The following is a 57361-nucleotide window of genomic DNA, read 5'->3' as shown; positions in this document are numbered from 1 at the left end:
TCTTGGCGAAGCTGGATTCGCTGCTGCTGTGACTGCCATTGGGAACGGCACCACCGTCGTGTTTCCCACCGACACCGTCTACGGCATCGGCGCGGATCCGTTTTCCGCCGAAGCCGTGCAGGCCCTGCTCGACGCGAAGCACCGCGGCCAAGACATGCCACCGCCGGTGCTCATCGCCGAACCATCGATGATGCGCGCGCTGGTGGCGAAGGTGCCCGAGAGTGCCAAGGAATTAGCCCGCGCGTTCTGGCCCGGCCCTCTGACGCTGATACTTGACGTGCAGAAGTCAGTGAACTTGCAGGTAGGGGAGACTCGCGGCACTGTAGCGCTGCGCGTTCCCGATCACGACGGTGCCCGTGAGTTGCTGCGACGCACCGGCCCACTCGCCGTGAGTTCCGCCAACATTTCGGGGCAGCCGTCGGCCACGAACTGCGCCGACGCGCAGGAGCAGCTGGGGGAGTCCGTCGCAGTGTTTCTCGACGGCGGGCCAACACCTGGCCCGGAGCCTTCCACGATCGTCGACTGTTCTTCGGACCCCGACGGCGTGGTGCTGCGACTCGGCAAACTCTCGCTCGAACAACTCCAAGAAGCAGTGCCAAGCGTTCGCCTACCCGAAGCTCCCGAGCCGGACGCCCAAGACGAGGAGCCGGCGACCCCAGAGCAGAATCCCGACGAGTCCGCGACAGAGGCGGATCCCGTCGAAACCGAGCACGATGCTGAGGAACCGCCTACGAACGATGCGTGAATATCTGCTGGTGTTCCTCGTCGCGGCCTCGGTAACGTTCCTGGCCGCGAGCTTGCTGCGCCACATCGCCATCCGCATCGGCATGTTCGCGCAAGTTCGAGCACGAGACATGCACACGCTGCCGATCCCGTACTTAGGTGGGGTCGCCATGTTCATTGGGCTCGCCGTCGCATTGCTGTTTGGGGTGCAGATGCCCTTTCTCGGGCGGCACCCCATCGTCGCTCACGACGCGTTTGCCGTCGTCATTGCGGGCCTGATACTCACGCTGATCGGTGCCATCGACGACAAAATCGACCTCCCGGCCTTGGTGAAGCTCGGCGGCCAGGGGCTCGTCGCGGGCATTGTCGTGCTGCAAGGCGTGCGCATCTACTGGATTCCGTTGCCCGACCGCATCATCGCTCTCGACGATGCGAGCAGCATCCTCATCACCATGTTCTTCATCGCGCTGTGCACGAATGCCGTGAACTTCGTCGACGGCCTCGACGGGTTGGCATCGGGCGTTGTCGCCATCGGAGCGCTCTCGTTCTTCTCCTACGCATACTTCCTGGCCTACGAGCACGAACTGGTGCGCGCGACGACGGCGTCGCTCATCACCGTGGCTACCGCCGGCATCTGTCTGGGGTTCCTCCTGCACAACTGGCACCCGGCGAAGATGTTCATGGGCGACGCCGGCTCCATGCTGCTCGGCCTCCTGATGGCGATGAGCACCATCTCGTTCACCGGGCAGATCGACCCCTCAGCGCTCACTGGCGGCAGTGCCGACGTGCTTCCCGCGCTGCTTCCCATTCTCGTCCCGTTCGCAGCGCTGGTGCTGCCCCTACTTGACCTCGGTCTGGCTTACATTCGCCGCACGATGAACGGCCAGTACTGGTTCGTCGCCGACCGTTCCCACATCCACCATCGCCTCGTCGCACGCGGGCATTCCATCCGTGGCGCCGTACTGCTCATGTATTCCTGGACGGCTCTTGTCTCGGGAGGCCTGGTAGCCATTGGGCTGAGCGACTCGGCGCTCGTGGGCTGGGGCATCGTCGCCTTCCTCGTCATCGTCTTGATCTGGACGGTGCGTCCCATTCGGTCCTCCCGAACCCCGATAGGCGACGATGGCAGCCGCTGAGCGCATTGTGAGCGGGGCCGCTCGACGGGCCAAGCAGATGATGATCGGCGGCGTCGTCGGCGCGCACGTCGCCGGACTCATCGTCATCGCACTTGCGGCGATTCTTTCCGGGGCCGACGGAGTGCTCACCTCGGTGCTCGGCTTCGCCACCGTGGTGATCTTCTACGGGATAGGGCAGTGGTTGGAGGCCATCGCCTCCGACATGGAGCCCATGCAGGGCCTTGCGCTCGTCCTCGTGAGCTATGCGGTGAGGGTCGTCGGCATCGCGGCTGGGCTCTGGGGGATCCTGTCACTCGACGCCGTCGCCCCCCACATCGTCGACGGGTGGCTCGTCGCATCCATGACCGCCACCGTGTTCGCTTGGGTGGGTGGAGTAGTGATCGTCGCGAGCCGTCAACGCGTGCCCATTTACGACGAGATTGCCCCAGCTATTTCGGAAGATGAGCAAACCTAAGATTTCCTGCTAGCATCGGGCTCGTCATGGGTACCACACCGTCACCGTCGAAGGCAGGCAGCCAGGTTCCCACCGGCCGTGAAGATGGCATGGTGGCAATCAGCTACATCCTTGCCGGCATCGTGTTTTACGGCGCCTTGGGTTGGCTTGGAGATCATTTCTTGGGTACCTCATGGCTGCTACCAATTGGCCTCATCGCAGGACTTGTGGCTAGCATCTACTTGATCTACAAGCGTTACGGGAGCGTCAAGTGACGATTGGCCTGGTTCCAATGGAGGGTGGTGGCTACACGCCGCCTGGAGTCGACGACTTCAAGTGGGGCTCCATCTGGCCCGGAGTGCTTCCGGATTGGTTCAACAAGCCCCTCGCACAGGCCATCATTGGCTGCCTGCTGGTCATCATCTTCTGGTGGATCGGCTCACGTAAGCTCAAGGTGCAGCCGTCCAAAGGCCAGTACTTCTTTGAGTTCGTGTACGAGTTCGTGCGCAACGGCATTGCGCGAGACATCCTGCACGCCGAGTACCGCAAGTTCCTGCCGTTCTTGCTCGCGCTGTTCACGTTCTTGCTGTTCAACAACTGGTTTGGCCAGCTGTTCTTGTTCATGTATCCGACGTTCTCCAACGTGGGGTTCGCCTACGGAATGGCTATGGTCGCGTGGTGCGTGTACGTCGGGGCGGGCATGGCGAAGTGGGGTGTGCTCGGATTCTTGAAGAAGTCGCTCATCCCCGACGGCGTCCCCGGTTACCTGTTGCCGCTGGTGATGCCCCTCGAGTTCCTCGCCACCTTCATCACGCGCCCGCTGACTCTGGCGCTGCGTTTGTTTGCCAACTTGTTCGCCGGTCACCTCGTCGTGATGGTGTTCGTCGTCGGTGGCGGGTTCCTGCTGACGTACCAGGACAACCTGTTCTACAACATCTCCGGCGGCGTGAGCTTCTTGTTCAGCCTCATCATCATGCTGCTCGAGCTGTTCATCGGCGCGCTGCAGGCCTACATCTTCACCGTTCTTTCCGCCCAATACGTGTCCACCTCCATCGCTGAGGAACACTGACCCACACTCTTCTTCCCTAACCAGAAGAACACATCCGAAAGGTAATCAAATGGAGCTCCTCGAAATCAACGGCAGCATCAACATGATCGGCTACGCCATCGCCACCATCGCCCCTGCACTGGGTGTGGCATGGATCTTCGCCTCGGTGATTAACGGTACTGCCCGCCAGCCTGAGGCCCGTGGCGCCATGATGAGCACCGCGTTCATCGGCTTCGCCGTGGTTGAGGCCCTCGCCATTATTGCCATCGCCCTCGCGTTCGTCCTGAACTGAGGCCGTGCGAATGGTTTCCACCATGTGGGTACCCCAAGAGGTCAATTTTGGTCCCTTGGCGCCTCACTACCTCTCAGAGATCATCGGGGGCATCGCCCTGCTGCTGATCCTCTGGCTCATCATGGCGAAGGCGATTGTTCCAGCCTTCGAGAAGATGTACGAGGAACGTTCTTCGAAGATCGAAGGTGGTATGCAGCGTGCTGCTGCCGCTGAGGCCGAAGCCGAGGCAGCCAGGGCGCAGTACCAGGATCAGCTCTCGGGAGCACGCGAAGAGGCCGCCAAGATCCGTGAGGACGCCAAGAACCAGAGCGCCCAGATTCTCGCTGAGGCCCGCGACAAGGCCACCAAGGAATCGGACCGCATCCTGGAGGCAGGTCGTCAACAGCTCGCGGCAGAGCGCGCACAGCTCATGAACGAGCTCAAGGGCGAAGTGGGCGGCATGGCCACCACACTCGCAGGCAAGATCATCGGAGAGTCGCTCGACGACGATGACCGCGCGCTGCGTACCGTGGATCGTTTCCTTGCCGAGCTTGAGCAGGCAGGCGCAGCCCGATGACTTCACTCGACGCAGCCAACGAACTCTTCCAACTGACCGACGTGCTCGCCGGCCAGCCGATGCTGCGTCGCGCGCTGTCTGATCCATCCGCCCAGCCCGAGCGGCGCGCTGAGCTGGCTCGCAAGCTGTTTGGGTCGCGCGTGAGCGACGCTTCGCTTGACTGCCTGGAGCGGGTGGTCAAGGCACCGTGGCGCGACGCTGACGACATGATGCGAGCTGTCGAGCTCGACGGTGTCAAGGCCGCGCTGCACAGCGCCCAGGCTGAAGACGCGTTGACGCGGGTGACGAGCGAGCTGCACGTAATCAGTGATGCGGTGGGTAGCTCCGCGGAGCTCACCACCACGTTGCGCAACAGCACGTTCAGCTTGGAATCCAGGCGCGGCTTGATCGCGAAGCTGCATGGGCCCGATGTGCACCCGGTGACCGCGTTGCTCGCAGCACGTGCGGTGAGCGGACACCGTCGCAGCTACACCAAGACCATCGATGACTACCTCGATGAGGCAGCGGAGATCTCGCAAGCCCTCGTCGCGAAGGTCACCGTGGCCCGACCGCTCGACCAGGCGAGGCTCGAACGCCTCCGCGCTGCACTAGCGGCCAAGACCGGGCGTCCCGTGTCGGTCCAGATGAGCGTCGACCCCGACATCCTCGGGGGCATCAACGTCGCTATCGGACACGACGTTTACGAATCCACAGTTGCTGGCCGCCTCGAGGACGTGCGGCGCCAGCTCATCCACTCCTAAGCGAAAGTAGGACCCAATGGCTGAACTGACCATCAGTCCAGACGAGATCCGCGGTGCGCTGAACGACTTCGTCGCTGCGTACAAGCCGGAAGGTGCCAGCAAGACTGAGGTTGGCCGGGTTGTCACGTCGGGCGACGGTATTGCACGCGTGGAAGGCCTGCCCTCTGCGATGGCAAACGAGCTCCTCCGCTTCGAGAACGGCACGCTCGGCATCGCGCAGAACCTCGATGAGCGTGAGATCGGCGTTGTTGTGCTCGGCGATTCCGAAGGCATTGACGAGGGCTCGACGGTGCACGGCACCGGCGACGTGCTCTCCGTGCCGGTGGGCGAGGGCTACCTCGGGCGTGTCGTCGATGCGATGGGTAACCCCATCGACGGTCTAGGCGAGATCAAGGACATCGAAGACCGCCGTGCACTGGAGCTCCAGGCCGCGGGCGTGATGGACCGCCAGGAAGTTCGCGAACCGCTGCAGACCGGCCTTAAGGCCATCGACGCGATGATCCCGATTGGCCGCGGCCAGCGTCAGCTCATCATTGGTGACCGCAAGACCGGCAAGACGGCCATCGCGATCGACACCATCATCAACCAGCGCGCGAACTGGGAGTCGGGCGACCCGAAGCAGCAGGTGCGCTGCATCTACGTCGCGATTGGTCAGAAGGGCTCCACCATCGCCGAGGTGAAAGGCACGCTCGAGAAGGCCGGCGCGATGGAATACACCACCATCGTGCACGCCCCCGCCTCCGACCCCGCGGGCTTCAAGTACATCGCTCCCTACGCTGGATCTGCCATCGGGCAGCACTGGATGTACCAGGGCAAGCACGTTCTCATCGTGTTCGATGACCTCACCAAGCAGGCTGAGGCGTACCGCGCGATGTCGCTGCTGCTGCGCCGCCCCCCGGGCCGTGAGGCGTACCCCGGTGACGTGTTCTACCTCCACTCGCGGTTGCTGGAACGCTGTGCGAAGCTCTCCGACGAGCTCGGCGGCGGTTCGATGACGGGTCTGCCCATCATCGAGACGAAGGCCAACGATGTATCGGCCTACATTCCGACCAACGTGATTTCGATCACCGACGGTCAGATCTTCCTGCAGTCTGACCTCTTCAACGCTAACCAGCGCCCCGCTATCGATGTTGGCATCTCGGTGTCTCGCGTCGGTGGCGCTGCGCAGGTGAAGGCCATGAAGAAGGTCTCCGGCACGCTGAAGCTTGGCCTGGCGCAGTACCGCGACATGCAGGCATTCGCGATGTTCGCATCGGATCTCGACGAGGCCTCCCGCCGTCAGCTCGAGCGCGGCGCGCGTCTGACCGAGCTGCTGAAGCAGGGCCAGTACGCGCCGTACCCGGTGGAAGACCAGGTGGTGTCGGTGTGGCTCGGCAACGAGGGCCACCTGGACGATGTGCCGGTTGCGGACATCCTGCGCTTCGAGCAGGACTTCCTCGAGTACCTCCGCCACAACGGCGAAGTGCTGCAGCACGTTGCCGACAGCAAGGTGTTCGAGGACGAGGATAAGGACGCCACGCTGCGGTTGCTTGCTGACTTCAAGCGCACGTTCAAGGATTCCGAGGGCAACACCATCGGCGTCGAGCAGTTCGACGCCCTCGACGAGAAGGACATCGACCAGCAGAAGATCGTCCGCAAGAAGCGGGGCTGATCGGCGCATGGGCAGCAGTCTCCGGGAGCTCAGACAGCGACGAAAGTCCGTCTCGGCTACCAAGAAGATCACGAGGGCGATGGAGCTCATTGCTTCGTCGCGCATCGTGAAGGCCCAGCAGGCCCAGCGTGAAGCACTGCCGTACACCATTGAGTTGACGAAGGCAGTGTCCATGCTGGCGGGCGCCTACGATCTGGAACACCCGTTCCTGCAGCGCGCCGAGGTGCCCAAGCGCTCTGCGGTGCTGGTGATCACCGGTGACCGCGGGTTGGCTGGCGCCTACTCCAGCAATGTGATTCGCCTCGGTGAGGAAGTCTGTGAGCATCTGCGTACCGTCGCGAATCAGGAAGTGCAGCTGTACCTCACGGGCAAGAAGGGTGTGGCGTACCACGAGTTCCGCGACCATGAGATCACGCAGAGCTGGACGGGGTTCTCCGAGCGTCCTTCGTACCAGGATGCGAAGGAAATCGCTCGGGTGCTGCTGGATGCCTTCTTGAAACCCACGGATGAGGGCGGCGTCGATGAGATTCACATCATCACCACCCGCTTTGAGTCCATGATCACCCAGAAGACCAACGCGCTGCGGGTGCTTCCGCTGGAAGTAGTGGATGCCGATCCGGACGATTTCCCGGACGAGAGCGACAACCACTTCTACAAGTTCGAGCCCGACGCACAGACAGTGCTCGACGCGCTGCTGCCCATGTTCGTGACCGACCGCATCCACACCGCACTGCTGGACGCGGCTGCGTCGGAACTTGCGTCTCGCCAGCAGGCCATGAAGTCGGCGACGGACAACGCGCAGAGCCTCATCGAGCAGCTCACTCGCGAGGCAAACCAGGCCCGACAGGCCGAGATCACGCAAGAAATCACAGAAATCGTGGGTGGCGCACAGGCGCTGTCCGAATCAGCCTGAAACCAATGAGGTAGGAAATGACTACAACTACTGCACAGACCACGGCAGCCGGGCGCGTCGCCCGAGTCATCGGCCCTGTGGTGGACGTCGAGTTCGCGGCTGATCAGCTCCCTGAGATCGGCAACGCACTTAAGGTGGAGACCGACGTCATGGGCATCAAGCAGACGATCACCCTCGAGGTGGCGCTCCACGTTGGCGACAACATCGTGCGTGCCATCTCCTTGAAGCCTACCGACGGAATGCGTCGCGGCGCCGAAGTGGTGGACACCGGGGCACCCATCTCGGTTCCTGTCGGCGATGTCACCAAGGGCCACGTCTGGAACGTGACCGGCGACGTGCTCAACGCCGACCCGGCCACCGTCGAGGTCACCGAACGCTGGCCTATCCACCGCGATCCGCCGCCGTTCGACGCCCTCGAATCGCGTACGGAGATGCTTGAGACGGGCATCAAGGTGCTCGACCTGCTCACCCCGTACGTGAAGGGCGGCAAGATCGGCCTCTTCGGCGGCGCTGGTGTGGGTAAGACGGTGCTCATCCAAGAGATGATTTACCGCATTGCGCACAACTTCGGTGGTACCTCGGTATTCGCCGGCGTTGGTGAGCGCACCCGTGAGGGTAACGACCTCATCAACGAGATGGAGGAGGCCGGAGTCCTCAAGGACACCGCGCTGTGCTTCGGCCAGATGGACGAGCCCCCGGGCACGCGTCTGCGTATCGCGCTCACCGGCCTGACCATGGCGGAGTACTTCCGTGATGTGCAGAACCAGGACGTGCTGCTGTTCATCGACAACATCTTCCGCTTCACCCAGGCCGGCTCCGAGGTGTCGACGCTGCTCGGACGTATGCCGTCGGCGGTTGGCTACCAGCCCAACCTCGCAGACGAGATGGGGCAGCTGCAGGAGCGCATTACGTCGACCCGCGGCCACTCGATTACGTCGATGCAGGCCATTTACGTGCCGGCCGACGACTACACCGACCCGGCCCCGGCGACGACGTTCGCTCACCTGGACGCCACCACGGAGCTCTCGCGTGAGATCGCTTCGCGTGGTCTCTACCCGGCAGTGGATCCGCTGACGTCCTCGTCGCGCATCCTTGATCCGCAGTACGTGGGTCAGGAGCACTATGACACCGCCTCCCAGGTGAAGCAGATTCTGCAGCGCAACAAGGAACTGCAGGACATCATCGCCATCCTCGGTATTGACGAGCTGTCTGAGGAAGACAAGATCACGGTGAACCGTGCACGTCGCATCCAGCAGTTCCTCTCGCAGAACACCTACATGGCCGAGAAGTTCACTGGCATTGAGGGCTCGACGGTGCCGCTGGCTGACACCATTGAGGGCTTCCAGATGATCTGCCGTGGCGACGTCGACCACGTGCCTGAGCAGGCGTTCTTCAACGTCGGTGGCATGGACATGGTGATGGAGAACTACGACAAGATGAAGAAGGACGCCTAATCGTGGCACGTCCTCCGCTGAAGCTTGAAGTAGTGTCCGCCAGCCGACGTGTCTGGTCCGGCGAGGCGGTGCAAGTGATTGTGCGCACCGTCGAAGGTGACATGGGTATCCTGCCCGGGCACGAGCCGGTGTTCGCGCTGCTCGTCCCCAGCAGAGTCCAGATTGTCACTGCCGATGGCAGACAGGAAGCGCTGTACGTTGACGAAGGGTTCATCTCTTGTGCGGATGGGCGCGTGTCTATCCTCACCCAGACGGCGTCCTTGGGCGATGAGATCTCCACTGCTGAGGCACAAAAGGAACTGGACGAGCTCATGCTCAAGTACCAAGCGGGAGAGCAGAGCGACGCTGAACGTCATCGCATTCACATGTTGAAGGCGCAGCTCGCCGCGGCTGAGCAGTACGCGTCGAAGTAGCAGTTGTAGTCAATACTCAGGGCGGTCCTCACACGATGTGGGGGCTGCCCTGAGTCGATCAAGGAGGTGAGCGCGCCGATGTGGTGGAACGTAGGTTGGGCAGTCTTGCTGTTCGTTGCGCTCATCATCGTGCCTTTGGTCTTTCTCTATGCCCGGCGACGCTGGCTCACCGGCCAGGGCGGTGCGTTCGACTGCGCGATGCGGCGCGTGGGAGAGGACCCGACCTTTCGCTGGCATTTGGGCATGGGGAGGTACCGCGGGGAAGAGCTCCAATGGTTTCGCGCGTTCTCACTCTCGATGCGCCCCGCATTGCGGCTGCGGCGAGGACAGATTCACTCCAGCGCAGCGAGGGAACCCAGCCGTGCCGACTCATTTCTGCTGTACGACAACTCGTGCGTCCTCACTGTTCGAGACGCCGTGAGCGGACGCAGCTACTACTTTGGGGTAGAACGCGACGTCGCCACCGCACTCATGAGCTGGATGGAAGCCGCACCTCCAGGGTTGTACCCACCGTCGGGGCCAGCCACACCCGAGTAGATCCTGCGGGGTGTGTGGTTTCGATACGCGCCCTCCGGGCGCTACTCAACCACCGTCGATACGCGCGCTCCGCCCCGGTTATCGAGTAGGCGACGCAGTCGTCGCATCGAGACGCAGCGAGTGAAAAACTTCAAAATCCGTACGCAGTTTGACCAAACACCCCTAAATCGGGCCCTTCATCTCATCTGCGTACGGATTTTGAAGTTCGACGAGCGGGAGACGTCACAGCAGACCTCCCAACAGGGATATCAAGGTCCCCCCATCATCATCAATAACTCTGCAGCGGCCTCGGCATCGGCAGCCGCCGGATACGGGCGACTCCCGAAGAAGCGCCACAGCCTTGTCGTCCATATCATTCTCTTCCTGCTCACCGCAGGGCTTGGCAACCTCGTTTATTGGTGGTGGATCGCGAACGCGAACAGAAAGAGAGGCTACTGATACTACTCAAAGACCCCGCACGACGTAGCGTCGTGCGGGGTCTTTGAGTTGGTGTTGTGCGGATAACTCCCGCAACCTGATCGGCTTCCAACCTCGCAGCTGCACTGGCAATGCTCATATTCTGCAAGCCGTGCTCCAGTGGGCGCTTAGTAACACAGCGGGGACACTGTGTGATCATCACGTTTGTCGGCATCAGCCTGAGCAACGCGTCCTAGTGGAGGATGATCGTGAGATTACTACTCAGTTCCTGACGCATTGGATTGCACGATGGCTAACTCGGACGATGTCCCTCAAAGTGTGAGAGTTGTTGCGGGTTTCCGCAATAGATCTCACACTTTGAGGTGTGTGCCTCGTCGGATGATCCCCGGGCTACTGCGGGGGCTTGGCTCTATCCGTGCCGGGCACCCACAGCGTCTCGTGGTCCGTCCCGTTCGTCACGCGCGACATGACGAACAGCAGGTCCGAGAGCCGATTGAGGTACGTGACGGCCAGCGTGTTCACCCCGCCCTTGCCATCTTCGTCGCTGGGCTCGGTGCCGTACGTCTCGACGCATGCCCAAGCGGTGCGCTCCGCACGGCGCACCAAGGTCCGGGCGACGTGGAGTTGCGCGCCGGCCGGGGTACCACCCGGCAAGATGAACGACCGCAACACGGGCAGCCCTTCCTGCAGCTCGTCGCAAAATGTTTCGAGCCGGTCGATTGAACTTTGGACGATACGTAGCGGCTCCCATTTGGGGTGCTCGCTCAGCGGATTGGAGAGGTCTGCGCCGAGGTCGAACAACTCGCTGCGCACCACGTCGAACATTTCCACGATGCGCTCAGGGAGCCCGAACGCAACTGCGAGCCCGATGGCGGAGTTCGCCTCATCCACCTGCCCGTAGGCTTCTACGCGCAGGTCGGTTTTTCGAGCGACGGAGTTGTCGGTGAGGCGGGTTTCGCCGCCGTCGCCAGTGCGAGTGTAAATCTTTGAGAGTGTGACCATGCTTGCCAGCCTAGTAGCGGATAGGCTGCCCTACGTGCGTACATCTCAGGTGATCTTGGTGTCCGTGGCCGTAGCGCTCACGTTGTCAGCGTGTGCGGATGCTAACCAGTCGGCGTCCAACTCGGGCGACGGGGAATCCGTCAGCACGGCAACGCAGTGCGAGTATCCCTCTGACCAGATGGAACCGGCCCGCCCGGTAGACCCACCGCCGGGTACGAATGTGCAGCATCAAGCCACCGTGAGCGCGACGCTGCAGCTCACTGCCGGAGACATCAACCTCACTTTGGATCGTGCCAAAGCTCCCTGCACTGTCAATAGTTTCCTCTCACTCGCCGAACAGGAATACTTCGACGACACCGACTGCCATCGGCTTGTCGACGAGGGCATCTTCATCCTGCAATGCGGAGACCCAACCGCCACCGGCATGGGTGGGCCCGGCTATTCCTTCGCCGACGAGACCACCGACGACCTCACCTATATCTCGGGCGTGGTTGCTATGGCGAACCGTGGCCCAGACACCAACGGCTCACAATTCTTCCTCGTCTTCGACGATTCCGCGCTACCCCCCGACTACACCGTGTTCGCGACGATGGATGATGCTGGGCTCGAAGTGGTGCGAGGCATTGCCAGGGCAGGAACGGGCGATGCAGGCCCCGAGAAACCCAACGCCGAAGCGCACATCAAGAGCGTGACGTTGGGCTGATTAGTCAGACAGTTCGCTCAGGAAGAGGCGGAGCGTCTGCACGAACGTGTCTGGGTCGTCGGCATGCACCCAGTGGCCAGCCCGCTTCACGGTCACCATCCGCACAGCAGGAAACAGTTCGCGCATCACGGCGTCGTGTGATTCCTTGATGTAGTCGGAGCGTCCACCGGCCACCCACAACGTCGGACCTTCATAGCTCGACCCGGCTGCTGGTTTCCACCCGGCAACCGCATGGAGATTGTCGCCCAACAAGTCCAAGTTGGGCAGCCAACTCCACGCCCCGTCCTTGCGCTGCAAATTCTGCAGCAGGAAGCGCCGGATGTCGTCGTCGGGAATCCGCTCGGCCAGCACCCGATCAGCCCAGCCGCGACTCACAACGTCGTCCAGTGGGAGGCTCTTCAACCCTGCCACCAGCGAGGTGAAATTGAGCGCTGAATCGTTGCGGGCAGGGGAAATGTCGACGACGACCAGCCCGGCGACTGCGTCGGGACGCTGCAGCGCGAAACGCATCGCGATCTTTCCGCCCATCGAATGCCCCACCACGACCACCGGGTGGTCAAAGGTATCGAGAATCCAGTCGCCGACGATGTCCGCCATCTCGTCGTAATCGAACTCGACCGTCCAGGGGCTATGGCCGTGGTTCGGCATGTCGAGCAGGTGCGAAGTAGCCACCGCGCCCAGCGCGCGTGCGACGGTAAACCAGTTCTTTCCCTGACCAAATAGGCCATGCATGAAGACGACGTCGACGGGCCCGTCGCCAACTGTTCGGGTGTAGAGGGTCATACGCGCTCCCAACAACTCGAGTGCCAGTGACGTCGCACATCTATGCCGGACTCCGCGCCCAGCGGGGGAGTCTCAGGCCAGACGACGACGTGTCCGAGCCCTGCCCGAATCAACTGATTGCAGCCAGGACAACGGTAGTCCTTAGAGGATTGTCCGGGACGGATCGTGCGGCTCAAGAAGGAGCTTCCGTCGACGATGCGGCGCCGCACATCTTGCCCCATACGCAGTGGACGCGGGGAACGTAGATGCTTCGACGGACGTTTACGCCCCATCAGAACAACCGTTCGTCTGCGTTGTCGAGCCCACGCAGCGCATCGTAATCAACCAAGAGCGTCTCGATGCCTCGGTCATGGGCGAGCGTTCGGGCCTGGGGCTTGATCTGCTGTGCCGCAAAGACGCCGCGTACCGGCGCTATCTGCGGGTCCCGGTTCATCAGTTCGAGGTAACGGGTGAGCTGCTCCACGCCGTCGATTTCGCCGCGGCGTTTCACCTCGACTGCGACGTAGCGGTGCTCCGCATCTTTCAGCAATAAATCGACAGGGCCGATCGGCGTCATGAACTCGCGCTGGACCAGACTCCAGCCCTCCCCAAACGTCGACGGATGTTCGGCCAACAGCGCTTGCAGGTGGGCCTCGACGCCATCCTTGACAAGCCCAGGGTCGACGCCGAGTTCGTGGGCCGTATCGAGGAATACCTCACCGATTTTGATGTGCAGGGTGTCGCCTTGGGCGGCACGGACGACCCATTCCTCGGTGACGCCGAGTTCCTCAGCCGTCGTCGGCTCCGGGTCCTGCACCGTGAGCGTGCACGGCGGGCTCATCCAGTTGAGCGGCTTGTAGGCGCGGTCGTCGGCGTGGACGGACACCGAGCCATCGGCTTTGATAAGTAGGAGCCGCTTGGCCATTGGAAGGTGGGCGGTGAGGCGTCCGACATAGTCGACCTGACACTGCGCAATCACCAATCTCACCCAGGCAACGCTACCAGCGTCGCACGCACCGGCCCTAACTAGCGACGATCCAGCGCTGGCTTCACCACTTCCTTGAAAATGAGAATGAGCGCTGCGGCGGTCGGAATCGCCAACAGTGCGCCGATGATACCCAAGAGAATGCCGCCAACAAGGGCAGAGAGGATGACGAGTACCCCGGGCACCTTGACCGTGTGGTTCATCACGCGGGGGTAGATCACGTAGGCATCTACCTGCTGATACACCACGAAGAAGATGATGGCGGCGATGGCCGTTGTCGGATTCACCGTGAACGCCACGAGCGTGATGATGACTGCGCCGGTGGGCGGGCCAATCACCGGGATGAAGCACAGGAGCCCATGCATGAACGCTAACGCGACGGCGTAGTCACGCATGCCCGCGAAGTAGAGGAACACGAAGGCCGAGCTTGTGGCGAGCAGCACGATGATGATCATGCCCTGGATGTAGCCCGATACGCCGGCGAAAATTTGATTGGCGATGCGTTTGGCTGAGGCGCGCTTGCTGGCCGGAGCCAGGCTGTACACGAGCTGCTTGATTTTATCCAGCGAGCCGATGAAATACAGGGTGAGCACCAGCGTGATGATGAGGGAGAACACGAAGTTCACCACGACCGCACCAGCGCCAAGCACGCCGTTAAAGACTTGATGGCCGATGTTGTTGGTTTGTAGCGCCGCTTGGGCCTTGTCGATGATGCCGTACTGCTCGTTGAGATTTCTGATCTGTCGGTTGGCGAGCAGATTGTTCAGCATGCGCGGAAGGTTGCGCACCAGGAGCGTCACCTGCTGTGTGAGCAGCGGCACCACCGTGACGAAGCCGAGTGCGACGATACCCAACACGGTGATCGTCACTAGGGCCATCGCCACCACTTTGTGCATCCTGCGCTGCAGGAAGGTGATCAACGGGCTTGCGCCGAGGGCCAGCACGAAGGCCAAGACGGTGAGTACGACGATGTTCTGCACCGCGAGCACCGCCTGGCTGAGCGCGATGGCAACGAGCACACCAAGTGCTCCGAAGAACCCCTTCGCGAAGGGACCCGGTTGAGGGGAGTCGTGCGGCTGCTCGTCGGAGAGCTCCGGCAGCTCAGGTTCTTCCTCGACGGGTGCGGGTGCGAGGGCTGAGCGCACCTTCTTGAGCACCGACTTCCGCTGAGGTTTCGTTTCCTCGTTCATGCTTTCGTCGAGGGTTCGTCGTCGGCTGCGTTCTCTCCGTCCACCGAATCCACCTCGTCTTCGGCGTTCTCCAACTCAGCTTCGTCGTCCTCATCTTCATCCGCAGGGGACGTGTCTGGTTCGGTGAGGCTCGTTTCCTCCGTGACCTCGGCATCGGATGCCTCCGCAGATGCGGCATCGCTCAACCGAACTTCGGTCGTTGGTTCCTCCGGGCCGGCCTCCGGCAACACCTCGTCTGGGACCTCAACGATGTCGTCCAGCGCAGCTTCGGTTTCGGTTCTGGTGAACTCTTCGTCGGCCTCGGCTGCGAGCGCGCGGAGGTTGGCGAGCTGCGCCACGGCGCTTCGCTTCCGCGCCTCGAGCACACTGACCTCGCGCTGGAGTTCGTCCTTGCGCCACTCCGCGCGCTCTTCAAGGTTCGTGAGTACTTCCTTCGCCCTATTCCGTGCGTTGGCCATGATGGCTTCCGCTTCACGATGCGCGGTCACACGAATATCTTCGGCATCCTCGAGCGCGGTCTGGCGAATCTCGGAGGCGTTCGTGCGGGCGGCGGCGACCTCGTCTGCGGCCTGCTTTGCTTCGGTTTCGTTGAGCGCACGGTGCTCGGAGATGGCGTTTGCGGCAGCGTCGGCGGCAGCACTGGCATCGGCCAGCGATTGCTCTGCCTCCTTGTATGCGCGCTCGCGGATAGCGGACGCGTCGCGTTCGCCCTCCACGCGGAGACGTTCCGCCTCGACGCGCCCCGCCTCGACGATGCTGCTCGCCTCGGAGCGGGCACCAGCAATGAAGGTGTCGCGCTGCTGTTCGGCGTCCTCGACGATCTTGGCGGCGCTGGCGCGTGCTTCGTCGAGAGCCTGCTGGCACGCGGCGGACTGCTCCGTGCGAAGATCACGCAGCGACGCGACACCCGTCAAGCGGATATCGTCAGCTTCCTGTTGCGCGGAGTCACGCAGCGAATTAGCGGAGCGTCGCGCTTCAGTGACGATGCGCTCGGCCTCGCGTTCAGAGCGATCGACGATGTCCTTGGCCTGCGCCTCAGCCGCGCGCAACAGCCCCGTCGCGTGCGCACCGAGCTTCTCAAAATCCGTCTCGCCAACTTCGGCCCGGATGTAGGCCATCTCCCGCTGCAGCGAACGTAGGCGCTGCTTCAAGTCGCTGACTTGGTATTCGACTTCGCGTACGTACGTGTCCACCGAATGGCGCTCGTAACCGAGCACTGAGGCCGGAAAGCTGCCGGCTGCGGTCGCTTTGTCGTCGAAGAGGTTGAGGCCGGTCTCTTCAGATTCCATGTCGCGGGATGGGTCCACCACGTGAGTCTCCTTACGCATCGTGTGGGCTGCAAGGACAGCTTATATCTACCCCGGTGCAAGAACAGAGGGTGGACCCTTGTGGATGTCCACCCTCTGAAACCCGATGTTCAGTGAATTTACTTCTTCAACTCCACGAGTTCGAGGAGCACGCCGCCGGCATCCTTCGGGTGCACGAAGTTGATGCGGGAATCCGCGGTGCCACGCTTCGGCTCGGGGTAGAGCAGACGCACGCCGCGCTCCTTCAGTACCTCCATGACGTGATCGATGTCCGCCACGCGGTAGGCGAGCTGCTGCAGACCCGGCCCCTTCTTGTCGAGGAACTTCGCGATGGTGGATTCCTCGTTCAGCGGAGCGAGCAGCTGAATCTTGGCGTTCTCTTCGCCCTGCGTGCCGGTACCAATCATGGCCTCGGCAACGCCTTGTTCCTCGTTCACTTCACGGTGGAGTTCACGCCAGCCGAACTTCTCGGCGTGGTACTTGATGGCCTCGTCCAGATCAGGGACGGCGATGCCAACGTGATCGATGCAGATGAACAGATCTTGATTCTCCATAGCTCCAGCTTTCCACATAGATGCAACTGATTGACGTCGGGGTCGGATAGCGCTGCCGGCGGTGAACCGCGTTAGGCCAGGGCGCCGTCGACGATCTCCTTGGCGGCTGCCTGCACCTCGGCGAGGTGAGCCTCGTCCTTCAGCGACTCCGCGTAGATCTTGTACTTGTCTTCGGTGCCTGACGGGCGCGCGGCGAACCACGCGTGCTCGGTGGTGACTTTGATGCCACCAATCGCCGCGTCGTTGCCGGGCGCGTGCGAGAGCACGGCCGTGATGGGTTCGCCGGCGAGTTCTTCGACGGTGACGTCATCGCGGCTCAATTTCGAGAGTCGTGCCTTCTGCTCGCGGTTGGCTTCCGCGTCGACGCGCGCGTAGTACGACTTACCGAACTCGCTCTCCAGTAGCGCGTAGTGCTCGCTGGGAGACTGCCCGGTGACCGCGATGATCTCAGATGCCAGCAGGCTCAACAGGATGCCGTCCTTATCCGTCGTCCACGTCATACCCTGCTTGTCGAGGAACGACGCACCTGCAGACTCCTCGCCGCCGAAGCCGATGTCGCCAGACATCAGGCCAGGAACGAACCACTTGAAGCCGACGGGAACCTCGACGAGCGTGCGGCCGAGCTTGCCTGCCACCTTGTCGATGAGCGACGAGCTCACCAAGGTCTTGCCGATACCAGCATCGGCGCTCCATCCCGGACGGTGTGAGAACAAGTAGTGGATTGCCACCGCGAGGTACGCGTTGGGGTTCATGAGCCCGAAATCGGGGGTGACGATGCCGTGACGGTCGGAGTCGGCGTCGTTACCGGTGGCGACGGAGAACTTGTCGCGCTGCTGCACGAGCGAGGCCATCGCATTGGGGGAGGAGCAGTCCATGCGGATCTTGCCGTCGGTGTCGAGTGTCATGAAGCGCCACGTCGGGTCGACCGTCGGGTTCACCACCTCGATGGGCAGGCCCTGTTCGGCCAGGAACTGCCAGTACTGCACCGACGCGCCGCCCATCGGGTCTGCCCCGTGGCGCAGGCCTGCGGCCTTGATCGCGTCGAAATCGATCGCGAGCGCCAACTCCTCGCAGTACGGCGTGCGGTAGTCGTAGCGCTGCACCTCCGCCTGCTCATAAGGCACGCGCTTGATGCCCGAGGGCGCTGCCATGAGCTCGTTGGCTCGCGCGGCGATGACCGACGTGGCGTCAGTGTCAGCGGGGCCACCGTGCGGAGGGTTGTATTTGAAGCCGCCGTCGCGAGGCGGATTGTGGGAGGGAGTCACGACGATGCCGTCGGCCTTCGCGTCATGCTCACGGTTGTAGCGAATGATGGCTCGGGACACCGCTGGTGTGGGCGTGTACTCGTCCTCGCGCTCGGCGAGCACCTCGACGCCGTTGGCGGCGAGCACCTCGATGGCGGTCTTCCACGCGGGAAGCGAGAGCCCGTGGGTGTCCTTGCCGATGAAGAGTGGACCGGTGACGCCCTGCGACGCGCGATACTCGACGATGGCCTGCGTTGTCGCGGCGATGTGGAGTTCGTTGAATTTCGTATCCAGGCTGGATCCGCGGTGGCCGGAGGTGCCGAACACCACCTGCTGATCGGGGTTCTTGGGGTCTGGGGTGAGGTCGTAGTATGCGCCCAGCAGCGCATCGACGTCGATGAGGTCGGATTCCTGGGCCACCTGGCCCGCGCGTTCATGTGCCATGCCTTCATCCTATGGCTGTTTGAAGAACTGCGAGCGGGCTAGGAATATAGAGGCATGACTTCCGAGCAATTCAACCGTCCTGGCGCCGTCGATCTGTCCCATTTGTCGCAATCGGCTGGTGCAGCCGCTGACGGGAACTACGTTATGGCCATCACTGAGGCCGAGTTCGAGCAGGTGGCTGCCCAATCCACGCAGCACCCCGTCGTGCTCGAGTTTTACTCGCCTCGTGACCCGAACGGCGAGGCGGTGTCCAAGGCGCTCGCAAACGCCGTCAACGCGGAGGCTGGTCGTTTCCTGCTCGGGCGCATCAACGTCGACGAGCAACCCCGCATCGCCCAGGCGCTCGGCGTACAGGCAGTGCCGACGGTGGTGGCACTCATCGCGGGCCAGATGGCGCCGCTGTTCCAGGGCACGAAGAGCGCCGAAGAGATCAAGGCCGTGTTGGAGCAGGTGGCGCAGGCAGCCGTCGCCAACGGCATGACCGGCCGCGCGGAACCCGTCGGAGGAGGCGCGTCGTCTGGCGTTGAAGAGGCGCAGGCCGCGAACCCCAAGTTTGCGGCCGCCGACGCGGCGCTCGAGGCCGGTGACTACGCCAAGGCCGTCGAGGAGTTCGACAAGCTGCTGCAAAACACGCCCAACGATGTGGAAGTGATCGCCGGGCGCGCTCAGGCGAGCCTGCTCGAACGCTCGACGCACTTCGATCCCGCCCAGGTGGTGGCCAACGCCGGCAACAGCGATGACCTGCAAGCACAGCTGGAGGCTGCCGACCTCGAGGTGATCCAGGGCGCAAATGAGCAGGCACTCGAACGACTGCTCGACTTCGCGGCGACGGCGTCACCCGAAGAAAAGGAGGAAGTGCGCGTGCGCGTGCTGGAGCTGTTCGAAGTGATCGGCCGAACGGACCCCGTCGTGCTAAAGGCAAGGCGACGCCTCGCGACCGTGCTGTTCTGAGCCTGTCCGAGGCTGTGCACAGCCCCAGATGCGGCACCGCACGGAGTTTTTTCTTTTCGAAAGCAGGGGCTTGACCCCCTGCTTTTTGGTAGCGTCGCTGGCGCTGTTCAAACTCGCGCGTTGTCTGCGCTGATGCGCGCGTGCCTTGGCAGTGAGAGTTCCGGTCCCTCATAGCTTGGCCGCCAGCTTCGTCGGCCTTGGCAACATAGGAGTTGCGCATGCGTTTTCGTCCATCCAAGCAGCGCGGTTTAAGGCTTCGAGCCTTAATCGTTCCGCTGAGCGCCACGCTGATGAGCGCTGGGGTGATCTTCGCACCCACCCCTGCCACTGCGGCCCCCAAACAGGATGCGTTCTATACCTCGTTCGAGGAAGGAGAACCACAGGCCCTGCCGAACCGGCAGGCTGCACCACCGTCGAACTTCACGGGCCAGGTGTTTGCCACCGAAAGTCTGCACAGCGAGGTGACCAAGATCACCGGCACCGGCAAGAGCCCCTCTGGAGAGGAAGCATCCAACGCCGCAGACGGCCGGGCTGAATCGAAGTGGTTGAGTTTCGCCCCCAAGGGCACCCTGACCTACGAACTGGCACAGCCGGAGAAGATCACTGAGTACCGCATCACGTCCGCGAATGACGAGCCCAAACGTGACCCCAAAGACTTCAAGGTGCAGGCCTCCACTGATGGCAAGACATGGGTGGATGTCGACGCTCAAACCGGAGTCACCTGGGCGACGCCGATGAACACCAAGCGTCATTCGCAGAAGAAATTCAAGCTCAAGGCTGAGACCGAGGCGTACAAGTTCTATCGCCTGGATATCACCGCGACGAACGGCGCCGACATCGTGCAGCTTGCTGAGTTTGAACTCATCAACGCCAACCGCAAGAACGACGAGCTCGACGAAGCCATGCCCATGGCGACGGGTGTCAAAGGCGGCCCGCGGTCATCGTTCACCGCCAAGCCACGCGTCGGATGGACGGGCGTGAAGTCGCTGCGGTATGCGGGGCAGGTGATCGAAGACGGCGATTCGAGCGCCAGCAACGTCGTGCTGGAGATGGACGTGAAGGTAGCAAAGGGCGCACAGCTCAGCTACAAGATCTTCCCAGAGTTGGATGGAGAACTCACCTACGCTTCGACGCACGTCGTCGTCGATCTGCTGTTCGACGACGGGTCGACGCTCTCCGACAGCGGCGCACGCGACATCTACGGCATCGCAGCAACTCCCGAAGCGCAGGGCGAGGGCAAAACGCTGTATCCCGACCAGTGGAACTCCGTGAAGATCGACCTCGCCGCCGCCCAAGGTAAGACAGTGAAGCAGGTGCTGCTGCGCTACTCGCAGAAGGGTGCCAAAGCGGGCACGCCGGTGGGCGGGTTCGTCGACGACATCCGCATCGACGTGCCCAAGCCCCTCGACACTTCCGACGGGCTCGTGAGCTACGTCGACACCAGGCGCGGCACGAACAGCAGCGGCGGATACTCGCGCGGCAACAACTTCCCAGCGGCTGCCTGGCCGAACGGCTTCAACTTCATCACGCCGTTCACCGACGCGGACACCGTCGGCACGCTGTACTCCTACCAGGCCCACAACAACGACGAGAACCTACCCGAGCTGCAGGGCATCGGCTTCAGCCACGAACCGAGCATCTGGATGGGCGACCGCAACCAGTTCGTCGTCCAGCCGTCGACTGATTCCGTTCCACAGGGCGACGTGAAGCAGCGCGCATTGGCGTTCAAGCACGACAACGAGGTGGCACGCCCCGACTACTACGGAGTCACGTTCGAGAACGGAATGCGCACGGAAGCCACCCCGACGGACCACGGCGGCATCTTCCGGTTCACCTTCACCGGTGACGAAGGCAGCGTGATCGTCGACCGCGGTGTTGGCGAATCGGGGTTGAAGATCTCCGACGACGGCACCGTGTCTGGTTGGATCTTCGGCGGATCCGGCTGGCCAGGTAAGACGCGCATGTTCGTCGCTGGCAAGTTCGACGCGAAGCCCGTCGCGCAGGGTGACACCAAGGGCGAACGCAAGTCCGCCAAGTACGCCCGGTTCAATACCTCCGCAACGAAGACCGTCGAGCTGCGAGTTGCGACATCGTTCATTTCGCAGGACCAGGCCAAGAAGAACCTCGACTTCGAGGTGACCGGCCGTTCGTTCGATGAGGTGCGGGGCGCCGTCAAGGACGCGTGGAACAAGCGCCTAGGCGTCATCACCGACGTCAAGGGCGGCAACGAGGCGCAGCTGGTGAACCTGTATTCAGGGCTGTACCGCCTGAACCTGTACCCCAACTCGCAGTTTGAGAACGTCGGTAGCGCTGACAAGCCGAAGTATCAGTACGCCAGCCCATTCCGAGAGACGAAGGGTGAGGCCACCGCGACGGAGACGAACGCGCCCATCGGCGACGGCAAGCTCTACGTCAACAACGGCTTCTGGGATACCTACCGCACCGCGTGGCCGCTATACTCCATGCTGTACCCCAGCAACCTCACCAACGAGCTGGTCAACGGATTCGTGGAGCACTACCGCGATGCTGGCTGGATCTCGCGTTGGTCGTCGCCGGGCTACGCCGACCTCATGACCGGCACCAGCTCCGACGTGGCCTTCGCCGACGCCTACATTCAGGGCGCGCTCACCAGCGAGGTGGCGCTCGAGGCCTATGACGCGGCGCTCAAGAACGGCACCGCACGCCCCGAGACGGCGGCCGTCGGGCGAAAGGGGTTGGAACGCAGCCCCTACCTGGGCTACACCGACGCCACCACGCACCAGTCCGCGTCGTGGGGGTTGGAAGGATTCATCAACGACTTCGGCATGGCCAAGATGGCGCTGAAACTCGCCGACGATCCGAACACGCCGAAGGAGCGCGTCGAACAACTCCGCGAAGAGGCCAAGTACTTCTCGTTCCGGGCCAACAACTTCGTCGAGATGTACAACCCCAACGTCGGGGTGTTCACGGCACGCCACGCCAACGGCTCGTGGGACAACCCTGACAAGAAGGATTGGGGCGGCGCATACACCGAGGCTAGCGGCTGGACGTTCGCCTTCCACGCGCCGCACAACGTCGACGGACTGGCCGCGCTGTACGGCGGCAGGCAGGGCATCAACGACGAGTTGCACGAGTTCCTGACTGAGAAGGAACGCGGAGATCGCGCGGGTATGCATGAGGCCCGCGAGGCACGCGACCTGCGGATGGGCATGCTCGGGTTGTCGAACCAGATCGCTCACCACATCCCGTACGTTGCGGTGCAGGCCGGCGACGCGTCGCTTGGCCAGGAGATTATCGCCGAGGCGCAGCGACACGCCTTCGTGGGCTACGACATCGGACAGGGCTACCCGGGTGATGAAGATAACGGCGAGTTCTCCGCCTGGTACATCTTCTCCGCGCTCGGTTTCTACCCGCTGCAGCTGGGCACCGGCGACTTCACCATCGGCACGCCGATGTTCGAGTCAGCCAAGGTGCACATGGGTGACAAGACGCTCACCATTTCTGCTCCCGGCGCCAGCCAGGGCAAGCGCTACGTCGCCGGTGTGAGCCACAACGGCCAGGCGCTGAACGATGTCGTCGTCGACGGCGACCTGATTCGTTCTGGCGGCGCGCTCGAGTTCAGGATGAGCGATCAGCCGCAGACGTGGGGCGACAAGGACTTCAACGAGAAGCTCGAGGTTCCGCAGGTGCTCGAAGACGCATCCGGAGCTCCGTTCGGGAAGCTCGCCTCGACGAAGGCGGTGCCGGTGGGTGCGCTCGTCGACAACGACATGCGTTCCGCGGTGACGTTCCCGAGTGAATCCGCCGAACTGGTGTGGGAGTCCAAGCAGGGCCCCATGAGCCTCGACGGTTACACGCTGACGAGCACCGAAGGCAAGGACATTGGTGCGCCGGAACAGTGGAAGCTCGAAGGCTCGATGGATGGCGACAATTGGACGACTATCGACGAACGCGCCAACCAAACGTTCCCGTTCGGCACGCAGCTGCGCCCGTTCTTCGTCGACGGTCAGCAGCAGGCCAAAGCACGTGCAGCGACGAACAACCCAGCACAGCCCGCATTCACCCACTTCCGGTTGACGATCTCGTCGAAGGAGAAGACGCGGCTTGGACTGGCAGAGATTGAGCTCTTCGCCAAGCCTGCGAGCGCGAAGGGCATCGAGCTGCAGCCAGCCGACGAATTGCGCGTGCGGGCAGGCGGCGAGCTCGACGGTCAGATCGCCACGCTGACCGGTGAAGCAGCCGGCGCGGATACCGTCGTGAAGGTGCAGTTCAACGACGGCAGCAAGCCGGAAGATGCCGCGCTCGCCAAGAGTGCGCTGGGCACCTGGAAGGTGAATGCCAAGCATGCGTTCGACAAGCCCGGCGAATACACCGCGGCGGTGACCGCCACCGCCGCTGACGGTTCGGTGGCTATGGCCGAGGTGCGCGTCAGCGTGTACCGCGACGACACGCTCGCCGGGCAGATGAACAACACCTGCATCGGTGTGCCTGACGTGGCTGCGGCGAACTGCGACGGCCTCAACTACGGCTTCATCCGTGACCAGCTGGTGGAGAGCGGGTTCAGGCTTGGGGAGACGGTGGAACTTCCCGAGGGCGTTCCTGACGGCGACGGCATGTCCTTCGACCTTCCCGACGTCAAGCCTGGCGACCCGGACAACATCACTGGTGAAGGACAGAGCTTCACCATCAATCTCGGCAAAGGCGCGAGCAAGGTTGCCTTCGTGGTGACGGCCAACGAAGGCAACCGTGAGGGCGTCTTCACCCTCAACTTCGCCGATGGCTCCTCGCAGGAAGTGCCCTACAAGGTTGGCGACTGGGTGGGCGCAGCGAAGAAGCCGATCAAGGGCAACACCCTCGTCGGCTCCTCGGACGACCGCACCTCGGGCACCAAGATTGAGGGACAGAAGAAGTTCACCGCAGTGTACGTTACCGACCCGGTGGAACTCCACGCTCCGGTGGCGCTCTACAAGGGAGATGGTGGCAAGCCGAAGCAGGTGGTGAGCATCACGATGCCGAAGGAGAAGAACGCTTCCAATGGCAAGTGGGCCCGCACACACTTGTTCGCGGTGGCCTCCGACGGCGACCGTTCGAAGCTCGAGGCGCTCACGGTGAAGCCGGGCGAAGACCTCGAGGCCACCACCGGCGAGCCACTGAGCGCTGAGCTGGCGGTCGTCGCCGGTGGCCACAGTGCGAACGGGGCGAAGGCGTACGTGAACTGGGGCGACGGTTCGGACGTGGTTGAGGCCGACGAAGTGGCCGATGGCAAGGTGAAGGGCACCCATACCTTCGCCAAGCCGGGCACCTACACCGTGTGGGTCACCGTCGACGACGGCGAAACCACGCAGTCGGTCTCGCTCACCGTCGAGGTGACGGACAAGCCGGCGACGCTTGAGAGGATCGTCGTCACATCCCCGCCGCGTAAGACCACCTACGAGCAGTCCAACGATCTCGATCTCACCGGGCTCGTCGTGTCTGCGCAGTGGAGCGACGGACAGTTCACGGAGATCCCCGCTGAAGAGTTGAAGGTGACCGGCTACGACAAGTCGAAGCTTGGCACCCAGACCCTCACGGTCACGTGGACGAAGGACGGGAAGACGTTCAAGGCGACGTTCGATGTCGTCGTGAAGCCGCAACCAGAACGCGGTGGTCTGGTGCCGAATCCGGTGGACCCGGACGCTCCGGGCAGCCCGGATAGCCCAGATGACCCGTCGCCCGGGAATCCGTCACCGTATGGTCCATCGTTGCCAGCTCCTCGCCCAGGGATGCCGAGGACCGGCGCATAGCCGATGAACGCGAGGCGGCGGTGCATGTTCTACGTGTGCCGCCGCCTTCGACGTGCTCCGACGGTGCTGCTTGGCTAGGGGAGCGATCGCTGGGGCTAGTAACCAGCTTCGGTGTATCCCGTCTCGCCGGCGAGTAGCTTGGCGATGCGTCGTGCGGAGAGCTCCGTGACGTGCTGCGGCACCTCGTCGGGGTGCACCCAGTGGAGGGCCTTGAGCTCCGCGTCGGAGGGCCGCAGCTCGCGCGCCACGTCGGCGTCGAAGGGCGGCACGCGCCAGAGGAACTCGATGGCATCGGACCAGCCGAGATACGGGGGCATCCAGTCCACCAGCGCGGGCTGCCCGAGCTCCACGACGATGCCCAGTTCTTCCAAGATCTCCCGCTCGGCACCGAGCCTCGGCGGCTCGCCGGGCTCGATCACGCCGCCGGGAAGCTCCCAATCGGACTTGTAGTTCGTCTCAAGCAGGAGCACCTCGCCGTCGGGATTCGTGCACAGCGCATGCCCGATCACGCGCTTCGTAGGCAGCACCGAGTTCATCACTGACGAGAAACCGACGGGGCCGTACACCACGTCGGTGGCGAGTCGGGCGTAGACGAGCACGTCGACGAAGCTTCCATCGGCGGTGCGCACGGCTTCGCGGAGCCTGCCCTCACGACGAAACCCGGCCTGGTGGAGTGCCACCCGGGCGGGGGCGTCGGTGGCCGGGATTTCGACGGTGAGCCGGCGCAGGTCGTGGCCGAGGATGGCGTCGTCGGCGGCCAGGCTGATGCCCTTTTGGAGCACGTCGACGTCGACGACCTGCTCAGACCACGACAGCTTGCCGGTGCCGTCGCCCGCGAGCGAGACGGAGACGCGAAACTCCGACGACATCAGCGCGCGCTGCGCTCAAGCCAGATAGAGCCGAGCGGAGGGATCGTGACGTTGGCGCGCGCCGGGAAGTGGCTCCACGGCTCGTCCTTGGCATGCACTTCGCCGAGGTTGCCGAACTGGCCCGAGCCGTCGTAGACGGGGGAGTCGGTGTTGAGGATTTCCTTCCAATCGCCGCCTGTGGGCAGGCCGATTTCGTAGTCGACGAGCGGCTCGGGCGAGAAGTTGGTGATGCACGCGACGTGGTTGCCCTCCGAATCCTGACGCACCCAGCTGAGGGTGTTGTGGTTGTTGTCGTCGGCATTGATCCACGTGAACCCGGCAGGATCATTATCAAGCTCCCACAAGGCGCTGTGTTCGCGGTAGATGGTGTTGAGATCGCGGAACAGGCGCTGGAGGCCACCGTGACCCCACATGTCGGAGACCCACCACTCGAGGCTCACGGCTTCGTTGAACTCGGGGCGCTGACCGAACTCGCAGCCCATGAAGATGAGCTGCTTGCCTGGGAAGCTCCACATGAACGAGTAGTAGGCGCGCAGCGTCGCGAACTTGCGCCAGTCGTCTTGGGGCACCTTGTTGATCATCGAGCCCTTGCCGTGGACAACCTCGTCGTGGCTGATCGGCAGCACGAAGTTCTCCGAGTACGCGTAGACCATCGCGAAGGTCAGCAGGTTGTGCTCGTATTGGCGGTAGACCGGATCGAGCTCCAGGTAGCGCAGGGTGTCGTTCATCCAGCCCATGTTCCATTTGAGCCCGAACCCCAGACCGCCGGCGTCGACGGGCTTCGTGACGCCGGGGAAGCTCGTCGACTCTTCTGCGATCATGCAGATGCCGGGCTCGCGCTCGTAGAGGTGCGTGTTGACGTAGCGGAGGAAGTCGATGGCCTCAAGATTCTCTCGGCCGCCGAACTGGTTGGGTACCCATTCGCCGTCGTTGCGGGAGTAGTCGAGGTAGAGCATGGAGGCCACGGCGTCGACGCGGAGCCCGTCGATATGGAACTCCTGAGCCCAGTAGAGCGCGTTGGAGACGAGGAAACTCTTCACTTCATTGCGGCCGAAGTTGAAGATGTAGGTGCCCCAGTCGTTGTGCTCGCCCTGGCGGGGGTCCGCGTGCTCGTAGAGTGCGGTGCCGTCGAATCGGCCGAGCCCGAAGGCGTCCTTGGGGAAGTGGCCGGGCACCCAGTCCATGATGACGCCGATGCCGGCCTGGTGGAGGCGATCGATGAGGTAGCGCAGGTCGTCGGGTTTACCGAAGCGCGATGTGGGGGAGAAGTAGCCAGTGACCTGATAACCCCAGCTGGGGGCGTAGGGGTGCTCGGCCAGCGGCATGAATTCGACGTGGGTGTAGCCCTGCCACTTCACATACTCGACGAGCTCTTCGGCCAGCTGGAGGTACGACTTGCCACGACGCCATCCGCCCAGGTGCACCTCGTAGATGCTCATCGGTTCGGCGTGCGGTTTGGCCTCGCGGCGCTTGGCCATCCACTCGTCGTCGGACCAGACGTACTTCGATTCGTAGACGATCGACGCGTTGGCGGGCGCCTGCTCGGAGAACTTCGCGACGGGGTCGGCCTTCTCGTGCCAGTTGCCGTGCTGATCTTCGATCTTGTACTTGTACAGGGTCTCCTCGCCGAGCCCCTCAATGAACAGACCCCACACGCCCGAGCCGGGGATGAGCTCCATGTCGTCGCCCTCCCAGTAGTTGAATGGGCCGGTGACGAGTACCCGACGCGCGTTCGGTGCCCAGACGGCGAACCGCACGCCTGTGATTGGCCCGCGCTCATCATCGTCGACGGTAACAACCTTCGATCCGAGGCGCTTCCAGATCTCCGTGTCGCCGCCATTGTGGAACCCCTCGAAGTCCCAACCCGTCAGTCCGCCGAACTTGTCGTGTGCCATGTCTTCTCCTCGAAGATCGGTGTCTGGCCCCCAATGTACCGTCATCCAGTTTCCCGCGTGCGGTGACCCGTCAGGTGTGCCCTCCGCCCGCCTACCCGGCGCGAAACTCGTCGGGCATGTGTTGTGGCTCCGCCCAAGCACCTGCAACCTGTGCGGCAACTGAGCGGATCATGTCTCATCTGCCTCCCGACGGCGCCTCGGCGCGGCTAGGCAGGTGACACTTGTTCCGGGACAGAGCCGCACAGGTTACGTGTGCCCGGTGCGGGAGATAACGCGACGATAGGGTGCGACGGGATGCGTTACGCGCTCGTGAGGTTGCGGATGGCGGCGATGGGCACGTCGGCGAGATGCGGGCGGAAGCGGGCCTCGTACAGCGCCTCGTAGACTGCCTTGTCGAGCTCGTAGGCGTCCAGCACAGGGTCGGTGCGCACGCCGTAGCCGTCGAGGAACGCCTCGCGGCAGGCGTCGAGCCACTGCGACGACGCATCCCCAGCCGCGCGCGCGTAGGCGAATGAACGCAGCATGCCCGCGACGTCACGCAGTGGCGTATCGAGCTCTCGTCGCTCCTCGAGTGATTTCATCGGTTCGCCCTCGAAATCGACATACTTCCACTGGCCGAGGCTGCGCAGCACCTGGCCGAGATGGCAGTCGCCGTGCACGCGCTGCGTCTCAATGCGAGCTGCGCCGACGCGGTCGTACACGCGCTGCACGCCTTCGCGGAACTCTCCCAGCACCGGAAGCTCTCGCACCGCCGCATCAAACCGCTCGCGGAATGCGTCGGCCTTCGCAGCCGAGTCGGCGACGCCCCTGGCCAGGTGAGTGCGCAGCAAGGAGTGCACCGTCGCCAGGTCTCTACCCAGGCTGTGGGCCTCCGACGAGAACTCGCGGTCGGATCGGGCGGCATCGCAGGCCACGTCGTAGGTGTCCTCGGGATCCTGCAGCGCTTCCACGAGGACACCCAGAGCGAGATCATCATGCGCCCACGTGCCGTGCAGCTCGGGGGCCACCCCGGAACCGCGCAGGGCGCCAAGCAGCTCCGCCTCGATGCCCCCGCCTGGCTCCACACGTCGCAGCACCTTCAACATAGTGGCGTTGTCGAAAAACACATTCGTGTTGGACTGCTCGCCTTTAAAGCGCCTTGCCGCGCTGGGGCGGGGGAGATCGTCGATCAACGTGAACCCGCCGTCGCTCGCCTCAAACGGCGGCCACAGGCTGAGCCCGTCGTCGACGGCCTCGGCCAGGCCCGGCAGCTTCGAGTGCAGGACGGGCACGTGGTACATCTCTGTCTCGCTCGCGGGGTACGCCACCTCAAGCAACAACGACTGCACGTCGCCGACCGGGTCGAGCGAACGCACCCGAGCAAGCTTGCCGTTGCGGCCGCGCCCGCCGAACCATCGAGCCTGAGCCGTCAGCTCCCACAGCGCTTCGGCAAGTTTCACTGGGAAACCCTCAAAATGTGTGCGGGCTGCGACGGGTAGAGCTTCACGAAGTTCGACGCGCCCCAGGTGAACGACTCGCCGGAGAGCTCGTCGGTGACTTCAACCGGCAGATCGGGGTCAAGACCCAGCGCATCGAAGTCGAGGTGCAGCTCGGAGACGACATCGTGGTCGGGGTTCAGCGAACACACGGTGAGCACAATGTCTCGGTCGTCCACTTTGGAAAACGCGATGATCTCGTCGTGAGGCACATCGTGGAAATGAATGTCACGCAACTGCTGTAGTGCGGGGTGGGATTCCCGAATCTCGTTGAGTCGTCCGATGAGCACATTCAAATTGGGCTGCATCTGGAAATCGCGGGGACGGTATTCGTACTTTTCCGAGTCCAGGTATTCTTCTCGGCCAGGCGCATTCGCCTCGTGCTCGAAGAGCTCGAACCCGGAATACACACCCCAAGACGGCGATGTCGTCGCAGCAAGAATTGCGCGAATCGCGAACGCAGCCGGGTTGCCGGATTGCAGGAAAAACGGATTGATATCGGGAGTGTTGACAAAGAAATTCGGCCGGTAGTAGGCGGCCATGTGCGTCGAAAGATCCGTCAGATACTCGGTGAGCTCCTGTTTGGTGTTACGCCAGGTGAAGTACGTATACGACTGCTGGTAGCCCACCTTGCCGAGAGTGGCCATCATCTGCGGACGAGTGAAGGCTTCGGCTAGGAAAATCACCTCAGGGTTCGTCGCATAGATCTCGTTCAAGAGCCAATCCCAGAAATCGATCGGCTTCGTGTGAGGGTTATCGACGCGGAAAATAGTGACGCCCTTATCGATCCAGAATCGCAGAATCCTGAGCGCCTCGTGGTAGATGCCCACCGGGTCGTTATCGAAGTTGATGGGGAAGATGTCTTGGTATTTCTTCGGCGGGTTTTCGGCGTAGGCGATGGTGCCGTCCATGCGTGTGGTGAACCACTCAGGATGCTCCGTCACCCACGGATGATCCGGGGAAGCCTGCAACGCGAAATCCATCGCAACTTCCAGATTGAGCTCTTTCGCTCGGGCCATGAACCGGTCGAACGCATCGAAATCGCCCAAGTCCGGGTGGATCGCATCGTGACCACCCTCGGGCGACCCTATCGCCCACGGCGAGCCGGGGTCTTCCTCGTTGGCGTCGAGGGTGTTGTTCTTCCCCTTCTTGAAGGCCTCCCCGATGGGGTGAATAGGTGGCAAATATACGACGTGGAAGCCCATCGCTGCGGCTGCCTCGAGCCGCTCGTGGGATGCATCCAGCGTGCCGGAGTGCCAGTGGCCGTCCTCGTCCTGCCACGCGCCCTGCGAGCGGGGGAAGAACTCGTACCACGACGAGTACAGCGCCCGCCTCCGCTCTACACGGATGGGGAACTCCTGGGTGGGGGAGATCAGTTCTCGAGGGCCGAACCGGGCCATCGCGCGCTGCACAGGGCGCGCCGTGACGAGCTCGACGATGTCCGTCGCGGTTGACTCGGGGTCGGCCATTGAGGCTGCCGTGCCGCGGAGCAGCTGAGAAGCTCCCTCGACGCCCAAGCGCTCCGCATGCTCGGCGGCGTGTGTGAGCAGCGCATTGCCTTCCATGTGCACGAGTTCGACGTCGACACCGACCGGTAGCTTCTTCGTGGCGTGATGCACCCAGGTGGTCCAGGGGTCAGACCAGCCCTCGATGCGATAGGTCCACTCGCCTTCCTCAGCCATGCGAACGTGGGCTTCCCAGATATCCAGGCCCATCGGCTCGATTTGCTGCATGTCGACGCGGCGCTGGTGCCCCGTCGGGGAAGTGAGGATGACGGACGCGGCGACGGCATCATGGCCTTCCCGGAACACGTTCGCAGTGATGCGGATCCGTTCATGGACGACGGCCTTGACGGGGTAGGCCCCGTTTTCAATGGCGGGGGAGACCCCGGTGACGGGAATGCGGCCGAAGCCGCCGGGCGTACGATTGAGGCGCTTGTGGGCATTCACGCTGCCCAGCCTACCTGGCGAAGCAGCCGTCTGCCGAGCATTCACGCTTGCCCGGATTCCTCACCTGCTTCTTTGCGCCAGCGCGCAAGCTCCGCCGCGGTGGCCGCGACCTCAGCACGCAACACTGTGACGGATCGCGCCGGCACTGTGTAGTCGCCGCCCGCCGGGAGGGGATCCGACGGGAGCTCACCGTCGTCGGCGCTGCTCCACAGGCACTCGAACGTGCGCCCCATCTCGATGGCGGGCACGGTGGCTTCGATCGCGTTCTCGTCGGCGTTGAACCAGATGAGGAAGGCGTCGGTGGCGTCGGAGACGTACATGCCCAGATGCTTGCGCGACGCATCGTTCCAGGCATTGGGGCTCATGAGCCTGCCGTCGTGGTCGACCCACGTGAGGTCGATGCGCTCGAGCCCCACGTCGTCGGCATCGACGATCTCCTCGTGGTAGCAGTAATTGCCGCGCCGCAGCAGGGGGTTGGCCGCGCGGAGATGAATCAGGCTGCGGATGCGCTGCTGGTTGGCGCGCCACTCGTCGGAGATATCCCAATCCACCCACGACAAGGGAGAATCCTGGCAGTACGCATTGTTATTGCCCTGCTGGGTACGCCCGAACTCGTCGCCTGCGAGCAGCATGGGCGTGCCGACGGCGAGAAGCTGCGTCGCCATGAGGTTGAGCACCTGACGGCGGCGCAGCGCGTTGATGGCAGCGTCGTCGGTTTCGCCTTCCACACCGTGGTTCCAGGAGCGGTTGTTGTCGGAGCCGTCGCGGTTGCTCTCGCCGTTGGCCTGGTTGTGCTTGACGTCGTAGCTGACCACGTCGCGGGCAGTGAACCCGTCGTGGGCTGTGACGAAGTTGATGCTGCTCTCGGGGCTTCGGCCGGGGCGGTCGAACAGGTCGGCAGAGCCAGCCAACCTGGTAGCGAAGCCGCTCACACCACCCGCGTGGCCGCGCCAGAAATCGCGCGTCTCGTCGCGGAACCGGTCGTTCCACTCGGCCCACCGGTTGCCGAAGTTGCCCACCTGGTAGCCGAACGGGCCGATATCCCACGGCTCGGCGATGAGTTTGATGTCGGCGAGCTGCGGGTCGTCGTCAAGCAATGCCCGCATGGGATGCTCGTGCGTGACGTGGTGGTTCTCGTCGCGGAACAGCGTGGTGGCGAGGTCGAAGCGGAAGCCGTCAACCCCCATCTCGTGCACCCAGTAGCGCAGTGAATCTTGGATGAGCCGCCGCACCATGGGATGCGAGGTGTCGAGGGAGTTGCCGCAACCGGTGACGTCGTAGTCGCTGTGGTGGCCGCGGTCCATGCGGTAGTAATCCTGCTGCGCGAGGCCTCTAAACGACAGGCTGGGGCCGTCGACGCCGCCTTCTGCGGTGTGGTTGTACACCACATCGAGCAGCACCTCGATGCCCGCCTCGTGCAGCGTCGACACCATCTGCTTGAAGTGATCGACCTGCGAGCCGGCAAGGCCATGTGCCTTGTACATCGCGTGCGGGGCGAAAAAACCAATCGTGTTGTAGCCCCAATAATTGCGAAGCCCCTTGAGTGCGACGAAGGGCTCAGAGACGAAATGCTGGATTGGCAGCAACTCCACGGCCGTGACGCCAAGATCGACGAGGTAGTCCACCACGTCGGGATACGCCAGGCCGAGGTAAGACCCGCGCAGGTGGTCCGGCACGAACGGGTGCAGTTTCGTGAAGCCGCGCAGGTGCATCTCGTAGATCACCGACTCTGCCAAGGGTTTGCGTCGCGCGATGGGGGTGGGCGGTGGCGTGTCTGCGACAACCACACCCAACGGCACGGAGCCCAGTGAATCGTTCTCATCCATGAGATGGGGTGCGTCATCGCGGAATGCGCGGATGTCTGCGCGGAAGTCGACGCCGCCGCTGATGGCGCGCGCGTACGGATCCAGCAGCACCTTGTTGCGGTTGAAGCGCTGACCCTGCTCGGGCGCCCAGGGGCCGTCGACGCGGAAGCCGTACAGCTGCCCAGCGGTCACGCCGGGCACGCGCAGGCGCCATATTCCGTCGGCCTCGCGCTGCATGGCGAGCAGCGTGGGCTGCGGGTGGTTTGTGACGAGCAACAGCTCAACCTGGGTGGCGTCCGGCGCCCACAGCGAGAACTCGACACCGCCTGGGATGAACCGGGGCCCGAGCGGAGCTTCGGTATGGACGTCGGACATGAAACCTCCGGGATAACGTGCTGACAACTTGGCGATTCTGCCAGACTCATGGTGGAAGAACGAACTACACGAGGCTCTCCATTGGAGGTTCACCGTGGGCACCGCGTACATGGATCACGCTGCCACCTCGCCGATGCGTCCAGAAGCCATCGCGGCGCTGAACGAGCACCTCGACGTGGTGGGAAACCCGTCGGCACTACATCGCGCTGGGCAGCGTGCCCGGGCGGCGTTGGAAGAGGCCCGCGAGCAGTTGGCGCAGGTGGTGGGCTGCCAACCTGCGGAGGTGATCTTCACCTCCGGGGGCTCGGAGGCCGACTCCATTGCCGTGCTCGGCGGATGGCGCACCAGCGGGCGCGAGCGGTGCGTCGTGTCCGCTATCGAGCACGACGCGGTGCTGGGGGCCATCGAGCGTGGCGCCGATGTCATTCCGGTCACTGGGGCAGGCGTGGTCGACGTCGGGGCGGCCGAGGCATTGATCGACGACCGCGTCGGCGTGGTGTCGGTGATGACGGTGAACAACGAAACCGGCATCGAGCAACCCGTCGACGCCGTACGCAGGCTGGCCCTCAAATACGGCGCCTGGATGCACACCGACGCCGTGCAGGCACTCGGGCATGTGCCCCTGGATTTCGCCCAGATGGGCGTCGACATGATGAGCCTGTCGGCGCACAAGCTCGGCGGGCCGGTAGGGATCGGGGCGCTCATCGCCCGTCGCAGCATTCAGCCGACGCCCCTGGGCCTCGGGGGCGGGCAGGAGCGAGGGGTTCGCTCGGGTACCGCCATGGTGGCGCTGGCTGCTTCCTTCGCTGCGGCAGCGCGGGTGGCCGTCGAACAACTCGACGAAGAAGCGGCACGGCTGCGCACCTTCCAGGCGCAGATCGTCGACACGCTCGAAACACTCGGTGCGACGGTGAATACGACCAAGGCGCCGCACGCGCCACACATCGTGAACGCCACGTTCCCACAGATCAGGGCCGGCGACCTGCTCTTCTTGCTCGACCAGCGCGGGGTGCAGGCGTCGGTGGGGAGCGCCTGCCGCGCGGGCGTGCATCAGCCGTCGAAGGTGCTCATGGCCATGGGTCGCACTGAGGACGAAGCCGCGTCGACCCTGCGGTTCTCACTGGGATGGAGCACCACCGCCGAAGAGGTGGATCTACTGTGCGACGAGTTGCGCCGCTGCCTGCAGCTTGCGCAGCTGGCCTTCTGACGTCGCGTACAGTGGGGCGCCGGAAAGGAGTGAGCATGCGGGTACTAGCAGCGATGAGCGGCGGCGTCGATTCCGCAGTGGCGGCGGCGCGCATGGTGGCAGCCGGCCACGAGGTGACCGGCGTACACCTCGCGCTCAGCAAGAACCCCGAGAGCTATCGTTCCGGGGCGCGTGGTTGCTGTTCGCTCGAGGACTCCCACGACGCCCGGCGCGTGGCAGACAAGCTGGGCATCGGGTTCTACGTCTGGGATTTCGCCGAGGAGTTCCACCGCGACGTGGTGGAGGATTTCGTCGCCGAGTACCATGCCGGACGCACCCCCAACCCCTGCCTGCGCTGCAACGAGAAGATCAAATTCGCCGCGCTGTTGGACCGCGCCATCCACCTCGGCTTCGACGCGGTCGCCACGGGGCATTACGCGCGACTGGAGCGCGATGCGGAGGGCCGCGTCACGCTCCATCGCGCCGCTGACCAGGCGAAAGACCAGAGCTACGTGCTCGGCATGCTGAACCAGGAGCAGCTCGCGCACTGCATCTTCCCCCTGAACGACGTCGAGAAGCCCGTCGTGCGGGAAGAGGCGGCAGCGCTCGGGCTCGGCGTGGCGAAGAAACCCGACAGCCACGACATCTGTTTCATCCCCGACGGCGACACGCAAGGTTTCCTATCGCGCCATCTGGGCGACGAGGCTGGGCCCATCGTCGACGCCGACGGTGCCGTATTGGGCGAACATCAGGGTCATCACCGCTACACCGTCGGGCAGCGCAAGGGCCTTGACCTGCGGGTGCCCGCCGCCGACGGCAACCCCCGGTACGTGCTGCGCATCGAGCCCGCGTCGAACACCGTCGTCGTCGGTGGGAAGGACGAGCTCGCGGTGCGACACATGCACTGCATTCGCCCGACGTGGACACTCGCCGCAGTCGATGCGCCATGGCGAGGTCAGGCGCAGTTCCGCGCGCACGGCACCCCCGTCGATGCGTGGTTCCGCCCCAGCGAATCCGGCCTCGACGTCGAGTTCGCCGCCCCGGCGCGTGGCGTCGCCCCCGGTCAGACCGTCGTCGCCTACGACGGCGACCGCGTCGTTGGCAGCGCTGTGATCGCGGGCACTGCGCCATGATGATCACCGCTGCCGGCTCGCTGCCCGGCGACGATTTCCGTGGCGCCCTGAGCGCAATGGCCGAAGCGCTGCCTGAGTTCACGCCCCTGCCTGAGTTGCCCGCGCGCGGCGTGGAGTCGCAGATGATCGGGCGGGCGCTGGGGCTGATCGACGACCTGCATTTCGACCTCCAACCCGCCGGCTGGCGGTTGACGAACCACTCCGACGCCGCCCACCGCAAAGCTCGCGCACTCTGGCGTCGCGACCTCGACGACGCAGAGGAGCTGCTGCAAGCCTTTGACGGCGTGCTCAAAGTGGCGGTGGCCGGCCCGTGGACGCTCGCGTCGACAGTGGAGCGTCAGAGGGGAGACCGGCTGCTCGCCGACCACGGCGCCAGGCGGGACGTCGCCCAGGCGCTGCAGGAGGGTACGCAGCGGCTCGCATCAGAGCTACGGCGGCGCTTACCGGGCGTGGAGATGCGATGGCAGATCGACGAACCCGCACTCGTTGCTGTACGCGATGGCCGGGTGCCGACGGCGTCGGGGTTCTCCAAGCATCGCAGCGTCGACGTGCCGCAGCTCGCGGAAGCGCTGAAGCCGTTCCACGACGCCATCTTGCACTGCTGCGCGCCAGGGGCGTGGCTCGATGTTGCCACCAGCGCCGGCTTCACCACCATCCACGCCGACGCGGCTCTCGTCGGTATTGACCCGCTCGGGCAATGGATTGATGTCGGCAACGCCGTGGTGCTCGGCATCGTCGACGCCGCCCGGCGCACGCGACAGCCGGTGGACGAGCTGGTTCGTACGGCGAAGCGCGTCACCCGAGAGCTGGGGGTCGGCGATTGGCTCACCCTCGCCCCGTCGTGTGGGCTCGCCGGATGGAACCCCAGTGACGTGATGTGGCAGCTGAGTGAGCTGCATCGGGCCGGCGAGCTGCTCGACCAAGACCGCGCTTGAGCGATACGCGTGCTCGCCTGCGCCCATTAGACTCGCACTCATGGCGATCTTCTCCGACCTGGACCTGAGCGGCGATGCACCGCTGCGCGCCCACCCCGCGTTCGGGAAAGGCCCGCGCTGGGTGCACACGACGAAGTTCAAGCGCACCGTGCGCATCCTGGTGCCCATCGTCACCGTCGCGATCGCCGTCGGCGTGTTCTTCCTGGGGCGGATGTTCTACCTGATGCTCACCGGCCAGTGAGGCGCGTGCCCCGGCTGCCGCGAAGCCCCTAAGATGGGGCGGGTTGGCAGCGGAAGGAGAATCGACGTGGCTGTGACACCCGACGACATCGCTCGGCTCGCAGGACTCGCGAGGCTGAAACTGAGCGCCGAAGAATGCGCCGAGCTCGCACCTGAAATCGACCTGATCTTGGAGTCCATGGCGAAGGTGGGCGAAGTTTCCGGCGACGACGTCGAAGTCACCACGCACGCCGTCCCCCGCACCAACATTTTCCGCGACGACATCGTGCGCCCGAGCCTCACGCCTGAACAAGCGCTGAGCGGCGCGCCCGCCGCCGAGGACGGACGCTTCCGCGTGCCGGCGATCCTGGGGGAGGAATGAGCATGCTGACCACCAAGACCGCTGCCGAACTCGGCCGAATGATCGCCGGCGGGGAAGTGACCTCCGTCGAAGTCACCAGCGCATTCCTCGAGCGCATCGACGCCCTCAACCCAACGCTGAACGCGTTCCTGCACGTCGACCGCGACGGCGCACTGAAGGCCGCTGCCGATGTCGACGCGCGCCTCGCCGCTGGCGAGCAGCTCGGCCCGCTCGCGGGTGTGCCCATCGCAGTGAAGGACAACTTCTGCACCGTCGACATGCCCACCACCTGCGGCTCCCGCATGCTGGAAGGGTGGACCCCGCCCTACGACGCGACGGTGGTGCAGCGTGTACGCAACGCCGGCCTGGTGATCGTCGGCAAAACCAATATGGACGAGTTCGCGATGGGGTCGTCGACGGAGACCTCCGCGTTCGGGCCGAGCCGGAACCCCTGGGATACCGACCGCATCCCTGGCGGTTCGGGCGGCGGCTCGTCGGCTGCGGTGGCAGCGCGGCTCGTGCCGCTCGCGCTCGGCTCGGACACCGGCGGCTCGATCCGGCAGCCCGCGGCGGTGACGGGCACCGTCGGTATCAAACCCACGTATGGTGGTGTCTCCCGGTACGGGGTTGTGGCGATGGCGTCGTCGCTCGACCAGCCCGGCCCCTGCGCGAACACCGCGGAGGATGCGGCGCTGCTGCAAGAGATCATTGGCGGCCTCGACGAGATGGACGCCACCAGCCACGACCTCAGCACCGACGGGCTCGCCGACGCGGCACGTTCCACGTCGCTGGAGGGCCTGCGCGTGGGCATCGTCGAGCAGTTCACTGGCGAAGGGTTCCAAGAAGGCGTGCAGGCCCGGTTCGACGAGGCCGTCGCGCTGCTGCAGGAACTGGGCGCGTCGGTAACCACTGTGTCGTGCCCGAAGTTCGACTACGCAATGGCGGCCTACTACCTCATTCAGCCCTCCGAGCTGTCGAGCAACCTGGCCCGCTTCGACGGCATGCGTTACGGCCTGCGCGCCGGCGACGACGGCACCCACTCGGCTGAGGAAGTGATGAGCCTCAGCCGCGAGGAAGGGTTCGGCAAGGAAGCGAAGCGGCGCATCATTATCGGCACCTACGCGCTGTCGGCCGGGTACGCGGACCAGTTCTACGGCCAGGCGCAGAAGGTGCGCACGCTGATCATCAAGGATTTCGAGGCCGCGTTTGAGCACTGCGACGTGCTGATTTCCCCGACGACCACCTCCGTCGCGTTCAAGCTCGGGGAGAAAACGGCGGACCCGATCGCGATGTACATGTCCGACCTGTGCACCACACCGTCGAACCTCGCCGGCAACGCGTCGGCGTCGTTCCCGATCGGTCTCGCCGACGGGCTCCCCGTCGGCATCCAGGTGATCGCACCGGTAGGGGCAGATGCTCGTCTGTACCAGGTGGGCGGCGCGCTGGAGCAGGCATTGCAGCAGCGTTGGGGCGGTCCACTGCTCGATCAGGCACCGCAGCTCGAGACGAAAGGCGCATGAGATGGATTTCGATTCTGCACTTGAGCTCTTCGATCCGGCCGTCGGCCTTGAGGTGCACGTCGAGCTGAACACAAAGACGAAGATGTTCTGTGGCTGCGCCAACGCCTTTGGCGCCGAGCCCAACACCAACACTTGCCCGGTGTGCCTGGGGCTTCCCGGCTCCCTGCCCGGCATCAACGGCAAGGCCGTCGAGTCCGCGATCAGGCTGGGGCTGGTGCTCAACTGCCAGATCGCCCCGTACAGCCGCATGGCCCGGAAGAACTACTTCTACCCGGACATGACGAAGAACTTCCAGACCAGCCAGTACGACGAACCCATCTGTCACGACGGCTGGGTGGACGTCGAGGTTGAGGGGAAGACCTTCCGCGTCGAGATTGAGCGCGCCCACATGGAGGAGGACGCCGGCAAGTCGACGCACCAGGGTTCGACGGGGCGCCTCCAGGGGTCGGAGTACTCGCTGCTCGACTACAACCGCGCCGGTGTGCCGCTCATTGAGATCGTCACCCGCCCGATCCTTGGCGCAGGCGAACACACGCCCGCGGTGGCGCGCGCCTACGTCGCGTACCTCAGAGAAATGGTGAAGGCGCTCGGCATCTCGGATGCGCGTATGGAGCAGGGCTCGCTGCGGTGTGACGCGAACGTTTCTATCGCCCGGAAGGGCGCCGACGAGCTCGGCACCCGCACCGAGACGAAGAACGTGAACTCGCTGCGCTCCATCGAGCGGGCAATCCGCTCCGAGATCGAGCGGCAGGCCGACGTGCTCGAGGCCGGCGAGAGCGTGTTCCAGGAGACGCGGCACTTCGACGAGTCGTCCGGTACCACCACCTCGGGTAGGCCCAAGTCTGACGCCGACGATTACCGTTACTTCGCCGAACCCGATCTGCTGCCCGTGGCTGCCAGCCCGGAGTGGATCGAGGAGCTGCGCGCCACGCTTCCCGAGCCGCCCGCCCAGCGCCGAGCTCGGTTGCAAGAGGCGTGGGGTTTCTCCGATATCGACTTCGCCGGCATCGTTGGCGCCGGAGCGCTCGACCTCGTCGACGCCACGGTGGCCGCCGGTGCGACGCCCGCTGCGGCGCGAAAGTGGTGGGTGTCCGATTTGGCACGACGCGCGAACGAGGCCGGCGTGGAGCTCGACGCCGTTGGTATCACGCCCGCGCAGGTCGCGGCGGTGCAGGAGCTCGTCGACGAAGGCAGGATCAATGACAAACTGGCTCGCCAGGTCATCGACGGCGTGATCGCCGGCGAGGGTGAACCGGCTGAGGTTGTGGATGCCCGCGGGTTGGGGGTCGTGTCTGACGAGGGCGCGCTCGCTGCCGCCGTCGATGATGCCATCGCCGCCAACCCCGACGTCGCCGACAAGATTCGCGGCGGCAAGGTGCAGGCTGCCGGCGCGCTCATCGGCCAGGTGATGAAAGCGATGCGCGGCCAGGCTGACGCCGCCAAGGTGCGTGAACTGATTCTGGAGAAGCTCACGTAGCTGCATCGAGTCGATGATTGAGTAGCGCCCGTAGGGCGCGTATCGAAATCATCGGCGTGTGGTTTCGATACGCCGCCTGCGGCGGCTACTCAACCACTGGGGGCCGCGCACCCGCTACTCAACCACCGGGGCCGGCTCTACCGACCGTCGAGTAGGCCCGAAGGGCCGTATCGAGACGCAGCAACTACAGTCCCGCGATCGAAGCCCGGTAGGCGGGTTCGTCGTCGGTGGTGATGGCGACGTCGGCGTCGCGGCCGCTGAAGTGGAGGAGCAGCTCGTTGGGGGCGCCCTCGACGTAGACCACCTGCTCGCCACTCCCGAACGACTTGGTGTGCCCGTCGGTGGGTGTCACCACCAGGCGGTACGGCTTACCCAGCTGCGTCTTGCGTGCCAGCAGCAGCGCAATCTTGCGCAGATACTCCTGGTCGCTAGAACTCAGCTCCGCGCGCTCACCGCGCGGGCGCAGCACGTCTTCAAGGTGCAGATAGAACTCAGCGCCGTTCACGAGCGGATCGACGAGACGCATCACCCAGCCAGGCCGCTCAAGCTTCTCGAGCAGCCCCTCGAAGCCCAGCCGGTGCAGCCCCTCCATCTGCAACCGATCGGTGTGTGCTGCGAAGCGCGACACGCCGATGCCCGGCAACGCAGACGGGCGATGCTCTCGTACCCACAGATGCGCAGCGAGGTCTTGCACCAGCCAGCCCTCGCAGGCTGTGGGGGCAAGTGGACCAGCGGTACGCATGACATCGAGCAATTGACGACGTTGGCGGCGGGCAAAAGTCATAGTTGCAGTCTACCTGCGGTTGAATGGGGGGTATGCCGGAGATCACCTTCAACAAAGACGGGCTCATCCCCGTCATCGCGCAAGACGCCGCCAACGGCGAAGTGCTCATGATGGCCTGGATGAACGAAGAAGCCTTGCACCTCACCCAAACCACCGGGCGCGCAACCTACTGGTCGCGCAGCCGCCAGGAACTCTGGGTCAAAGGCGAAACCTCCGGGCACACCCAAGAGGTCGTGTCGCTGTGGCTCGATTGCGACGGCGACACCATCCTCATGAAGGTCAACCAAGTGGGCGCCGCCTGCCACACCGGCACCCGCACTTGCTTCTCGAACCCCTTGGAGGTGCAAGCATGATCACCCTCGACAAATTCCGCGCCCGGGCAAGCCATCGTCGCGTCATCCCCGTGTGGCAAAAGCTCGTGGCCGACGACCTGACCCCCGTCGCCTTGTTCGACCAACTCTGCCGCGACCGCGCGGGCACCTTCCTGCTCGAATCCGCGGAAGCCGGAGCGCAGGGGCGGTGGTCGATCGTCGGCGTGCGCTCCGAGGCGACGCTCACCTCGCGGGCGGGCGAGGCCCACTGGAGTGGGCGCGACATCGCGGGCCTCGACGACCATGGCAGCCCGCTGACGTTGTTGCGCGACGCGTTGCAGGAACTCGCGACGGAGCCAGACCCCGACCTGCCACCCTTCCAGGCAGGCCTCGTGGGGTTCCTCGGCTACGACATCGTCCGCCACCTCGAACGCTTGCCGGAGCACACCGTCGACGACCTCAACCTCCCCGAGCTGCTGTTCCTGCTCACCAGCGAAGTCGCCATCCTCGACCACCAACAAGGCGAACTCTGGCTCGTCGCCAACGCCATCAACTGGGACGGCTCACCGGAACGCGTCGACCAAGCCTACGAGCGCGCCGTGCAAGCCATCGACGACATGCGCGCCCGAGTGTGCGATGCCCGACGCCCGCTCACCGCGACGCCCACCGAGCCCGCCGAAGTAGACATCCGACGCCAGCGCACCAGCGCCGAGTTCGAGGCCATCGTGCGGCAGGCACAAGAAGAAATCGCGGCGGGGGAGGCGTTCCAGATCGTTGCCTCGCAACGCTTCGACATCCCCACCAACGCGCACCCCTTCGACGTGTACCGCGCGCTGCGCACCACCAACCCCAGCCCCTACATGTACTACCTCAGCCTCGACGAGTTCTCGATCGTCGGGGCATCTCCCGAGGCGCTGGTGCAGGTGCGCGACGGTGTCGCCACCACGCGCCCCATCGCCGGCTCGCGCCCTCGTGGGGCCACCCCACACGAAGACCGCCAGCTCGCCGAAGAACTCGTCGCAGACGAGAAGGAGCGCGCAGAGCACATCATGCTGGTCGATCTCGGGCGCAACGATCTGGGGCGCATCTGCCAGCCCGGCAGCGTCGTCGTGGAGGAGATGCTCGAGGTGCATCGCTACTCGCACATCATGCACCTCGAAGCTGCGGTGACGGGGAAGCTGCGCGCCGACTGCAGCGCCCTCGATGCCGTGCTTGCCTGCTTCCCGGCGGGAACCCTTTCCGGTGCGCCCAAGGTGCGAGCGATGGAGATCATCGAACAGCTGGAGGTCACTCGTCGGGGCCTCTATGGCGGTGTCGTGGGCTACCTCGACTTCGCCGGCAACGCCGAGGTCGCCATCGCGATTCGCACCGCCGTGATTGCCGACGGCATCGCTCACGTCCAGGCGGGCGCCGGCGTCGTCAAGGACTCGGTGCCCTCGGCCGAGGACGCCGAGTGCTCCCACAAAGCCAGGGCAGTCATCACAGCGATCCAGAAGGCGGAGTCGTGGCGCTGACCTCGCGTGCATCGACGACGATCATCGGCCTGGTGGGCGCGGGTGGCGCGGCGATCGCTGGCAATTTCCTCGACGCGACGACCACGCGCGGCGTCGCCTGGGCAGGACTCGCTGCGATTGGGCTCAGCCTCATGCTGCACGGGCGTGGGCTGCGCGTGCTGGGAGTCGTGCTCGCGCTGCTTAGCGTGACGGGCATCGTCGTATCCGTGATGGAGCAGCCGTGGGTCGTGGTCGCTTTCGTGGCGCTGTTCGTGGCATCCGTGCTGTTCGTCACTGTTGGACCAACCTGGCGCACGCAGCGCCCTCCGCGGGTGCAGCAACGCAGCTTGTGGGAGGAGCTAGACAAAGGCGAAGACCCAACGCTGTGAGCCACTACGATTTCACTCATGGTTATTCTTGCCGGCCTTCCCCTGCACCCTCTGATCGTGCATCTTCCCGTCGTGCTGCTGCCGCTTGCCGCGCTGAGCATCATCTTCCTCACCGCTCAGCCGAAGGCACGCCGACGCATGGCGGTGCCGACCATCGTCGTACTCGCGGTGGGGTTCATCTCGACGATCATCGCGAAACAGACCGGCGAGGCGCTTGCACCATACGTCGGGGGCGAACCCACCACCCACGCCGAACTAGGGCGTTGGTTGGTGTGGGCTTCGCTGCTGTTCCTCGTAGTCGGGGGCGGTTGGTTGTGGTGGGTACGCCACGACGTACGTATCGCCGGTAAATCAGACCAAACCGCCCGGATGAAGTTGCTCGGGGGAATGATCTCGTCGTTCATCGGCCTCGGCGTGTTGGCACTCACAGTCACCGTCGGGCATCTCGGGGCCCAGGCCACCTGGATGGACGTCGTCAACCCTCCGAGCAAGCCCACGCAGACGGCCCCGAACGGCGTCACCATGCTGGAAGTGTCCAAGCATGCTTCCCCCGACGACTGCTGGGTTGCTGTGGCCGGGAACGCTTACGACTTGAGCGACTGGCTGCCTCGCCACCCGGGTGGCCCCAGCAAGATCGGTCGAATCTGCGGCACTGACGCCACTGCCGAGTTCACTAAGAAGCACGGCGAAGAGCAGCGGCCGCACACCACGCTCGAGCAGTACAAGATAGGCCCGGTAGTGGGGTAACCGCCGGCGCAAGTCGAGAATTCGACCGTTATCCTCCACACGCGGCAAATATTGCCCAGAATGCGCCGATTATTTCCGCACGTGGAGGATAACGGTCACTTTTTGGAGATCACCGCGGCAGGCTGAGCCCCTCCGGGGTGCTTTCCACGAGCCCATCGGCCACGAGCGACGCCACTGCGCGCTCGCGCTGCACAGCATCGGGCCACAGCGCCTCGACATCGGCTTCGGCAAGCGGCCCGTCGGCCGCCCGCAACGCCCCCAACACCTTCCCACGGGCCTGACGGTCGCTGCCCTCGAACTTCGCCTGTCGCGGCCTCCCTGTTGGGGCATTGTCCGGTTTGCCCGCCCGCACCCAGGCGCATCGGAGCTGCAGCGGACACGCGTCGCAAGCCGGCGACTTGCTCGTGCACACCAGTGTACCGAGCTCCATGAGCGCCGCGTCGACGAGCCCTGCCTCATCCGGATCAGCGGGTAGCAGCCGTTCCACATCACTCAGGTCGCTCCGCCTCGCACCGGCCTGATTGGCCAGGCCATGCACGTAACGAGCCACCACTCGTCGAACATTCGTATCCACGACAGGATGTCGCTGACGGTAGTGGAACACGGCGACGGCGCGCGCGGTGTAATCACCGACGCCGGGCAACGCGAGCAGGGCTTCCACGTCGTCGGGCACCTCGCCGTCGTGTCGCTCGACGATCTCCCGCGCAGCCTGCTGCAGGCGCAGTGCACGGCGCGGATAGCCCAGATTTCCCCACGCGCGCAGCACGTCAGCGGTGGGAGCTGCGGCCAGGGCAGCCGGCGTCGGCCACCTCGTGAGCCACTGATCAATCTCGACGGCGACCCGCGAGGCCTGCGTCTGTTGCAGCATGATCTCGCTCACCAGCGTGCCCCAGGCAGGAAAGTTCGGGCGCCGCCATGGCAGGTCGCGGGCATACTGCGCGTACCAAGGAGCGAGCAGGCTGTAGGGGTCGGTCATCGGGGATCACTCTAGGCGGCGTGCATGCGCCGTCGCATCCGCGTCAGTTGCGGTATTGTCCTGGTCGTAGCGAAGAAAGGGATGAGGATGGCGAGCACAGCCCGTTACTACCACCATGGTCAGAGCCCCGCGGCTTGGACCGGCAGCATTCTGGCAGCGATCGGTTTTATCATCGCCTTCATTGGAGTCATGCTCGGCCCCTCCTGGGTGGTCGTCATCATCGGTGGTGGCGTGGTGCTGCTCGCCGGCCTTGTCACGATGGTGATGAAGGCGATGGGCCTCGGCCAGCCGTGAGTGTCCTCGACTCCATCATCGCCGGGGTTCGTGTCGACATGGACGAACGCCGGAACCGCGTCCCTCTCACGACGCTCGAGGAGCAGCTCGAGGCGTGCCCGCCAACGCGCAATCCTATGCCCGCGTTTCGCGGTGATGGACTGAGCGTCATTGCGGAAGTGAAGCGCAAGTCGCCGTCGAAGGGCGCGCTCGCTGCCATCGACGATCCGGCCGCGCTGGCACACGAGTACGAGGCGGGCGGCGCGTCGGCCATCTCCGTGCTCACCGAGCAGCGACGGTTTGGCGGTTCGCTCGACGACCTCGACGCCGTGCGGGCCCGCGTGGACATCCCGGTGCTGCGCAAGGATTTCATGGTCGACGAGTACCAGTTCCTCGAGGCGTGCGTGCATGGTGCTGACCTCGTGCTCCTCATCGTCGCAGCGCTCACCGACGCCGAGCTCGCTCGCTTCCTCCAGCTGGCCCACGATCTGCAGCTCACCCCGTTGGTGGAAGTGCACACTGTCGAGGAAGCCGACCGCGCGCTCACTGCCGGAGCGGAACTCGTCGGCGTCAACAACCGCAACCTGAAAACCCTCGACGTGGACCTCGCCAACTTTGGCCGGCTCGCCAGCCACATCGGCGACGGCGTGGTCCGCGTTGCCGAATCGGGCATTTTCACCCCCGACGACGCCCGCCGCGTGCGCGACGAGGGCGCTGACGTGATCCTCGTCGGCGAGGCGCTCGTTCGGCACGGCCAGCCGAGACAGGCCGTCAGAGCGCTGAGTGCCGGGTAGCTGTAGATTTTTTGCATCAACCATGCGCGACATGCCTGGTTCGTCGCCCACGACGGTTGTGGGTTGAGTCACCGACGGCACGCTCCAGATTGGAGGAGGCACCTATGTCTCGAACGGCTGAGTTGCGGTTTCTGCTGGCGAAGTGGACGGTGATCCTCGCAGCGTCGATCGTCTTGGTCGTGGCGTTCTGGCCCCAGTTCCTGCCCGTTGCCGTGTTCAGCATCTTTATTGTCGTCGCTCTCTACAAGATCACCGTACTGCTTCGGAAACGCGCCACTATCACAAGGGCTACCCCGTAAGTACATGCGGGCGTCGAGGCAATTACCGAAGCCAGCTAGCACTTACTGCCAGCAACGAGCATGTTATTGAGAAGAGCCTTCGGGCACAGATGGCCGTGATAGATCGCTCTGGGTGATTCCTCGAACTAGTCGCTGGGTAGTCCTCGCATGTTCAGAGGTACGTCAGGAGGTCGCTTCCGAGAGAAAAAGAGCGACCCGATCAGTGGTCCAGGTGGAGACCCCCGTACCGAAGAAATCCTGGTCTTCGGTCCAGATCGGGCAGCCCAGGGTGAGTGCTGCGGCGAGGATCGGCCAGTCCTTCGCATCGCGCGCGCCAATGCGAGCCATCGCGTCTGACTGAGCTTCAGCGTATGTTGCTTCGGAGAGCGGGAAGATCAGGGCCTCGAACTGATCCAGCACCTCGAGCGCAGCAGCGGGGTCGATTCCGCGACGCTCAAGCAGGCCGGGAAGGTAGCGGCGCGCGTCGTCGAAACATTCTTGTGGTGTGAAGAAATCGACGGCGTCGAGATGGTCCAGAACGAGTTCTCGCACCCGGGTGCCCAGCACGAGACGGATCAGGATGTTGGCGTCTACAACGACGGCGCGACGGGAATCTGTCATTGCGAACTGCGAGCGGCTGCGTAGTCGGCCACCACCTCATCAGCGGTCACGCCGTTTTGTGCGAGGAGCGTGTCCAGCTTGTGCGCTGCCGAGCGTAACGAGGCGACCTGAGTGTTTCGGTCAACAGCTGTTGGGATGAACCAACCGACGGTGACTCCGTGGCGAGTCACTGCCACGGGCTCGGACGAAGCTATGTAATGGGCTAGTCCAGCCCGGAATTCCCTGATGCCTACAGAGCTACTCATGGTGACTCCTTTCGTGTATCTATGTGTACACAATACGTCACCTCAAGAGGTGAAACCAACGGTCGATACTGGCATAACTGGAATCAATCGAGCAGCCTTTCTGGAGGCACTCCACTACGTACCGGCAGCTTCCACACCGCTGCTTCAGCCCGCACCCCAACGGACAGCATCCACGACCTCGCCGGCAAGTACAGCTAGTGTTGCCTCCATGACTTCACTTCCCGACGAGCTGGGCCACTTCGGCCGGTACGGGGGCAAGTTCGTCCCCGAAGCGCTGCAAGCCGCCCTACTGGAACTGCAACAGGCCTTCGCCGACGCACAGGCCGACCCCAGCTTCGGTGAGGAGCTTCGTCGGCTCCAACACGACTACTCTGGTCGCCCGACACCGGTCACCCTCGCCAAGCGCTTTTCCGAACACGCCGGCAACGCCGAGGTGTACCTCAAGCGCGAGGATCTGAACCACACCGGCGCGCACAAGATCAACAACGTGCTGGGGCAAGCGCTACTCACCAAACGCATGGGCAAGCGTCGCGTGATCGCTGAAACTGGCGCTGGGCAGCACGGAGTCGCGACGGCCACCGCTGCCGCGCTGTTCGGGCTCGAATGCCGCGTGTACATGGGCGAGGTGGACACGCAACGCCAGGCGCTCAACGTCGCACGCATACAGCTGCTCGGCGCCGAAGTGGTCGCCGTAGCCGCTGGTTCGCGCACCCTGAAAGACGCCATGAACGAAGCCATGCGCGACTGGGTGACCACCGTCGACGACACCCACTACCTCATCGGCACCGTCAGCGGGCCGCATCCGTTCCCCACCATGGTGCGGGAGTTCCAGCGCGTCATCTCGACGGAGTCACGGGCGCAGATGCTCGAGCGGTTCGGCGGCCTGCCCACCCACGTCGTCGCGTGTGTGGGTGGCGGATCCAACGCCATCGGCCAGTTCTACGATTTCATCGACGACGACGTCGCCCTGCTGGGTATTGAAGCGGGGGGAGACGGTGTCGAGACGGGCCGCCACTCCGCCACGATTGGTGCCGGCTCGCCCGGCGTGTTGCACGGCACCCGCACGTACGTGCTGCAAGACGAGGACGGCCAGACGATCGAATCGCACTCCATCTCCGCTGGCCTCGACTACCCAGGGGTTGGCCCAGAGCACGCGTGGCTCGCCGATACCGGGCGCGCCATCTACGAATCGGTCACCGACACCGAAGCGATGGACGCCTTCAAACTGCTCACCCAGACCGAGGGCATCATCCCGGCCATTGAGTCGGCGCACGCACTCGCCGGCGCGCTGCGCCTGGGCCGTCGGCTGGCCGAGGAGGCACCGTCGACGACACCCCGCATCCTGGTGTGTCTGTCGGGGCGAGGCGACAAGGACACATCGACCGCATTCGACTGGTTCGGGCTAACCGGCGAGCCCGACCTGAAGGTAGGTGCCTGACATGGCGTACCCCGAACACCGCCTCGGTAAGTCCGGGCGCATCGTCGCGCGCTGCCTCGACGAAAGCCGCGCGGCGACCGTCGGCTACTATCCGGTTGGATATCCCGACGTCGAACGCTCCATGCAGGCGATGGAAGCCATCGTCGAAGGCAGCGACGGACGCGGCGCAGATATGGTGGAGATCGGCATCCCGTATTCCGACCCGCTGATGGATGGCAAAGTTATTCAGCGCGCCGCCACCCACGCATTGCAGGGCGGGGTACGCACCCGCGACGTGTTCCGCGCCGCCGAGCGCGTGGCGCAGGCAGGCGCCACGCCGCTCACGATGACCTACTGGAACCTCATCGAAGCCTACGGCGTCGACGCCTTCGCGCGTGACTTCGCCAACGCGGGCGGCGGGGGAGTCATCACCCCTGATCTGCCAGCCGACGATTGCGAAGAGTGGATGGCGGCCACCGACGCGCACGGTCTCGACCGCATCTTCCTCATCGCTCCGTCGTCCACCGATGAGCGGCTCACGATGACGATGCAGGCCTCGCGCGGGTGGGTGTACGCCACGTCAGTGATGGGCGTCACGGGTGCACGTCAGCAGACGTCCGAGGCGGCGCCACGCATCGTCGAGCGGGCGCGGGCAGCGGACCCCACCATTCCGGTGGGCATCGGACTCGGCATCTCGAACGGCCAGCAGGCGCACGAGACAGCCGCATTCGCCGACCTCGTGATCGTGGGCTCGGCGCTCATCGCCACGATCGAGAACGCATCAGATTTCAGCTCCGGGCTTGCTGATTTACGCGCGCTTGCTGGCGACATCGCTGCGGGCGGGAGCAAACAGTGATTTCGCGACGCCACCTCATCACCGGAGCCGCCGGGCTCTCCCTCGTCGCCGCCTGCAGCGACGCTGACAAGGGTGCGGCCACCGTGGAAGGCGCCTCCACTGACAGCGCCTTCCACGGCACGCAGATTCCTGACGGGTGGGAGCTCCCCGACGTCGAACTCACCGACCAGCACGGCAAACCGTTCAATCTCCGCACCGGTTGGAGCACCCCCGCCGCCGCTCTGTTCTTCGGGTATCTCAACTGCCCCGACGTGTGCCCGGGCATCATGGCCGATATGGCTACGGCGAAGCGGCGCCTCGGGGACGCCTCGCAAATCACACCCATCTTGGTCACCACGGATCCGGCCCGCGACACACCGGACGCACTCCGCCAATACCTCGCCCGGGTGGACGACACGTTCGTCGGCCTCACCGGCGACCTCGACACGATCATGGACGCAGGCAACCAACTCCATATCGCGATTGAGAAGGGCAAACAACTGCCGAGCGGCGGGTACGAGGTGGATCACTCGACGCAAGTGCTCGGCGTTGGCAGCGACAAGCGAGTGCACGTGGTGTGGACCACGCTAGGGCTCGACGTGGGGAATCTGCGCGAGGATTACGAGCGTCTTATCGCCGAGGCTTAACCTCACCAGCGGTTGCGAACATCCTCTGCCCACCCAGTGAGGCCATCCACGCGGATGGATTCGCCGTCGAGGCGCAGCGAGCCTGACCAGGTGCCGAACGCCTGATTCGTGTTGGAGGAGAGAACACCGAGCTGCGTGGACGCCGTGCGCAGGTGGAACGGCTTGAACCGTAGATCGATGCCTTCGCCTCGCACCCGCCAGGGCTGCTTGAAGTTCGTGGCGTCGTAGTCCCACAGCAGTTCTTGGCTGATTTTGTGCAGGGTGTTCCCGAGGACGACGGCGTTCTCGGTGCTGCCGGTACCGTCGGTCCACTTGCCGCCGAGCTGAATGGCGAGGTGTTGCTTGCCGAGCCTGCCCGCACCCACGCCCCAATTCCAGTGCACCGAGTAGGGCCAGCGGCCCCGACCGTGGTCGAGGGTGGCGAAGGCCTCCGGGCCGGACACGTTGTGCGCCTCATTCCCAATCCAAATGGTTCCCGTGGCGCGTCGGCCCACATCCTTCACCGTGTATTGGAAGGTCTGCTCATCCCAAGGTACGACGACGCCGAGCATGTCGCGCTCCTCATCGAGGTGCGCGATGATGTCGAACGCTACATCGCCCGCTTGGCCGCGCAGACGCGCGCCGGAAGATACTTCGTCGAATCGCAGCATGAGCTTCCGGGTGCGCCCGTAGCTGCGTCCTTCGCCAATCGTGCCGGGTAGTTCGATCTGCCCACCCAGCGGGATGGTCGCGTCGGCGACCCACTCCTGGCCAGTGGCTCGATCGGCGAGGTAGAAGCCGAGCACGCCTGCGTAGTCGAGGTGCGCGATGGTGAGTCCGAGCACGTGCGTCGGCGTGGTCACACCCCAGTGCTCCCACCGTTTGTTGCGCCCGGGTCGACGCAGCCCGCCGATGCCGTCGGTGCGCACCAGGGGAGCCCTGCTCCAAGCCACGGCGGAGGCATTGAGTGTGCCGTCGGGCATGGTGAGGTTCACCGGTTCGGTGAGTTCACGCTCAGCGACTGGGAAGGCGCGCGGTTCCTCGCCGAGCGAGCGTCGGAAGGCCTCGTCAAGGGATGCCATGATGGCCAGGGAGCGGGCTTCGTCGAGCTTCACGACGCGCCGGTCGTAGGTGACCAGGCCATTCGTCTCTTCCTCGACGTCGCTCAGCTGCGTGTAGATGATGGCGCTCAATCCGCGCTCCACGGCATCAGCGATTTCGGTGCGGTGCAGCTTTTCGTAGGCGAGCTCGAACTTGCCGCCGCTGACGTACCGCTTGTAACCGAATTCCTTTTCGACGGCGACGTGCCCTGGCACGCGGTGCGAGTAGCCGCCGTACTCCGTCAGCGCGAGTGCTCGGCCGTCAGTAAAGTCGTCGGCGGTGGGGCGATACGCCTTCGTGTACACGTGCTGACTACGGAAATCGCCGCCGCCCTGATCGAACCAGCCGGAAGCGTGGTCGACGGGGCGCGACGGGTCCAGCTCGCGCAGCCTGCGGGCGGCGTCGAGGGCATCGAACTGCCCCCAGCCTTCATTGAAAGGCACCCACACCGCAACCGACGGCGACGCTTTCAGCAGAGCGACGGTGCCCTCCAGCTCCGCGCGATACTCCTCCCGGCCTGCCGCATCCTTGCGCCCCATGAGTCCGTGGCGGGTATCGTCCACCTTCTTCGGCGCGTCGTTGGGGCCGTGGGGGAGCAGTCGCGACGGCTTCGTGCCGCCATTGACCATGTCCTGCCACACGAGCATGCCGATACGATCGCAGTGGTGATACCAACGAAGCGGCTCCACCTTGATGTGCTTGCGCAGCGTATTGAAGCCCAGGCTCTTTGCGAGTGCGACGTCGTAGGCGAGCGCCTCGTCGGATGGTGCGGTGAGCAGGCCGTCGGGCCAATAGCCCTGGTCGAGCAGGCCCTTCACGAGGAAGGGCTCGTCGTTGAGGAACACGCGCATGTGCCCGCGTGGGTCCTTCGCCACGCGCACCTCGCGCATACCGAAGTAGCTGGACACTTCGTCGGTGCCCAGGCGTACCTGCACGTCGTGCAGGAACGGGTCGTTCGGGCTCCAGCGTCGGGCACCAGGCAACCGCACGGTAGTGGGGGTATTGGTGTCCATCTCCACCTCGGCAAGCTGCGTGCCCTCGGCGGAGATCGCGACGGTGGCGCGGCCAGGCTTCGGAGCACGCACGGTGACCTCAACCTCGTCGCTGGCGAGGCGGGGTGTGTAGTCGACGCCCTCAACGTGCTGTTCAGGCACAGATTCCAGCCAGACGGTCTGCCAGATACCGGAGCTCGGCGTGTACCAAATACCGCCCGGTGTGAGCGACTGCTTGCCGCGGGATCGGTACGACGTGTCGGTGACGTCGCGAACCCGCACGACGATCTCGTGCTCGTCGCGATGGAGGTGGTCGGTGATGTCGAGTGTGAACGGCAGCACGCCTCCGCGGTGCTCGCCTGCGGGGGTGCCGTCGATCCAGACGTGGCAGTCCTGGTCGACGGCACCGAAATGCAGCAGCACTCGCCCGTCGCCGAAGCTCTCGGGGAGGGTGAACGTGCGGCGGTACCACCCGAATTCGTCGGGTTGCAGGATGCGCAGCACACCAGACAGCGGCGCTTCCGGTGCGAAGGGCACCAGGATTGAGCGGTCGAACTGGGGGCGAGCACCGTCGTCGACGGTGCTGACGGCGTAGTCCCACGTGCCATTGAGGTTGAGGTAGGAGTCGCGAACCAGCTGCGGGCGCGGGTAGTCCTGCAATACGGCGTCGTTGTCGAGGGCTTCGCCCCAGGGCGTGGTCAACATGGCGATGAGTCTAGTTGGCGCAGACGCGGTTGGACGCCGGCCTCGCCGACCTCACTCGCGAAATCGCTACACGCGCAACGGCGACGCGTTGTCCGGCCCTCGAGCTTCCCGCAATGGAGCAGGTAGAGTAGCTGCGCCAGCCAACCGAGAGGACAGTCGTGGCCGACACGTTCGTGCACCTACACAACCACACCGAGTTTTCCATGCTCGACGGTGCCGCCAGGGTGAACGACCTGTTCGAAAACGCCGAGAAGATGGGCATGCCGTCGCTGGCGATCACCGACCACGGCAACCTGTACGGCGCCTACGAGTTCTACAAGGCGTCGAAGAACTACAACGTCAAGCCCATCATCGGGCTCGAGGCGTACCTCACTCCGCGCACGCACCGCAGCGAACGCAAGCGCGTGCAGTTCGGCGACGGCACCGGCGACGACGTCGCCTCCAAGGGCGCCTATACCCATATGACGATGTGGGCCGAAAACAAAGACGGGATGCACAACCTGTTCCGCCTCTCCACCCGTAGCTCGCTCGAGGGCTTCTTCTACAAACCGCGTGCCGACCGCGAACTGCTCAACGAATACGGTCGAGGATTGATCGCGACGACGGGGTGCCCGTCGGGTGAAATCCAAACCTTTCTGCGGCTCGGGCAGTACAACAACGCGCGCGAAGCAGCCGGCGAGTTCCAGGACATCTTTGGCAAGGGCAACTTCTACGTCGAGCTCATGGACCACGGCCTCGATATCGAGACAAACGTCCGCAAAGATCTGCTCCGGTTATCGAAAGAGCTCAACCTCCCGCTCGTCGCGACGAACGACCTTCACTACGTGCACAAGGATGACGCCGACGCCCACGACACGCTGCTGTGCGTCTCATCGGGTGCGCGGAAGGCACAGACCGACCGGTTCATGTTCAACGGCTCTGGCTACTACCTGAAGTCTCCTGAGGAGATGCGCGAGCTCTTCCGCGAGCACCCGGATGCATGCGACAACACCCTCGCCATCGCGGAGCGCTGCGAAACCGTTTTTGACGAGGGCATCGGCATCTACATGCCCGTATTCCCGGTGCCCGACGGCGAGACGGAGGAATCCTGGTTCCACAAAGAAGTGCAAAGCGGGCTCGAATACCGCTACCCGGGCGGCATTCCGCGCGAAGTCCAGGAGCGCGCCGACTTCGAGTCGGGCATCATCACCCAGATGGGGTTCAACGGCTACTTCCTCGTCGTGGCCGACTTCATCAACTGGGCGAAGAACAACGGCATTTACGTCGGCCCTGGACGTGGCTCGGGTGCTGGTTCCATGTGTGCCTACGCGATGCGCATCACCGACCTCGACCCGATCGAACACGGCCTGTTCTTCGAGCGATTCCTGAACCCAGAGCGCGTCTCCATGCCCGACTTCGACATCGACTTCGACGATCGACGTCGCGGCGAGGTGATCGAGTACGTCACCGAGAAGTACGGCCAGGACAAGGTGGCGCAGATCATCACCTACGGCTCCATTAAGGCCAAGGCTGCGGTGAAAGACTCCGCGCGTGTGCTCGACATGCCGTTCGCGGTGGGCGAGAAGATCACCAAGGCCATGCCGCCGGACGTCATGGGCAAGGGCATCCCGCTGCCGCAACTCTTCGACGAGAACCACCCGCGCTATGCGGAGGGCACGGAGTTCCGTGAGCTGTACCAACAAGACCCGGATGTGAAGACCGTCGTCGATACCGCCATGGGCATCGAGGGCCTCAAACGCCAGTGGGGCGTGCACGCGGCCGGCGTCATCATGTCGCGTGATCCGCTCATCGATATCATCCCGCTCATGCGCCGTGAATCCGACGGTGCCATCATCACGCAATTCGATTACCCGGGCTGTGAATCGCTTGGGCTCATCAAGATGGACTTCCTGGGGCTGCGTAACCTCACCATCTTGGGCGATGCCATCGAGAACATCGAACGCAACACCGGCGACAAGATTGACCTAGAACAGCTCCCGCTCGACGACGTCGCCACCTATGAGCTGCTGGCAGCGGGTGACACGCTCGGCGTCTTCCAGCTCGACGGTGGCCCCATGCGCGCGCTCCTGCGCTCCATGCAGCCAGACTCGTTCTCCGACATCTCGGCTGTCGTCGCGCTCTACCGCCCCGGCCCCATGGGCGCGGATTCGCACAACAAGTACGCCAGGCGCAAAACCGGGCGCGAGGCCGTCGTGCCGATTCATCCCGAGCTCGAGGAGCCGCTGGCCGACATCCTTGGCGAAACGTACGGCCTGATCGTCTACCAGGAGCAGGTCATGTCGATCGCGCAGCGCGTCGCCGGCTACTCGCTGGGCGGCGCTGACATGCTGCGACGCGCTATGGGCAAGAAGAAGAAAGCCGAACTCGACAAGCAATACGTCACGTTCGAAGCGGGCATGAAGGAGCGAGGCTACTCCGCCGAGTGCATCACGACGTTGTGGGAAATCCTGGTTCCGTTCTCCGACTACGCCTTCAACAAGTCGCACTCCGCCGCCTATGGCCTCGTCGCGTACTGGACGGCCTACCTGAAGGCGCACTATCCGACGGAGTACATGGCCGCACTGCTGCAATCTGTGCGCGACGATAAGGACAAGCTCTCCATCTATCTCAACGAGTGTCGACACATGGGCATCCAGGTGCTGCTGCCCGACGTGAACTCGTCGGAGGTGGCGTTCACACCGGTGGGCAAGGACATCCGCTTCGGTCTGGGCGCTATCCGCAACGTCGGCGACAAAGTGGTGAAGGCATGGCTGGCAGAGCGCGACGAGCTGGGCCCGGCGAGCGACTTCAACGATTTCCTCGACAAGGCGCCGCTCCAATTCTGTTCGAAGCGCATCATCGAATCGCTCATCCGCGGCGGCGCGTTCGACGAGCTGGGGCACACCCGTCGCGCGCTCATGTCCGTGTATGAGGAAGCCGTCGATTCCATCATCGACGTGAAACGCAACGCCGCCAACGGGCAGGACGACCTCTTCGGCCTCGCCGTCGACGATGACGCCCAGCAGATGGAACACGTCGCGGTGCCCGATCTGGATGAGTGGGACAGGAAGACGAAGCTCGCGTTCGAGCGCGACATGCTCGGTCTCTACGTCTCCGACCATCCCCTCAACGGGCTGGAACACGTCATCGCCGAGCACAGCGACCGCACGATTGCATCCACCGCCGGCGAGGATGCCTTTACGGGTAGCACCACGCTGTGCGGGTTGATCACCAGCGTCAACCGCCGGGTCAACAAACACGGCGCCATCTGGGCGCAAGTCACGCTCGAAGACCTCACCACCGGTATCGAGGTCACGGTGTTCCCACGTGTGTACGAGCGGGTTTCGGGCATCTTGGAGCCGGACAACATCGTTGCTATCGAAGGCGTCGTGGAAGCGGGGGAGGACCGGGGACGGATGCGCGCCCAGAACGTCACCGCTCCCCACGTGAACAGCGATGGTGCCGTCGGCCCGGTGATCATCACCATGGCTGAGACGCGTTGCACGCCGAAGCTGGTGGCAGACCTCAAGCGGGTCATCTCGTCCTATCCCGGCAGCGCCGAGGTGCACGTCGAGGTGAAGGGCAAGGCGCGTACCACGGTGTTCCGGCTCTCCGACGGGTTCCACGTGCAGCTCTCGTCCCCACTGTTCGCTGACCTGAAGGCGCTGCTCGGCCCCACCTCCGTGAGGATGGCGCACTGATGCGGCAAGACGCAGGGCGCGGCATTTGGGAACGCTCCGGTTGGCGGGCGCTGGCGCAGCTGATCGTCTGCGCAGCAGCGGGCGTGCTCGCCGGAGTGGTATGGGTTTCGCTCGCACCCAGGGCGCACTACCTCGTCGGCGAGGATTTGCACGCGACGATGTCCGAGCGCGCGTACGCCGAAATCATCGGTGGCGACGCCATGTTCGTGATCATTACCGCCATCGTCGGAGTGCTACTCGGGTTACTCACGTGGGCATGGTTCAGTAGGCGCAGCTGGCATGTGGTCGTGCTGAGCGTGATCGGCGCGCTCGTGATGACGCTCACCGCCTGGCCTGTGGGGGAGCTCATCGGTGGATCGGGCTTGACCGATCGCATCGCCATGGCGAACGTCGGCGACTACGTGCAGATGGATCTGGTGCTGCACGCCCACAGCGCGCTCGCCGTCGGGCCATTCTTCGCCATCACACCGGTGATGTTGCTGTCGGCGTTCCTGCCAGAACGCTCTGTGGACGCCCCGGAATCCGAGGATGACGACGGGTAAACTCACTTGGCGTGCTTCGAGTAGTAGATCTGCGAGACAACCAGGACGGATACCGCGCGCTGTTGCCGCGTGCTGAGTTCAATGTTGAACCTGTCTCTTATACACATCTGACGCTGCCGACGACTCCTTACGTGTA

52 protein-coding genes (1 of these 52 cut by a window edge) are annotated in these 57361 nt (G+C 64.1%); 36 read left to right on the top strand and 16 right to left on the bottom strand.

Features of this window, described 5'->3' with window-relative positions; translation table 11 throughout:
- The 14 genes from Q0X68_RS05060 to Q0X68_RS04995 form a co-directional block, all read left to right on the top strand.
- Positions 1 to 745: the 3' portion of an L-threonylcarbamoyladenylate synthase gene (locus Q0X68_RS05060; RefSeq protein ID WP_297748459.1), read on the top strand. The gene continues 17 nt to the left of window position 1, outside the view; the window shows 745 of its 762 coding nt (coding positions 18-762); its start codon lies off the left edge, out of view; the stop codon is at positions 743 to 745.
- Positions 738 to 1859, top strand: a complete 1122-nt coding sequence (locus tag Q0X68_RS05055) for a glycosyltransferase family 4 protein (RefSeq protein WP_297748455.1) — start codon at positions 738 to 740, stop codon at positions 1857 to 1859. Before Q0X68_RS05060 ends, Q0X68_RS05055 begins: the two co-directional genes overlap by 8 nt.
- Positions 1846 to 2313: a hypothetical protein gene (locus Q0X68_RS05050; protein ID WP_297748452.1), complete on the top strand. Its 468-nt coding sequence runs from the start codon at positions 1846 to 1848 to the stop codon at positions 2311 to 2313. Before Q0X68_RS05055 ends, Q0X68_RS05050 begins: the two co-directional genes overlap by 14 nt.
- A 26-nt stretch (positions 2314 to 2339) precedes the next feature.
- Positions 2340 to 2567 (top strand): hypothetical protein, encoded by a 228-nt coding sequence (locus Q0X68_RS05045; protein ID WP_297748449.1) that lies wholly within the window; start codon positions 2340 to 2342, stop codon positions 2565 to 2567.
- Between the two features lie 17 nt (positions 2568 to 2584).
- Positions 2585 to 3361, top strand: a complete 777-nt coding sequence (atpB, locus tag Q0X68_RS05040) for a F0F1 ATP synthase subunit A (protein WP_297748467.1) — start codon at positions 2585 to 2587, stop codon at positions 3359 to 3361.
- Positions 3362 to 3410: 49 nt separating this feature from the next.
- A complete protein-coding gene (atpE, locus tag Q0X68_RS05035) occupies positions 3411 to 3632 on the top strand; it encodes an ATP synthase F0 subunit C (RefSeq protein WP_297740145.1) in 222 nt (73 codons plus the stop codon).
- A 22-nt stretch (positions 3633 to 3654) separates the two neighbouring features.
- Positions 3655 to 4188, top strand: a complete 534-nt coding sequence (locus tag Q0X68_RS05030; protein WP_297748447.1) for a F0F1 ATP synthase subunit B — start codon at positions 3655 to 3657, stop codon at positions 4186 to 4188.
- On the top strand, positions 4185 to 4928 hold the full coding sequence (locus Q0X68_RS05025; RefSeq protein WP_297748445.1) for a F0F1 ATP synthase subunit delta: 744 nt from the start codon (positions 4185 to 4187) through the stop codon (positions 4926 to 4928). Before Q0X68_RS05030 ends, Q0X68_RS05025 begins: the two co-directional genes overlap by 4 nt.
- Positions 4929 to 4944: 16 nt before the next feature.
- Entirely contained in the window at positions 4945 to 6579 is a 1635-nt protein-coding gene (atpA, locus tag Q0X68_RS05020) for a F0F1 ATP synthase subunit alpha (RefSeq protein WP_297748443.1), read from the top strand.
- Between the two features lie 7 nt (positions 6580 to 6586).
- A complete protein-coding gene (locus Q0X68_RS05015) occupies positions 6587 to 7492 on the top strand; it encodes a F0F1 ATP synthase subunit gamma (protein ID WP_297748439.1) in 906 nt (301 codons plus the stop codon).
- A 17-nt stretch (positions 7493 to 7509) separates the two neighbouring features.
- The gene (atpD, locus tag Q0X68_RS05010) at positions 7510 to 8946 is read left to right on the top strand and encodes a F0F1 ATP synthase subunit beta (RefSeq protein WP_297748436.1); all 1437 of its coding nucleotides are present in this window, start codon (positions 7510 to 7512) and stop codon (positions 8944 to 8946) included.
- Between the two features lie 2 nt (positions 8947 to 8948).
- Positions 8949 to 9359 (top strand): F0F1 ATP synthase subunit epsilon, encoded by a 411-nt coding sequence (locus Q0X68_RS05005; protein WP_108871915.1) that lies wholly within the window; start codon positions 8949 to 8951, stop codon positions 9357 to 9359.
- Positions 9360 to 9437: 78 nt separating this feature from the next.
- Positions 9438 to 9896 (top strand): DUF2550 domain-containing protein, encoded by a 459-nt coding sequence (locus tag Q0X68_RS05000; RefSeq protein WP_297748431.1) that lies wholly within the window; start codon positions 9438 to 9440, stop codon positions 9894 to 9896.
- Between the two features lie 120 nt (positions 9897 to 10016).
- Positions 10017 to 10334: a hypothetical protein gene (locus Q0X68_RS04995; RefSeq protein ID WP_297748429.1), complete on the top strand. Its 318-nt coding sequence runs from the start codon at positions 10017 to 10019 to the stop codon at positions 10332 to 10334.
- 369 nt (positions 10335 to 10703) lie between these two features.
- Here Q0X68_RS04995 and Q0X68_RS04990 read toward each other — a convergent pair whose 3' ends face one another.
- Positions 10704 to 11315 (bottom strand): cob(I)yrinic acid a,c-diamide adenosyltransferase, encoded by a 612-nt coding sequence (locus tag Q0X68_RS04990; RefSeq protein ID WP_297748428.1) that lies wholly within the window; start codon positions 11313 to 11315, stop codon positions 10704 to 10706.
- A 34-nt stretch (positions 11316 to 11349) separates the two neighbouring features.
- Here Q0X68_RS04990 and Q0X68_RS04985 point away from each other — a divergent pair, with 34 nt between their 5' ends.
- Entirely contained in the window at positions 11350 to 12018 is a 669-nt protein-coding gene (locus Q0X68_RS04985) for a peptidylprolyl isomerase (RefSeq protein ID WP_297748425.1), read from the top strand.
- Here the strand turns inward: Q0X68_RS04985 and Q0X68_RS04980 are convergent, their stop codons facing one another.
- The 6 genes from Q0X68_RS04980 to pgm form a co-directional block, all read right to left on the bottom strand.
- Entirely contained in the window at positions 12019 to 12801 is a 783-nt protein-coding gene (locus Q0X68_RS04980) for an alpha/beta fold hydrolase (protein WP_297748422.1), read from the bottom strand.
- A 271-nt stretch (positions 12802 to 13072) separates the two neighbouring features.
- On the bottom strand, positions 13073 to 13768 hold the full coding sequence (nucS, locus tag Q0X68_RS04975; protein ID WP_297748419.1) for an endonuclease NucS: 696 nt from the start codon (positions 13766 to 13768) through the stop codon (positions 13073 to 13075).
- A 38-nt stretch (positions 13769 to 13806) separates the two neighbouring features.
- Positions 13807 to 14955 (bottom strand): AI-2E family transporter, encoded by a 1149-nt coding sequence (locus Q0X68_RS04970; protein WP_297748416.1) that lies wholly within the window; start codon positions 14953 to 14955, stop codon positions 13807 to 13809.
- Positions 14952 to 16265, bottom strand: a complete 1314-nt coding sequence (locus Q0X68_RS04965) for a DivIVA domain-containing protein (RefSeq protein ID WP_297748413.1) — start codon at positions 16263 to 16265, stop codon at positions 14952 to 14954. Before Q0X68_RS04965 ends, Q0X68_RS04970 begins: the two co-directional genes overlap by 4 nt.
- Before the next feature lie 116 nt (positions 16266 to 16381).
- Positions 16382 to 16816 carry a methylmalonyl-CoA epimerase gene (gene mce, locus Q0X68_RS04960; protein ID WP_297740117.1) on the bottom strand — a complete coding sequence of 145 codons (435 nt, stop codon included), beginning with the start codon at positions 16814 to 16816 and terminating at the stop codon, positions 16382 to 16384.
- A 71-nt stretch (positions 16817 to 16887) separates the two neighbouring features.
- Positions 16888 to 18504, bottom strand: a complete 1617-nt coding sequence (gene pgm, locus Q0X68_RS04955) for a phosphoglucomutase (alpha-D-glucose-1,6-bisphosphate-dependent) (protein WP_297748410.1) — start codon at positions 18502 to 18504, stop codon at positions 16888 to 16890.
- A gap of 54 nt (positions 18505 to 18558) precedes the next feature.
- Here pgm and Q0X68_RS04950 point away from each other — a divergent pair, with 54 nt between their 5' ends.
- The gene (locus Q0X68_RS04950; RefSeq protein ID WP_297748407.1) at positions 18559 to 19455 is read left to right on the top strand and encodes a tetratricopeptide repeat protein; all 897 of its coding nucleotides are present in this window, start codon (positions 18559 to 18561) and stop codon (positions 19453 to 19455) included.
- Between the two features lie 218 nt (positions 19456 to 19673).
- The gene (locus tag Q0X68_RS04945) at positions 19674 to 25217 is read left to right on the top strand and encodes a GH92 family glycosyl hydrolase (RefSeq protein ID WP_297748404.1); all 5544 of its coding nucleotides are present in this window, start codon (positions 19674 to 19676) and stop codon (positions 25215 to 25217) included.
- 95 nt (positions 25218 to 25312) lie between these two features.
- Here the strand turns inward: Q0X68_RS04945 and Q0X68_RS04940 are convergent, their stop codons facing one another.
- The 5 genes from Q0X68_RS04940 to glgX all read right to left on the bottom strand — a co-directional run bounded on the left by Q0X68_RS04940 (position 25313) and on the right by glgX (position 33585).
- Positions 25313 to 26086 carry an NUDIX domain-containing protein gene (locus tag Q0X68_RS04940; protein WP_297748401.1) on the bottom strand — a complete coding sequence of 258 codons (774 nt, stop codon included), beginning with the start codon at positions 26084 to 26086 and terminating at the stop codon, positions 25313 to 25315.
- The gene (glgB, locus tag Q0X68_RS04935; protein ID WP_297748399.1) at positions 26086 to 27981 is read right to left on the bottom strand and encodes a 1,4-alpha-glucan branching protein GlgB; all 1896 of its coding nucleotides are present in this window, start codon (positions 27979 to 27981) and stop codon (positions 26086 to 26088) included. The genes Q0X68_RS04940 and glgB overlap by 1 nt, the downstream gene beginning before the upstream one ends.
- 299 nt (positions 27982 to 28280) lie before the next feature.
- On the bottom strand, positions 28281 to 29420 hold the full coding sequence (locus Q0X68_RS04930) for a phosphotransferase (RefSeq protein ID WP_297748396.1): 1140 nt from the start codon (positions 29418 to 29420) through the stop codon (positions 28281 to 28283).
- Entirely contained in the window at positions 29417 to 31405 is a 1989-nt protein-coding gene (locus Q0X68_RS04925) for an alpha-1,4-glucan--maltose-1-phosphate maltosyltransferase (RefSeq protein WP_297748393.1), read from the bottom strand. Before Q0X68_RS04925 ends, Q0X68_RS04930 begins: the two co-directional genes overlap by 4 nt.
- A gap of 41 nt (positions 31406 to 31446) precedes the next feature.
- The gene (gene glgX / locus Q0X68_RS04920) at positions 31447 to 33585 is read right to left on the bottom strand and encodes a glycogen debranching protein GlgX (protein ID WP_297748390.1); all 2139 of its coding nucleotides are present in this window, start codon (positions 33583 to 33585) and stop codon (positions 31447 to 31449) included.
- Positions 33586 to 33679: 94 nt separating this feature from the next.
- Between glgX and Q0X68_RS04915 the strand changes: the two genes are divergently transcribed.
- The 7 genes from Q0X68_RS04915 to gatB are packed head-to-tail and all read left to right on the top strand — an operon-like array spanning position 33680 to position 40416.
- A complete protein-coding gene (locus Q0X68_RS04915; RefSeq protein WP_297748388.1) occupies positions 33680 to 34792 on the top strand; it encodes a cysteine desulfurase family protein in 1113 nt (370 codons plus the stop codon).
- A gap of 35 nt (positions 34793 to 34827) precedes the next feature.
- Entirely contained in the window at positions 34828 to 35904 is a 1077-nt protein-coding gene (gene mnmA, locus Q0X68_RS04910; protein ID WP_297748387.1) for a tRNA 2-thiouridine(34) synthase MnmA, read from the top strand.
- Positions 35901 to 36839, top strand: a complete 939-nt coding sequence (locus Q0X68_RS04905; protein ID WP_297748385.1) for a methionine synthase — start codon at positions 35901 to 35903, stop codon at positions 36837 to 36839. The genes mnmA and Q0X68_RS04905 overlap by 4 nt, the downstream gene beginning before the upstream one ends.
- A gap of 40 nt (positions 36840 to 36879) precedes the next feature.
- The gene (locus tag Q0X68_RS04900) at positions 36880 to 37080 is read left to right on the top strand and encodes a hypothetical protein (protein WP_297748381.1); all 201 of its coding nucleotides are present in this window, start codon (positions 36880 to 36882) and stop codon (positions 37078 to 37080) included.
- Between the two features lie 33 nt (positions 37081 to 37113).
- Complete coding sequence (gene gatC, locus Q0X68_RS04895; protein WP_297748378.1) at positions 37114 to 37440, top strand: Asp-tRNA(Asn)/Glu-tRNA(Gln) amidotransferase subunit GatC; 327 nt, start codon at positions 37114 to 37116, stop codon at positions 37438 to 37440.
- On the top strand, positions 37437 to 38939 hold the full coding sequence (gatA, locus tag Q0X68_RS04890; protein WP_297748376.1) for an Asp-tRNA(Asn)/Glu-tRNA(Gln) amidotransferase subunit GatA: 1503 nt from the start codon (positions 37437 to 37439) through the stop codon (positions 38937 to 38939). Before gatC ends, gatA begins: the two co-directional genes overlap by 4 nt.
- 1 nt (position 38940) lies before the next feature.
- Positions 38941 to 40416, top strand: a complete 1476-nt coding sequence (gatB, locus tag Q0X68_RS04885) for an Asp-tRNA(Asn)/Glu-tRNA(Gln) amidotransferase subunit GatB (protein ID WP_297748373.1) — start codon at positions 38941 to 38943, stop codon at positions 40414 to 40416.
- Between the two features lie 184 nt (positions 40417 to 40600).
- Here gatB and Q0X68_RS04880 read toward each other — a convergent pair whose 3' ends face one another.
- Positions 40601 to 41200 (bottom strand): maleylpyruvate isomerase family mycothiol-dependent enzyme, encoded by a 600-nt coding sequence (locus Q0X68_RS04880; protein ID WP_297748370.1) that lies wholly within the window; start codon positions 41198 to 41200, stop codon positions 40601 to 40603.
- A gap of 23 nt (positions 41201 to 41223) precedes the next feature.
- Here Q0X68_RS04880 and hisI point away from each other — a divergent pair, with 23 nt between their 5' ends.
- The 4 genes from hisI to Q0X68_RS04860 are packed head-to-tail and all read left to right on the top strand — an operon-like array spanning position 41224 to position 44140.
- Positions 41224 to 41553 (top strand): phosphoribosyl-AMP cyclohydrolase, encoded by a 330-nt coding sequence (gene hisI / locus Q0X68_RS04875; protein WP_297748368.1) that lies wholly within the window; start codon positions 41224 to 41226, stop codon positions 41551 to 41553.
- On the top strand, positions 41550 to 43025 hold the full coding sequence (locus Q0X68_RS04870) for an anthranilate synthase component I (protein ID WP_297748365.1): 1476 nt from the start codon (positions 41550 to 41552) through the stop codon (positions 43023 to 43025). The genes hisI and Q0X68_RS04870 overlap by 4 nt, the downstream gene beginning before the upstream one ends.
- Positions 43016 to 43393 carry a hypothetical protein gene (locus Q0X68_RS04865; RefSeq protein WP_297748362.1) on the top strand — a complete coding sequence of 126 codons (378 nt, stop codon included), beginning with the start codon at positions 43016 to 43018 and terminating at the stop codon, positions 43391 to 43393. The genes Q0X68_RS04870 and Q0X68_RS04865 overlap by 10 nt, the downstream gene beginning before the upstream one ends.
- 18 nt (positions 43394 to 43411) lie before the next feature.
- Entirely contained in the window at positions 43412 to 44140 is a 729-nt protein-coding gene (locus Q0X68_RS04860) for a cytochrome b5-like heme/steroid binding domain-containing protein (protein WP_297748360.1), read from the top strand.
- A 109-nt stretch (positions 44141 to 44249) separates the two neighbouring features.
- Here Q0X68_RS04860 and Q0X68_RS04855 read toward each other — a convergent pair whose 3' ends face one another.
- A complete protein-coding gene (locus Q0X68_RS04855; RefSeq protein ID WP_297748358.1) occupies positions 44250 to 45116 on the bottom strand; it encodes an A/G-specific adenine glycosylase in 867 nt (288 codons plus the stop codon).
- Positions 45117 to 45197: 81 nt separating this feature from the next.
- Here Q0X68_RS04855 and Q0X68_RS04850 point away from each other — a divergent pair, with 81 nt between their 5' ends.
- From Q0X68_RS04850 to Q0X68_RS04840, 3 genes are all read left to right on the top strand, one after another.
- Positions 45198 to 45410: an HGxxPAAW family protein gene (locus Q0X68_RS04850; RefSeq protein ID WP_108872467.1), complete on the top strand. Its 213-nt coding sequence runs from the start codon at positions 45198 to 45200 to the stop codon at positions 45408 to 45410.
- Complete coding sequence (gene trpC / locus Q0X68_RS04845; protein ID WP_297748355.1) at positions 45407 to 46183, top strand: indole-3-glycerol phosphate synthase TrpC; 777 nt, start codon at positions 45407 to 45409, stop codon at positions 46181 to 46183. Before Q0X68_RS04850 ends, trpC begins: the two co-directional genes overlap by 4 nt.
- 104 nt (positions 46184 to 46287) lie before the next feature.
- The gene (locus Q0X68_RS04840) at positions 46288 to 46482 is read left to right on the top strand and encodes a hypothetical protein (RefSeq protein ID WP_297748352.1); all 195 of its coding nucleotides are present in this window, start codon (positions 46288 to 46290) and stop codon (positions 46480 to 46482) included.
- A gap of 162 nt (positions 46483 to 46644) precedes the next feature.
- On the opposite strand, the gene Q0X68_RS04835 is transcribed toward Q0X68_RS04840, so the two are convergent.
- On the bottom strand, positions 46645 to 47082 hold the full coding sequence (locus Q0X68_RS04835) for a PIN domain-containing protein (RefSeq protein ID WP_297748349.1): 438 nt from the start codon (positions 47080 to 47082) through the stop codon (positions 46645 to 46647).
- A gap of 453 nt (positions 47083 to 47535) precedes the next feature.
- Between Q0X68_RS04835 and trpB the strand changes: the two genes are divergently transcribed.
- The 3 genes from trpB to Q0X68_RS04820 are packed head-to-tail and all read left to right on the top strand — an operon-like array spanning position 47536 to position 50226.
- Complete coding sequence (trpB, locus tag Q0X68_RS04830; RefSeq protein WP_297748346.1) at positions 47536 to 48765, top strand: tryptophan synthase subunit beta; 1230 nt, start codon at positions 47536 to 47538, stop codon at positions 48763 to 48765.
- Position 48766: 1 nt separating this feature from the next.
- Positions 48767 to 49600, top strand: a complete 834-nt coding sequence (gene trpA / locus Q0X68_RS04825) for a tryptophan synthase subunit alpha (protein ID WP_297748343.1) — start codon at positions 48767 to 48769, stop codon at positions 49598 to 49600.
- The gene (locus Q0X68_RS04820) at positions 49597 to 50226 is read left to right on the top strand and encodes an SCO family protein (protein ID WP_297748340.1); all 630 of its coding nucleotides are present in this window, start codon (positions 49597 to 49599) and stop codon (positions 50224 to 50226) included. Before trpA ends, Q0X68_RS04820 begins: the two co-directional genes overlap by 4 nt.
- Positions 50227 to 50228: 2 nt before the next feature.
- Here Q0X68_RS04820 and Q0X68_RS04815 read toward each other — a convergent pair whose 3' ends face one another.
- Positions 50229 to 53003, bottom strand: coding sequence for a DUF2804 family protein (locus Q0X68_RS04815; protein WP_297748337.1), 2775 nt, complete (start codon positions 53001 to 53003; stop codon positions 50229 to 50231).
- Between the two features lie 158 nt (positions 53004 to 53161).
- On the opposite strand from Q0X68_RS04815, the gene dnaE reads away from it, so the two are divergent.
- Both dnaE and Q0X68_RS04805 read left to right on the top strand, forming a co-directional pair.
- Entirely contained in the window at positions 53162 to 56683 is a 3522-nt protein-coding gene (gene dnaE, locus Q0X68_RS04810) for a DNA polymerase III subunit alpha (RefSeq protein WP_297748334.1), read from the top strand.
- Positions 56683 to 57225, top strand: a complete 543-nt coding sequence (locus Q0X68_RS04805; protein ID WP_297748330.1) for a hypothetical protein — start codon at positions 56683 to 56685, stop codon at positions 57223 to 57225. Before dnaE ends, Q0X68_RS04805 begins: the two co-directional genes overlap by 1 nt.
- Positions 57226 to 57361: the final 136 nt, after the last annotated feature.

This window comes from uncultured Tessaracoccus sp. (assembly GCF_947286155.1).
Taxonomy (GTDB): Bacteria; Actinomycetota; Actinomycetes; order Propionibacteriales; family Propionibacteriaceae; genus Arachnia.
The sequence above is the reverse complement of the archived record's forward strand: the minus strand, read 5'-3'. Positions and strand labels throughout refer to the sequence as shown.

What these genes read in the sequence shown, in the direction of transcription:
- Q0X68_RS05055 (WP_297748455.1), top strand. Translation starts at nt 738, where the DNA reads ATGCGTGAATATCTGCTGGTGTTCCTCGTCGCGGCCTCGGTAACGTTC.
- Q0X68_RS05050 (WP_297748452.1), top strand. Translation starts at nt 1,846, where the DNA reads ATGGCAGCCGCTGAGCGCATTGTGAGCGGGGCCGCTCGACGGGCCAAG.
- Q0X68_RS05045 (WP_297748449.1), top strand. Translation starts at nt 2,340, where the DNA reads ATGGGTACCACACCGTCACCGTCGAAGGCAGGCAGCCAGGTTCCCACC.
- atpB (WP_297748467.1), top strand. Translation starts at nt 2,585, where the DNA reads ATGGAGGGTGGTGGCTACACGCCGCCTGGAGTCGACGACTTCAAGTGG.
- atpE (WP_297740145.1), top strand. Translation starts at nt 3,411, where the DNA reads ATGGAGCTCCTCGAAATCAACGGCAGCATCAACATGATCGGCTACGCC.
- Q0X68_RS05030 (WP_297748447.1), top strand. Translation starts at nt 3,655, where the DNA reads ATGTGGGTACCCCAAGAGGTCAATTTTGGTCCCTTGGCGCCTCACTAC.
- Q0X68_RS05025 (WP_297748445.1), top strand. Translation starts at nt 4,185, where the DNA reads ATGACTTCACTCGACGCAGCCAACGAACTCTTCCAACTGACCGACGTG.
- atpA (WP_297748443.1), top strand. Translation starts at nt 4,945, where the DNA reads ATGGCTGAACTGACCATCAGTCCAGACGAGATCCGCGGTGCGCTGAAC.
- Q0X68_RS05015 (WP_297748439.1), top strand. Translation starts at nt 6,587, where the DNA reads ATGGGCAGCAGTCTCCGGGAGCTCAGACAGCGACGAAAGTCCGTCTCG.
- atpD (WP_297748436.1), top strand. Translation starts at nt 7,510, where the DNA reads ATGACTACAACTACTGCACAGACCACGGCAGCCGGGCGCGTCGCCCGA.
- Q0X68_RS05000 (WP_297748431.1), top strand. Translation starts at nt 9,438, where the DNA reads ATGTGGTGGAACGTAGGTTGGGCAGTCTTGCTGTTCGTTGCGCTCATC.
- Q0X68_RS04990 (WP_297748428.1), bottom strand. Translation starts at nt 11,315, where the DNA reads ATGGTCACACTCTCAAAGATTTACACTCGCACTGGCGACGGCGGCGAA.
- Q0X68_RS04980 (WP_297748422.1), bottom strand. Translation starts at nt 12,801, where the DNA reads ATGACCCTCTACACCCGAACAGTTGGCGACGGGCCCGTCGACGTCGTC.
- Q0X68_RS04970 (WP_297748416.1), bottom strand. Translation starts at nt 14,955, where the DNA reads ATGAACGAGGAAACGAAACCTCAGCGGAAGTCGGTGCTCAAGAAGGTG.
- mce (WP_297740117.1), bottom strand. Translation starts at nt 16,816, where the DNA reads ATGGAGAATCAAGATCTGTTCATCTGCATCGATCACGTTGGCATCGCC.
- pgm (WP_297748410.1), bottom strand. Translation starts at nt 18,504, where the DNA reads ATGGCACATGAACGCGCGGGCCAGGTGGCCCAGGAATCCGACCTCATC.
- Q0X68_RS04950 (WP_297748407.1), top strand. Translation starts at nt 18,559, where the DNA reads ATGACTTCCGAGCAATTCAACCGTCCTGGCGCCGTCGATCTGTCCCAT.
- Q0X68_RS04945 (WP_297748404.1), top strand. Translation starts at nt 19,674, where the DNA reads ATGCGTTTTCGTCCATCCAAGCAGCGCGGTTTAAGGCTTCGAGCCTTA.
- Q0X68_RS04940 (WP_297748401.1), bottom strand. Translation starts at nt 26,086, where the DNA reads ATGTCGTCGGAGTTTCGCGTCTCCGTCTCGCTCGCGGGCGACGGCACC.
- glgB (WP_297748399.1), bottom strand. Translation starts at nt 27,981, where the DNA reads ATGGCACACGACAAGTTCGGCGGACTGACGGGTTGGGACTTCGAGGGG.
- glgX (WP_297748390.1), bottom strand. Translation starts at nt 33,585, where the DNA reads ATGTCCGACGTCCATACCGAAGCTCCGCTCGGGCCCCGGTTCATCCCA.
- mnmA (WP_297748387.1), top strand. Translation starts at nt 34,828, where the DNA reads ATGCGGGTACTAGCAGCGATGAGCGGCGGCGTCGATTCCGCAGTGGCG.
- Q0X68_RS04905 (WP_297748385.1), top strand. Translation starts at nt 35,901, where the DNA reads ATGATGATCACCGCTGCCGGCTCGCTGCCCGGCGACGATTTCCGTGGC.
- Q0X68_RS04900 (WP_297748381.1), top strand. Translation starts at nt 36,880, where the DNA reads ATGGCGATCTTCTCCGACCTGGACCTGAGCGGCGATGCACCGCTGCGC.
- gatC (WP_297748378.1), top strand. Translation starts at nt 37,114, where the DNA reads ATGGGGCGGGTTGGCAGCGGAAGGAGAATCGACGTGGCTGTGACACCC.
- gatA (WP_297748376.1), top strand. Translation starts at nt 37,437, where the DNA reads ATGAGCATGCTGACCACCAAGACCGCTGCCGAACTCGGCCGAATGATC.
- gatB (WP_297748373.1), top strand. Translation starts at nt 38,941, where the DNA reads ATGGATTTCGATTCTGCACTTGAGCTCTTCGATCCGGCCGTCGGCCTT.
- Q0X68_RS04880 (WP_297748370.1), bottom strand. Translation starts at nt 41,200, where the DNA reads ATGACTTTTGCCCGCCGCCAACGTCGTCAATTGCTCGATGTCATGCGT.
- hisI (WP_297748368.1), top strand. Translation starts at nt 41,224, where the DNA reads ATGGGGGGTATGCCGGAGATCACCTTCAACAAAGACGGGCTCATCCCC.
- Q0X68_RS04870 (WP_297748365.1), top strand. Translation starts at nt 41,550, where the DNA reads ATGATCACCCTCGACAAATTCCGCGCCCGGGCAAGCCATCGTCGCGTC.
- Q0X68_RS04860 (WP_297748360.1), top strand. Translation starts at nt 43,412, where the DNA reads ATGGTTATTCTTGCCGGCCTTCCCCTGCACCCTCTGATCGTGCATCTT.
- Q0X68_RS04855 (WP_297748358.1), bottom strand. Translation starts at nt 45,116, where the DNA reads ATGACCGACCCCTACAGCCTGCTCGCTCCTTGGTACGCGCAGTATGCC.
- Q0X68_RS04850 (WP_108872467.1), top strand. Translation starts at nt 45,198, where the DNA reads ATGAGGATGGCGAGCACAGCCCGTTACTACCACCATGGTCAGAGCCCC.
- Q0X68_RS04840 (WP_297748352.1), top strand. Translation starts at nt 46,288, where the DNA reads ATGTCTCGAACGGCTGAGTTGCGGTTTCTGCTGGCGAAGTGGACGGTG.
- Q0X68_RS04835 (WP_297748349.1), bottom strand. Translation starts at nt 47,082, where the DNA reads ATGACAGATTCCCGTCGCGCCGTCGTTGTAGACGCCAACATCCTGATC.
- trpB (WP_297748346.1), top strand. Translation starts at nt 47,536, where the DNA reads ATGACTTCACTTCCCGACGAGCTGGGCCACTTCGGCCGGTACGGGGGC.
- trpA (WP_297748343.1), top strand. Translation starts at nt 48,767, where the DNA reads ATGGCGTACCCCGAACACCGCCTCGGTAAGTCCGGGCGCATCGTCGCG.
- Q0X68_RS04815 (WP_297748337.1), bottom strand. Translation starts at nt 53,003, where the DNA reads ATGTTGACCACGCCCTGGGGCGAAGCCCTCGACAACGACGCCGTATTG.
- Q0X68_RS04805 (WP_297748330.1), top strand. Translation starts at nt 56,683, where the DNA reads ATGCGGCAAGACGCAGGGCGCGGCATTTGGGAACGCTCCGGTTGGCGG.